This is a genomic window from Snuella lapsa, assembly GCF_039539345.1.
Classification (GTDB): Bacteria; Bacteroidota; Bacteroidia; order Flavobacteriales; family Flavobacteriaceae; genus Snuella; species Snuella lapsa.
In genome coordinates this window covers 1-57,671 of sequence record NZ_BAABCY010000104.1, presented here as the reverse complement: position 1 = coordinate 57,671, position 57,671 = coordinate 1, and the positions used below count along the sequence as shown (strand labels likewise).

The following is a 57,671-nucleotide window of genomic DNA, read 5'->3' as shown; positions in this document are numbered from 1 at the left end:
ACGACCTGTAAACAACCGTTTCTGTACTGGTGTTTATATTTACATCAGTCGTAGTTTCATTTGAAACCTCAACAATTTCAGTAGCTACATCATTGCTATTAGTTACATAAGCTGTTATAGCATCTGGAGACAAAGCAATACTAGGAGCAATTACCAAGGCCACTACCGACATCAACTTTAACAAAATATTCAATGACGGTCCCGATGTATCCTTAAAAGGATCTCCTACAGTATCGCCCACAACAGCCGCTTTATGTGCATCGGTACCTTTTCTGCCCTGCTCTTCAATAGTTTTCTTTGCATTATCCCATGCACCGCCAGCATTCGACTGGAAAATAGCCATTAACACACCACAGGTAGTAACACCAGCTAAAAGGCCTCCTAACATTTCGGCACCTCCAATAAAGCCCACTGCTACAGGAACAGCAATAGCTAATAAACCTGGTAATACCATTTCTTTTATCGAAGCTTGCGTAGAAATAGCTACACATTTTTCGTATTCAGCATAACCATCGGCAGCATCAAATATGGCGCGATCTTCTTTTGAAGCCTTACTCATATCGGAATCATACTTTCTCATAATCCCTAAAGCTGCTTTTAACTGAGGTATATCATTAAATTGACGACGCACTTCTTCAATCATAGCCATTGCAGCACGCCCCACCGCATTCATCGACAAAGCCGAAAATACAAAGGGCAACATACCTCCTACCAACAAACCAGCCATAATATCTGGTCGAGACACATCAATAGCCGTAACATTTGCTGTTTCCATAAATGCTGCAAACAAAGCCAAAGCGGTTAAAGCAGCCGAAGCAATGGCAAAACCTTTTCCAATGGCAGCCGTAGTATTACCTACAGCATCCAATTTATCGGTACGTTCGCGCACCTCACTTGGCAACTCAGCCATTTCTGCTATACCACCAGCATTATCGGATATAGGGCCATATGCATCAACCGCCAACTGAATGCCAGTATTCGCTAACATTCCCACAGCTGCAATGGCTATACCGTACAAACCTGCAAAATGATGTGACACTAAAATAGCACATGCTATTAAAAGAATGGGAATCATAGTAGACATCATTCCAGTTCCTAGCCCTGCTATAATGTTGGTAGCAGCACCCGTTTCCGATTGTCTAACAATTGCATTTACGGGCTTTGTTCCTGTTCCTGTATAATACTCGGTTACCTTACCTACTAGCAACCCAGCTACCAATCCAGCAATTGTTGCCCAAAATACGCCTATAGAAGTGTATTCTACACCTTTAAAAACATATGACTCAGGAATAAAAGCATCAATAATAAAGTAAGAAGCAACAACCATTAATCCGGCTGACCCAAACTCTCCTATATTCAATGCTTTATGGGGAGATCCACCATCTTTGACTTTTACAAAAAAGGTACCTATAATAGACATAACTATACCTATCGCTGCTAATACTAAAGGCAAATACACTGCTCCTAGGCCGTCAAAATCCGTAGTGGTTATTAATGCTCCCAATACCATAGTACCAATTATAGAGCCTACATAGGATTCGAATAAATCGGCTCCCATTCCTGCAACATCCCCTACATTATCCCCTACATTATCAGCAATGGTAGCAGGGTTTAAAGGATGATCTTCAGGAATACCCGCTTCAACCTTTCCAACCAAATCAGCTCCTACATCAGCAGCCTTAGTATAAATTCCTCCACCTACACGCGCAAATAAGGCAATTGAGGAAGCTCCCAATGAAAACCCAGAAAGTACGTTAAGCACCATAGTTAAGTTTTCTGGCCCTGCCCATAAGTTCTGATAAACCATAAACAAACCACTCAATCCCAAAACACCTAAACCAACGACACCTAATCCCATTACCGCACCACCGGCAAAAGCTACTTCCAGAGCTTTACCAAGAGAGTTTCTAGCTGCACTGGTAGTTCTAACATTTGCTTTGGTAGCGACTTTCATACCTATAAATCCGGCAAGTGCAGAACATATAGCACCTACAATAAAAGATACTGCAACCATACCATTTGATCCTGTTTCTGAACTTCCTTTAAAGTACAACAAAATGGCAACAGCAATGACAAAAATCGATAGGATCTTGTATTCAGCCTTTAAAAAGGACATGGCCCCATCAGCAATGTTCTTTGCTATTTTAATCATCCGTTCATTGCCTTGGTCTTGTTTCGACACCCAAGAACTTTTAATAAATACAAACGCTAGTGCCAAAACACCAAAAAGCGGTAAAAATTTTACTATTAATTCCATATTAATTAGTTGGTTTAAAAATTATTTATTTTTTAATTCCGCTAAAAATAGGAAAATATAAGTGATAAAAAAAACCACCTTAAATTTAAGATGGTTCATTTTTTTTATAGAAAAATTATTAATCTCTCAATTAGATAGTAAAGGTTCGTTTTTTCTTGTGTTCACTTTCGTCATAACGCTTTACACACTCGTGGTAAATCCTAATAGCTTCATCGGCATTTCCCCAGCCACCTACATCTACTTTCTTTTTCTCCAAATCCTTATACACCTGAAAAAAATGCTCTATTTCTTTCAATCTATGGGGATTCAAATCAGAAATATCTTTTCTTTTACTCCATACAGGGTCAGAAACCGGCACACATATTATTTTCTCATCTGGCCCCTTTTCATCTGCCATATGGAATACACCTATCGGTCTTACCTCCATAACAACCATTGGATAAGTTGGTTCGGTTCCTAACACCAAAACATCTAGCGGATCTTGGTCTAAAGCCACAGTTTCTGGAACAAACCCATAATCACCAGGATACATCATAGACGAAAACAACGTACGGTCGAAACGTATCTTATGTAATGTAAAATCGTATTCGTATTTATTTCTACTACCTTTTGGTATTTCAATTAACACATCGAATGTTAAAGATGCTTTCTTACTCATAGTATAATTTTAGGGTTGCAAAGGTACTGAACACTTAGACTTTAAACAACAAAAATAGCATCGTTTTATATTATTATTTTGTTATATTGCCTTACTAACTCATAACAACATGCAACATCATTCATTTAAGCTTTTGGCTCTGCTATTTATTTGTAGCACTTACGGACAAAATCTCCCCTGGCAAGGAAAGTTCGAACCCATCGATAATCTAATAACACCTCCTAACACTTACAGGACGGCAAGTGGAGCCCCAAGCAAAGCTTATTGGCAACAACGTGCCAATTATAAAATACAGGCCGCATTAGATGAAGCCAATAACACCATAAATGGGAAAGAAACCATTACTTACTACAATAATTCTCCAGACGACCTAAGCTATTTATGGATTCAGTTAGAACAAAATGTAAACAAAAAAGGAAATGAAGACTTCGGAGAGGCCAAAAATACCGTAAATACCGATATGACCTCGCGTGAAATGCAATTTCTCACCAGAGCTATAGAATTCCCAGCCGGCTACACCATAAAATACATTAAAGACGCCAATGGCAACACCATGAAATCCTTTGTAAACAATACAATGATGAAGGTCATGCTTGACACCCCTTTAAAAACTGGGACGTCTTTACAATTTTCTATCGGTTGGTCATACCCTATCACCGATCGCAGCATGTTCTATTTATCAAGAGAGGGCTATGAGTACTTTCCAGAAGACAACAATACCGTTTATTTAATTGCCCATTGGTTTCCCAGAATGGCCGTATACAACGATACCGAAGGGTGGCAAAACCAACAATTTCAAAGATTGGGAGAATTCGCTCTTGAATTTGGAGATTATGAGGTTGAAATTACTGTGCCCGCAGATCATATTGTTGCGGCTACCGGAAGTTTACAAAACAGTGGGGAAGTTCTTAGCAAAACACAACAACAAAGAATGGATTTAGCTCGTAAATCGTTTGATAAACCCATTTTAATCGTTACCGAATCGGAAGCCAGATCCAATGAAAAATCGAAATCCACCAAACTAAAAACCTGGAAATTTAAAGCCAATAATGTACGTGACTTTGCTTTTGCCTCGTCCCGTAAATTTATTTGGGACGCCCAAGCGGTAAAACTATCCAACAATACCGTTATGGCCATGTCCTTCTTTCCAAAAGAAGGTTTACCCGTTTGGCAAGAAGAGTCTACTAAAGCAATTAAACATGCACTGGAAGTCTATTCCGAGGCTACTTTTGAGTACCCTTACCCTGTAGCCATTTCTGTGAACACATCCAATATAGGTATGGAGTTTCCTATGATAAGCTTTAACGGCGGACGTCCAAAAAATGGAAAAATGAGTCCTGCTGCCAAAGCAGGAATGATAGGTGTGATCGTTCATGAAGTTGGCCATAATTGGTTTCCAATGATCGTGAGCTCGGATGAACGCAAATGGATGTGGATGGACGAAGGCTTGAACACATTCCTTCACCAACGCACCATTGCCGAGAGATATCCCGAATTTAAGAGCACAACACCGCAAAGTATCGTTCCTTTTATGAGCGGAGACAAAAACATTATGCGTCCTATTATGACAACTTCAGACAGTGAATTATTAACGCAATTTGGCAATAACTTTTACATAAAGCCAACTGTAGGTTTACAAATTCTTAGGCATTCGGTAATAGGCCCAGAACTTTTCGACCAAGCATTCAAAGAGTACGCCAACCGATGGAAATACAAACACCCAAACCCAGGCGATTTATTTAGAACACTAGAAGATGCCACAGCTACCGATTTAGACTGGTTTTTTAGAGGTTGGTTTTTTACAACCGACAATGTAGACATGGAGCTATCTGATGTTAAATGGTTTAAGGTCCACGAGGAAGATTTAAATATTGAAGACCAAAAAAAGAAAGTTCAGGGACAACTTACTGGATCGGAAACCGCCAAGCAAAGGACAGACTTCTCAAACGGCCCAGAAACCGTTACCCTGACAAGTACCCCAGACTATGCCTATGGTGGCTTTTTATCGCGTATTGACGAACCCGAACTTCGTAAGCAACTGTCCAGAAAAAACATTTACGAGCTTACCATTAAAAATATTGGTGGCCTTGTTATGCCTGTAACCATTGCCTGGCATTACACCGACGGTTCAACCGAAATCGACAAATTACCAGCAGAAGTATGGCGAAGAAACGAATATGAAATCAAAAAAACGTTCGTAAAAGAAAAAGAAGTATCGAAAGTTAGCTTAGACCCAAATTTTGAATTTGCCGATACAGATACAACAAACAACACATTTCCTAAAACCGAATCCGTTTCAGAGTTCGACACTTTTAAAAACAAGCAATAACACAAACCACTTAATACAATCAATAATACTTATAAAAACAGCTTAAAATGATCCTATTAAAACGTTTCCTATTATTAACTGGTGCCTTACTTATTTTTTCATGTGGCAACAAATCCGAAAAGAACAATAATGACTGGCAAGTATTATTTAACGGTAAGGATTTAGATGGTTGGATACCCAAAATACACCATCATGAAGTAGGAGACAATTATGCAAATACATTTAGGGTAAAAGACGGTACTATTCAGGTTAACTATGACGATTACGATACATTTAACGAACGTTACGGTCATCTATTCTATAAAAAATCATTTTCATCGTACCATTTAAAATTCAAATACCGCTTTACAGATCAGTGGCTTAAAGATGCGCCTTCTTACACTTACAGGAATAGCGGCATCATGTTCCATTCACAAGATCCAAAAACAATTTTAAAAGAACAGGATTGGCCCATTTCTGTTGAATACCAGATGCTGGCAGATGCAGATGATGGTAACCCGCGCCCAACAGGCAATATGTGTTCCCCTGGAACGGATGTGATTTACAATAACGAACTCGACCCACGGCATTGCATCAATTCCTCTTCTAAAACCTATAAATGGGATATATGGATACATGGCGAATTAATTGTTTACAAAGACTCCCTTATTGTCCATATTGTAAATAAAGACACCGTATTACAGTACAGTAAACCAACTATTGGAGGCGGTGTTGCCAACCGATTTGATCCTGCTATAAAAATTGATGGCACCCCTCTTAAAGAAGGCTACATAGGGTTACAAGCCGAAGGTCAAGGCATTGCGTTTAAAGACATACTTATTAAAGAATTAGATTAACAAAATTGCTATTATAATAATGAAGGAGGTGCCCAATATAAACATATTTTTTAAATCCTTACCTATTTTGATTTTAATGGTATTAGGATGTAATACAAAGACCTCTAAAACCACGCCTCCTCTAAAACCTATTGCTCGTATTGACACGCGTATTAACGCTCTGCCATTAAAAATAAAAACGCCTGCCGACAATTTACCATCTGAAGAGAAAACCCATCTAGGGCGACTTCTTTTTTTCGATCCTATTTTATCGGGCGATAAAGATGTGGCCTGTGCAACATGCCATCACCCTAAAAATGGTTTTGCAGAGTTTAGGGACCTCTCCATTGGAGCTAACGGTAAAGGCTTTGGCAGCAAACGCTTTTTTAAAACCCCAAACCACATTCCGTTTGTAAAACGTAACGCCCATACCGTTTTAAATACCGCTTATAATGGTATAACCCCGTCAAGTCAATACACACCCAAAAACGCTCCCATGTTTTGGGATTCAAGGGTGAAAAGCTTGGAGACCCAAGCCATAGAGCCCATAAAAGCACTTGAAGAAATGCGCGGATTAAAGTATTCGGAAGAAGACATTTTAAAAGAAGTTGTTTCCCGATTAAAAGTTATTCCAGAATATCAAAAATTGTTTAAAGATGTATTTAAGGGAGATATGCCTATAACTATTGATAACATAGGAAAAGCAATAGCTGCATACGAACGTACTTTAGTAACCAACAATTCCCGTTTCGACAAATACATGCGTGGTGACAACAATGCCTTATCCTTCTCCGAAAAAGAAGGCTTCGACATCTTTAAAAAGGTTGGCTGTATAAATTGCCATAACGGCCCCATGCTTTCCGATTATAAAATTCATACCCTAAGTGTACCCGAAAACACAAAACTCACAGAAGCCGATGACGGTTTTGAACAACAATTTGGATTTCGTACCCCCACCCTTCGCAATTTAAGGTTTACGGCCCCTTATATGCACAATGGGACACTCCCAACATTAGAACGTGTATTGGAGTTTTACGAAGATCTCTCGTTTAATAAATCCAGAAACTCTAAAGTAGCTATCAACACCATTGATAGCCTTGCTAAAAAACTTACTCTTAAGGTTAAAGATATGGCTCCCATAATATCCTTTTTAAACACATTGAACGATGATAGCTTCGATAAAACAATTCCAGACAAAGTTCCTAGCGGTCTTATGGTTGGTGGCGACATTAATTAATTTGGTATGCAAACAGATGTATTGATCGTTTTAGGATCTCCTAACAGTGCTGCTGGCGTATTAAGTGATACGGCCACAAGCAGATTAAATTGCTGTATAAAACACTATAAAAAGGATATGCTAGTACTTTGCACTGGTGGTTGGGGAGCACATTTCAATACGGCCGAGCAAGCACACGCCTTTTATGCCAAACGTTATCTTATAACACAGGGCATTCCAGAAAATGCCTTTCTCGATTTAGCCCTATCACAACACACCGTAGATGATGCCGTAAAAACATTGGCTATTATTTCTAAATTAAATAATATTCGCTTAACCGTAATAACATCTGATTACCATGTAAAGCGGGTAAAACTTATTTTTGAAACAATTTTAGCGAACTACCCTATACAATTTATAGGAGCCAAAAGCAATCTGGATAAAAAAACATATGATTCTCTTGTGGCACACGAAGAAAAAGCGATGCAATCCATTACAAAAAATGGTCTTTATTACTAGATTAGTGTGTGTTTCTTATGTTAAAAATAGAACCCAAAGCTTCCCGTAATACCAAATTTTCTAGCATCGGGATTTAAAACCTCATCTTTATAGTTCCCCCTAAAATTAAAGTCCAAACGAAATACCTTAAAAATATTACCAATCCCTAAACTGTATTCGTAATAAGGTTTATCGTTTGGTGCGATTAAAGGAATTGTATTCGGATTGTCCGTTTTATTTAAATCGATATTCTTCTGCGAAATATCGCCCCAAACACCTCTTACACTAACTATTTCCCTAAGGTTGAACTTTCTCAAGAAAGGTATTCTGGAAAATAATCGTCCATTAAAATTATGTTCTAAATGAAACGAGGCATAGGTATCGCTTACAAACTCATAGAAGTCTAACTGCGAAAAGGTATTATAAATAGAAAAATACGTTTGGTTTCCGGGAATAACGCTTAATAATCCCAAAGGCACTTCACCAAATGTCTTGCCGGTCTCTACTGTAGTATACAACCGCCCAAAACCTCCAACTTGCCAAGGTTGCGTATACGAAAACTGGAGCTTTGTATAGTTAAAATCGCTATTAAACAAACCTTTATCACCTCGGCCAACTTGTGCAAAAAGACGTGCAAAATCGTCGTTTGCCTCGTAACGCTCAACTCCAAAACCAGTCATCTTTCGCTTTGGGAAATAGAACAAGGACAACGTAGACTCATATTGTTTTATCTCTGAAGCTATGCCAGTATCAGTATTATAATCCAAACTAAAAGTGGAGGATGCTGACTCTAAGGTTCTGTAATTGCCCCCCAATCTTAAAATAAAATTTCGCCAAGGCTCGGCTTCAATAGCAAAACTGGTTAAATTTATAGACGTTAGTTTATCGTTAGCACCAGTACCTACAACTGACGACGATGCCAAGCTACGTCCTAGAACATCGGTAGAGGTTGTTAAACTGGCTCCTATTTGTTCCACATCACGTCGGTTACCTCCCGATATTATAAGGCGGCTCTTTTTATCCAGCAACCATTTCCCAGAAATACCGTACTTAAATTTATCATCCTTGAATCCGTAAGCCAAAAAGCCTTCCAAACGCCACAAATCATTACGTCCAAAATAAGTACGTCCACCAGTGCGTAAGCGTAATCCCTCTACCTCATTAAATCCAAAGGTCGAAAAAACAGGCCCGTAATCTAAAGGCAAGCTGTTAAACTCTACATATCCCGACGCGAGAATACTCCCTAAATTATAAAGCCGTTTAAATTTTTTGACCGTTTTTAAAGTATCCAGCATCTTATAGATACCCAATTCGTCTTTATTTAATGCTTCTAAACGGTTTTCATTCCAAAAGGCATCATCCCTATCAAATGCATCTTCATTATAGTTATACACTTCGGCCTCATAAAACTTCTTGCCCTTTACCCTATCGAATTCATAATTATGGTATAACGTGGTGCGTTTACCATAAACTCCACGTGATTCCTCCTTCTTTTTAAAAGCAAAATCCGACATCATATAGTCACGCTTTACCAAAAACAACGAATCGTTTAAAACCTCAAACTCCTGCTCTATATAAATATCCTTCACCCAGTTAATATTGGCACTTTTAGAAGCCCTTAGATTTATTTCTTTAATAGCATACGTTGAATCGGCCACCCAAAAATCCCCTTTAAAAGTCAATTCGTTTTTACGCCTTGGGTAGTAAATAATATTGTAGCACCATTTATTATCTATATAAGCACTATCGGTAAGTACATAGTTATAGGTGTTAATCCCGGTTCTAGACAAAGGACTCACAAAGCTCTTATCAAAGAACTTTAAATAATTATCGTAAACATTAAAATCGGAGTACAGGTCGTCCACAAAATCAATGATTACCTGATTATCACTAAATCCTGAATTCTTGTTTCCCTTTAAAACTTCCTTTTTTTTATCAATGGTGTTGTCTCCATAAACCCTAGAAACAGATTCGTTTATAAAAATAGGCAAATAGGTTTTCCCTGTCACCCTAGAAGTATCGACCTTATCGAATACAAATTCCATACCTCGAAACAGCTTACTCTTAATAAGTGCACTATCTATGGTATTTATATCGAACTCTACTTTTTCGTATTTATCGTACTCGTATTGCTTATGGAGGTTTAAACCATTTTTACGTTTATGTTCCCATATTTTTCGCAACAAATCGATTGCAGGATTGTTCTTTTTGGATTGTTTTCCTGAAATAATAACAACCGCGTCGAGTTCGGAGGCTGTTTCAGAAAGAACAATCTTCATATTATAGGTCACTTTTTTATCCAACGGAACGTTTAAAGTCTCAAAGCCCAAAAAAGAAACAGTAATTGCAGACCAAGTGTCACCAGATTCCAAATAAAATGTACCATTTTCGTCTGTAATGGTACCTTGTGTTGAACCTTTAAAAATAACATTGGCAAACGAAACAGGATTGTCATTCTCGTCAAATACTCGTCCACTCACCTTAGTTTGGGTCATAACCAAGAGAGGGGCTAAGAAAAAAAATATACTAAGTAGTCTTATGTTCATAATACAAAAAACTTCATCAACAAAACTGTTGATGAAGTTTATATAACGTAAAAAGTTGATTTTTATTTATACAAAACTTTTTTTACAGCCTTAATAACATCGTTACTGTTTGGCAACCATTCTTCCAATAACACAGGTGAATAAGGAGCTGGCGTATCTGCTGTATTAATTTTTATAATAGGAGCATCCAAATAATCGAAAGCCTCATTTTGCACCACATACGTTATCTCGGAAGCAACGTTAGCAAATGGCCAAGCTTCTTCCAAAATAACCAGTCTGTTGGTTTTCTTAACAGATTCTAAAATAGCTTGCTTGTCCATTGGCCTAACAGTACGCAAATCGATAATTTCACAAGAAATACCTTCTTTTGCCAATGCATCTGCCGCTTTGTGAGCTTCTTTAATTATTTTACCAAACGATACAATAGTAACATCATTACCTTCTCTCTTAATATCAGCAACACCCAAAGGAATAACATACTCACCCTCTGGCACTTCACCCTTATCACCGTACATTTGCTCACTCTCCATAAAAATTACAGGATCGTCATCTCGAATCGCAGCTTTTAATAGACCTTTAGCATCGTAAGGTGTTGATGGCACGACCACTTTTAAGCCTGGAGTATTTGCAAACCAATTTTCAAAAGCCTGCGAATGCGTAGCTCCCAATTGTCCTGCAGATGCCGTAGGACCTCTAAAAACAATTGGACACTTAAATTGCCCACCAGACATTTGTCGTATTTTGGCAGCATTGTTAATAATTTGATCAATTCCAACCAGAGAAAAGTTAAACGTCATATACTCTACTATCGGACGGTTACCGGTCATAGTCGATCCTACAGCAATACCAGCAAACCCTAACTCTGCAATAGGCGTATCGATAACACGCTTAGGCCCAAATTCGTCTAACATCCCTTTTGAAGCCTTATAAGCCCCATTATATTCGGCTACTTCCTCACCCATTAAATAAACGCTCTCATCACGACGCATTTCTTCACTCATGGCTTCACAAACAGCCTCTCTAAATTGAATTGTCTTCATTATTATCTTTTGTCTTCCATAAAGGAAGAACTTTTTAAGTTTATATTGAATCTATTTTTCACTCGAACTGCAAAAATAACAATAAATGAATAATCCTTTTGTATGAATTATTTAAAATTTATTATGCATGCATAATAAATTTTTGAAATAAAATAATTAACTTCGTGGCTTCAATAATCTTATAGCAAATTAATACCAAATATTATGAAAATATTAGTGTGCATTAGTCATGTTCCTGATACGACATCCAAGATTAATTTCACCGATGACAACTCGAAGTTCGACACCAATGGCGTGCAATTTGTAATTAATCCAAATGACGAATTTGGGTTAACCCGTGCCATGTGGTTTAAAGAGCAGCAAGGTGCTAATGTAACCGTTGTAAATGTTGGCGGTCCAGAAACCGAGCCCACATTACGTAAAGCTTTGGCTATAGGTGCCGATGCCGCTATACGTGTAAATATGGATGCTACCGATGGCTTTTCAGTAGCAAAACAATTAGCCAATGTCGTTAAAGAGGGTGGCTACGATCTGGTCATTGCAGGTCGTGAGTCAATCGATTATAACGGCGGTATGGTTCCAGGGATGGTTGCTGGCTTAACCGATGCCAATTTTGTAAACAAATGTATTGGTCTAACCGTGGAAGGCTCATCGGTTACTGCCGTAAGAGAAATAGATGGTGGAAAGGAAACTGTTTCGACAACACTCCCTTTGGTTATTGGCGGACAAAAAGGTTTGGTAGAAGAAAGTGATTTGCGTATCCCCAATATGCGCGGGATTATGATGGCTCGAAAAAAGCCTTTAACTGTTATAGAAGCTAACGATACAACACCTGAAACAACCTCGGTTAAATTTGAAAAACCAGCACCGAAGGGCGCTGTCAAATTAGTATCGCCGGATAATTTAGACGAATTAATAGATTTACTTCACAACGAAGCCAAAGTAATTTAACAATCAAACACCAAAATTGGTATTTGAGATTTATATTTTAGAAAAATATTATGTCAGTTTTAGTATATACAGAATCAGAACAAGGAGCCTTTAAAAAGATAGCTTTAGAAGTTGCTTCGTATGCCAAAGCAGTTGCCAACCAGTTAGGTACAACAGTAACGGCCGTAACCATAAATACCGAAAACACCTCTTCGCTGTCTAATTATGGTGTAGATAAGGTCTTAAAAGTATCGAATGACCAATTAGCCGATTTTAATGCCAAAGGCTATGCAGCCGTTATTAAGCAAGCTGCCGAAAAGGAAGCTGCCAAAGTCATTATTGTTAGTTCCAGTGCCAACAGTAAATATTTAGCACCCTTGCTGGCCATTGATCTAAATGCAGGGTATGCTACCAACGTTATAGAAGCACCAGAAAGCATAAACCCATTTACCGTAAAACGTAATGCTTTTACCAATAAAGCTTTTGAACTGCTACAAATAAACACGGATGTTAAAATTGTAAGCATTTCAAATAATTCATTTGGATTGGTAGAGAGTAGCGTTCAAACTACAACAGAAGACTTTTCGCCTTCAATTCCCGATTTAGGCGTTAAGGTAGCATCGGTCGATAAGGCCAGCGATAAAGTAAGCATTGCTGATGCCGAGATCGTAGTATCTGGAGGCCGCGGGCTTAAAGGTCCTGAAAATTGGGGTATGGTAGAGGAACTAGCCGATGTTTTGGGAGCCGCAACAGCGTGCTCGAAACCTGTTTCCGATTTGGGATGGAGACCACACGCCGAGCATGTTGGTCAAACGGGTAAACCTGTTGCTTCTAATTTATATATTGCCATTGGCATTTCGGGGGCCATTCAACATCTTGCAGGCATTAATGCTTCGAAAGTAAAAGTAGTTATAAATAACGACGCCGATGCTCCTTTCTTTAAGGCGGCCGACTATGGTGTTGTGGGCGATGCCTTTGAAGTTGTGCCACAATTAATCGAAAAATTAAAAGCATTTAAAGCCCAACAATAAATTATTTTTTGCTACATTGTAGTAACAATAAGGCTGTTTAAATTGGTTCGTTACCTTACAATCTATTTGCTAGTATTTGGTAAAGTCCTAATTTAAACAGTTCTTTGCGTTTTTATAAATTATGAGCTTAGTAAGATTAAATATAAAGGGAATATCCTATAGCCAAACCCAAAACGGGGCTTATGCACTAATATTAAATGAGGTTGATGGCGAGCGTAAATTGCCTATTGTAATTGGTGCTTTCGAAGCACAATCTATTGCCATTGCACTTGAAAAAGAAATTCGCCCCCCTAGGCCCTTAACTCACGATTTATTTAAAAATTTTGCCGATCGTTTCGATATTGTGGTCAAGCAAGTTATTATTCACAAATTAGTCGATGGCGTTTTTTATTCCAGCTTGATATGTGAGCGCGATAAAATTGAAGAGATCATTGATGCCAGAACCAGTGATGCCATTGCTTTAGCCCTTCGTTTTCAAGCTCCTATCTTTACTTATAAAAACATTTTGGACAAAGCTGGTATTTATTTAAAGGTGAGCCCGAAAAAGGATGAAGAAAATGAAAGTGAAGACACTGTTTTAATGGATGACACCCTTGCGAGTGAACTTGAATCCAGTTCACCTCGCGAAAACTACCAATCGAAATCGATTGAAGAACTCCATAAACTTCTAAACGAAGCCGTAGCTAACGAAGATTACGAAACGGCTGCCCATATTCGCGACGAAATATCCAAACGCAAATAAAAAGCCCATGAAGCAGTTTTTATTAGCAATACTAACTGTTTTATTTGGATTTACTTTTTGTTTAGCTCAGGATATAGAAAGAACATGGTTACTGGATCGTATTGAGAACCAAGAACAGACACGTTTTTTTAATGCTGAGATTGGAGACACCTTAACTTTGAACCAAGGTGTATTTCATTGCGCCACGGTGTCACAAAACATAATTGCCTCGGGCAATTATCTACACCAAAACAAGTTGCTTCTGTTATATGTTACCACTCCTTATGATAGCGTTCGCAACTTCAGCATTTCTAAACTAACCGACACCGAGCTTATTTTAACAGCAAAACACACTTCATACAACTTTAAAGCAACTCCTACCCAAACACTTCCTTCCGCTACAACAAAAGCAATAATAGCCAGTCAGGGCATGTCATTTCAAAGCATCTGGCGGGGCATATTAGGTATGGGCGTTTTAATTTTAATTGCTTTCACATTTAGCAGTAATCGAAATGCCATTAACTGGAAATTGGTTGGTATTGGATTGCTTTTTCAGCTACTAATTGCTATTGGAGTACTAAAGATTAAGCTTGTAAAATTTATGTTCGAACTTGTTGGAAAGTTATTTGTAAGTATTTTGGATTTCACACAGGCTGGCAGTAAATTCCTTTTTGAAGGTCTCGTGGTCGACATGGATACCTTTGGTTTTATTTTTGCCTTTCAGGTTCTGCCAACCATTATTTTCTTTTCGGCACTAACCTCTGTCCTTTTCTATTTAGGTATCATACAAAAAATAGTAAAAGGCCTTGCTTGGTTGTTAAGCAAAACACTAAAAATATCTGGTGCCGAAAGCTTGAGTGTTGCTGGTAATATTTTTTTAGGTCAAACCGAGGCGCCTTTATTAATCAAGGCCTATTTGGAAAAAATGAACAAGTCAGAAATATTACTTGTTATGATTGGTGGCATGGCAACGGTAGCTGGTGCGGTATTGGCTGCCTATATTGGTTTTTTGGGAGGGGAAGATGAGGCCTTACGATTATTTTATGCCAAACACCTCTTAGCTGCATCTGTCATGGCCGCTCCTGGCGCTATTGTCGTCTCAAAAATATTGTATCCCCAAACAAGTGCTATAAGTACAGACGTGTATATTTCCCAAGATAAAATTGGAGCCAACCTATTGGATGCCATTGCAAACGGCACTACCGAAGGATTACGACTGGCTGTTAACGTTGGCGCCATGTTGTTGGTATTCATTGCCTTTATAGCCATGTTCAATGGTATTTTGGGAACTGCTGCCGACTTTAATGGCATTACCATTAGCTCGCTCCATATCGATTGGCATTTCATATCGCTTAATCAACTTATAGCCAACAACACAACATACGACGGTTTGTCCCTGGAATTTATCCTTGGCTACTGCTTTGCACCTTTAATGTGGCTCATAGGCGTTGCCAAAGAAGACATGACCTTAATGGGACAATTGCTTGGCATTAAACTGGCGGCAAGCGAATTTATAGGCTATATACAATTAAGAGATTTAAAAAATGTTGCCAACAGTATTCATTTAAATTACGAAAAATCCATTATCATGGCTACTTACATGCTGTGCGGATTTGCCAACTTTGCCTCTATAGGCATTCAAATAGGCGGTATAGGTTCACTGGCTCCGGGGCAGCGTAAAACCCTATCTCAATTTGGCATGAAAGCACTCATAGGAGGCTCTATTGCGTCCTTGATTTCTGCTACCATAGCAGGTATGATTATAGGTTAGGGCAACACCTAAAACCTTACCCACACGCCCATTACATATGGTTAATAACTTTTTTACAGAAAAGCAGCTACCCTATGTATTTGGGTGCAAGCTTTTATATATTTGTATCATTGAAGAAAAGCAGATAACATGAAGCAATATCACGACCTTGTAAAGCATGTTTTAGAGAATGGCAACCTAAAAGAGGATCGTACGGGAACCGGCACCAAAAGTGTTTTTGGCTACCAGATGCGTTTCGATTTAAGCGAAGGGTTTCCTATGGTGACTACAAAGAAGTTGCATTTAAAATCGATTGTATATGAGTTGCTTTGGTTTTTAAAGGGCGACACCAACATTAACTACTTAACCGAAAACGGGGTACGTATCTGGAACGAATGGGCAGACGAAAACGGAAATTTGGGACCTGTTTACGGACACCAATGGCGTAACTGGAACAGCGATGAGATCGACCAGATTAAAGACGTAATCCAAACCCTTAAGCACAACCCCGATAGCAGACGTATGCTGGTATCGGCTTGGAATCCTTCGGTTTTGCCAGATACTTCCATATCCTTTAGTGAAAATGTAGCCAATGGTAAAGCGGCCTTACCGCCATGCCATGCTTTTTTCCAGTTTTATGTAGCCAATGGCAAACTATCGTGTCAGCTTTACCAACGTAGTGCCGATATCTTTTTGGGTGTACCGTTTAATATAGCGTCTTATGCATTGCTTACCATGATGGTGGCTCAGGTTTGTGGTTACGAGGCTGGTGACTTTATACACACCTTTGGAGATGCCCATATTTACAGCAACCACTTCGAACAATTAGAGTTACAACTGTCCAGAGAACTACGTCCTCTACCAAAAATGCTCTTAAATCCCAATATCGATAACATTTTTGATTTTACCTTCGAGGATTTTACTTTGGTCGATTATGATCCCCATCCGCATATTAAAGGTTCGGTAGCGATATAAAAAAAGCGCTTTCTTAACTTAAGGAAGCGCTTATCTTTTTTTAGTAAACTAAATTTATACGTTCACTACGCTATTCTCTGCTGCAGCATAATCGTTCCATGCATAAGCATCGGCTGCATCGTCATTAATATAAGCGCCATCTACAACGTATTTAAACTCATAAGAAGCATCCTTATCTAAGTTTACTGTACCTTTAAACGTACCATTTTTTAACTTTTTAAGCGGTGCCGCTTCTGTATCCCATTCGTTAAAATTTCCTACTACAGATACTTCATTTGCATCCTCTGCTAGGATAGAAAAAGTAACTTTACATACGGGCTTACTCTTTAAGTATTGTTTTGCTATTGCCATAATAAATAAGTGTGTTGTTTGGCACAAAATTAAGGAACAATCGTCTAATAATCAGCATTTAATTCACTTTACCCAAAAGAATTATCAATTTAATAATAAGGCTTAACATTAATTTAAAGTACATAATATTCCCATATAAAAATTATGGGATCAGCAAATCAATTGAACTAATTTTCTTTCATCAACTAGTTTATATATACGCCTTTCCATTGTTCTTAAGAACGATTTTTAACACAATCATATCATTAAAAAGCATTAACTTTACCCATTATTATATTGATATGTTTGGAAAGAAAAGATCGACACCGCAAATAGACAAAGAACAACTGGCACTTATTGAAACGGCACAGCGCCGCATTAAACAAAAAAAGCGCCTATACATTCATTTTGTTCTGTTTTTAATTGGATCCCTCTTTTTAATTGGCATGAATACCATACTGGGCATAGGCAAGGATCTTACCTTTTTTGAAAAAGAATGGTTTGTATTTGCCATTATTATATGGTTATTTATCCTGTTGTACCACACATTTAATGTTTTTATCACGCATAAGTTTATGGGCAAAGCCTGGGAACAGGCGCAATTGGAAAAGCTGGTAAGCCTGCAACAGGAGCGCATAGCCCAACTTAAGGCTAACGTTGCAAACGACGCCATGCCCGAAAAAGAAGCAAACCCAAAAGCTCCCCTTAAAAAAGGCACAGAGCTTACTATTATTGTTGCAGCTGCCGAAAATAATGCCATTGGTAAGGATAATAAGTTAATATGGCATTTAAGCGACGACCTAAAACACTTTAAAAACCTAACAAACGGTCACCATATTATTATGGGGCGCAAAACCTTTGAGAGTTTTCCCAAACCACTTCCCAACCGTACCCATGTGGTTATTACCAGACAAAGCAACTACACGGTTCCCGACGGGGTGATTGTGGTTAACAACCTGGAGGATGCTATTGATGCCTCTAAAGACGACAACCAACCATTTATAATAGGAGGAGGCGAAATTTACAAACAAGCCATGCACATAGCCGATAAAATTGAGCTAACGCGCGTTCATGCCAACTTCGAGGCCGATACGTTCTTCCCCGAAATAGACACAACGGTATGGAAAGAAACCGCTAACACCTTTTGCGAGAAAGATGACAAGAACGATCATGATTACTCGTTCTTAACTTACGAACGGAAGTAATATAATACTACCTCCCTCCTTCTCTCAAATACGACATAAGCCCTTAGTGAGTATATGTATTCCCGTAACAGTACACCGTTTGCCACATTATATTTGGACAATAGCACCACACTTTAACTGACATAATAAGCCCCATAGAGATGTTAAACAAAAAGAATTATATTTGAAAGAAAATAAATGCAATAATATGCGTTTATTGAATAGTTAGCAAACACACCTATGAGCATCTTCGGGTTTAAGAAAAAACAAGAATATTCAGCAAAGGAAATATTAAAACAACTCGACAAGTGTGCAGGGGAATTTACGTTCCCTATGCTTGACAATGGGTATGTTTATCCCATTCACTCTAAATTAAGTGCTTATCGTGATGAAAAACGTTGGGCTATAATAATCGAAGTAATCGGATTCAATTATCGTAGCGGAGGACACAACGGAATTTCTAATTGCTTGCACATTTTTGGAAATTGCATAAAAACTGAGCCTGGAACCGATAATGCAAATTTTTTATATATAACAGATGATAGCACTGATGACTTGACTTTTGACGAAGAATATTTAGAAAGTTTAAACCCACGAGCAAAAACAATGATGTTGCGCGAAAAAGAGATTGACATAAATCACAATAGAGATTTTTACCTTAAAAAGGGAATTAAACTGGAAGACGACGACAAAATTTTCGTTTGGGAATTTATGAGAGGTTTAGAACCTGAATACAACATGGAATTTGAGGCTACCGAAGAAGAAATCAAACAAAGAATTCCATATGACTTGCCAAAGATTATGGAATTGAATGAATGGCATCATCCTGATTGTGCTGATTCGGAACTTCCGAGCAAAAATGAAACATTTAAACAAATAGCAAAAGTCTTGGAAACAGGAAGAACGGAATTTTACAAACCGACCAATAAGCCTAATAATCATTGGAAAAACTGGCCAGATGGTGGAACATTATGAAAAACATAGCGCGATCTGCAATTTTAATACTACTTATAAGTACTGTTAGCCATGGACAAAATCCTTACACATATTCGCAACCAAAGCAACTAGGAGACGGATGGCAAACAAACCATTTAAAATCAAAGGGTATTGATTCAACCTTGATTTACAAACTTTTCGACCAAATCAATGGTACCGATCATAACTTACATAGCGTTGTGTTAGTTAAAAATAATCAATTGGTTCTAGAAGAATATTTTAACGATCATGAGGCCGATCAACCTCATGACCTTCGTTCAGCATCGAAAAGCATTAGATCTATCTTATTAGGAATAGCCATTGACAACGGATTTATTTACAATATAAATGACCCCATAGCTAAATACCTTAAAATTCCTGTACCCCAAAAACATCTGGATGTAAGAAAGGAAGAAATTACGATTAAACATCTTTTGACGATGTCGAGCGGACTAGATTGTAATGATTGGGATAATAAATCAAAAGGTCAAGAAGACAAAGTTTACAAGAAAAAAGATTGGCTGCAATATACGCTTGATCTACCTATGGTCAATACGCCTGGAGAAGTGTCACATTACTGTTCGATGGGAGTAGTCCTAGTGGCCGAAATTATCAGCCGAACGTCGGGAATGTCAATAAATGAATTTGCTGACAAATACTTGTTCAAACCTTTAGGGATTAACAATTTGAAGTGGGGGCACACCGCAAACAAAGAAGTTATTGCTTCAGCAAAAAGGTTATATATGACCTCTAGGGATATGGCTAAAATAGGGCAATTAGTCTTAAACAAAGGAAAATGGAATGGAGAACAAATTGTATCTAAAAAATGGATTGAAGAGTCTACAACACCAAAAACGAAGATTACTGGTATTGACTATTGCTATCTGTGGTGGAACATTCCTTTTAACATAGACAAAAGAACAATCATTTCTAAAACAGCAACTGGAAATGGAGGACAATACATAATGATAATTCCTGATTTGGAACTAGTTGCAGTATTTACGGGAGGCGCATATAATTCTCAAAAAGATAAATTAGCATTCACGATAATGAAAGATATCATTTTACCATCGATCGAACATTAAAAACAATTAAAGAGTAACTCGGCTAATCATTGCACAACCCCATAATTTTATAAAGCAGGGCATAAAATATTCCTTTTTAGGGTGTTGTCATTTTAAATGCTACCAACAATCTGGACTAACTATATTGTACTTAACTAAAAACTATTAAATAATTTCTCTTGGCATTGTTTTTTTGACTTAGCCCTTAAAAACAAGAAGTTTCGTGCAATTTTTAAAATTTTAAACTATATTTGAAAGGTTGTCCAACAGGTACAAAATGTATAGTAGCATAGCTACCCTACCGGATAGCTACTACGCCATACATGGAACGTTGTAGCGTATTCGACCAAACCGAAAACTTATTAAAAATGACAAAATTATGTTCTATTTAGTACCTACAAAAAACGGAATTGGAATTGAAATTTGGGGTACTTATGACGACATTCGTAGAGTTCATTCTGTCGTCCAAAATTTTTGGGGAAATGAAAAGAATGATAATATAAAAAATTCAGAAAACCGAGATAAAGCTTTAAGCGGATTTTCAAGAGAATTGAGAAAAGCTCACGAGGGAAGTCGACTTAAACGAAAGCGTAGCCATTTCTCATTCGAAGAAATTGAGCATTTTGGCTGTAAAATTTCTTGGGTTCATATAATATTTTCGTTATCAGCATTAAGATATAATATGCGATATTCTGAAACCAATAAATTATAACTTTCTATTATAATGCAATTTGAATATTGGCTTGAGAAATCTGCAATTGCTTATGACGAAAAAAGCGGAATGAATTTGGAACCGTTTTTTAACGGAGCAATTAACGGCGGAAATGAATATATCTATCAATTGTTGATGTCAATAGATACCGACTATTTAAGACTAAATGGCGGAAAAAGAGCTTTCAGAAAACTTCCAGAATTATTGAAAAGAGGAGTAACATTTACAGCCGAATATCAAGATTACGAGAAATTTTTAAAATCAGAAGCCAAAAGACTAAATTGTGAAATATCCCAACTCGAAATTAATGATAAGGATATTGACTATAAAAATTTAAAATGGTAAAAAAACGACACTAAACGGACAGGATTGAATACATCAGATTTTTTTAAAATAAAGACTAATTATTTTGGTATTGTAATTAGATCCGTTCTATTTTTTGGGATTCTATTACTTCTAATTTTAATTGAGATATTTGCTTTTTTCCTATTATATGGTTCGGGAGCTAGTTCAAGTAGAATTGCAGAAATATGGTATGTTGACTTAATTTTAAATTATTTACCTATTTTACTTGTTGGTGGGTTTTTAGTTTATAAAATAATAATCGAATATAGAAAACAAGAATGTGTAAAGTTCAAAACAAATCTGATTACACTTTTGATTTTGGTTTTTCTATTCTCAATCAGAAATCAACTCGATCAACTGATTTTTTGAAAATAAAAACTTGTGGCAAGTCGTGTTTAGTTCATTACTTCGTTTTATTTACTAATTTAGTGTAAAGTCTAATCTTTAACTTGTATAAAATATGTTCCTTAGAGAACATTTAAATGTAGCCTTCCCTAAAAATGAAAGCAATTATTAAAGCTGATACTATCGATAAATATTTGCGCTCTATTCGTTTCCAAATTGTAGAACTCATTGACCCCAATACCACACTAATAGAATTAGGGTGCGGAAACGGAGATTTACTTTTTAAACTTGCTGGCAAATTAAAACTTGGAGTTGGTATCGATAAATCGGAACAACTAATTACATACGCTTCAAACCGAGTAAAAAAAGAACAGGTTAAAAATCTTGAATTCAGACTAATGGATCTACTAAAAGATTCATATTCAGAACCCAACATGGACTATTCTGTCGCTAGTCTTCTATTACACATTCTGCCTTTGGAAAAGTCTATAGAGTTAATAAAAAAACTATTGGCCTCATCTAACACAACCATTATTTGTGGATTCTGTGAACCAAAAAACATAAGACAGAAAATGCTTTTGTGGTTAGACCAAAGATTTACAAGTCATTATTCTAATTTCCGGGACTACAAAAGAAATGGATTCACGGAAGGGTTATTAAATTCAATCGAAAAAATAAAATATGACAGAATCGACACTTTCGACCCTGTAATTAAGATTTATAAAATAACTAAATCCAACAAAGATGTGTAAAATTAATTGCTTAGTTCTTGTTTACTCTTTTTTCAGTAAGTTAGTTACTTTATCCCGCAACTACTCTTAAAAGAGCAGTTAGGCACAAACTAAAAAAACAAAAACAGAATGAATTTAAACAGAAAGAAACATTGGGAAACAGTCTATAAAACCAAAAACCCAGAACAAGTAAGTTGGACTCAAGAAACACCTAAAACTTCACTTGAATTCATACACTCATTCGGACTTGACAAAACTGCTAAAATTATTGACATTGGGGGCGGAGACAGCAAACTTGTAGATTGCTTAATTGATGAAGGATATGAAAATATTACTGTACTTGACATTTCTGCTAAATCACTTGAAAAAGCGAAAAAACGACTAGGAAACAAAGCAGATAAAGTAAATTGGATTGTAAGTGATATTTCAGAATTTAAGCCTAAAATGACTTATGATGTTTGGCACGACAGAGCTACTTTTCATTTTCTTACTACAAATAACGAGATAAAGAAATATGTCGATACCGCAAGAAAATATGTGAATGGATTTTTAACAATCGGGGCTTTTTCTGAAAATGGACCTAAAAAATGTAGCGGACTTGATATTAAACAATATAGTGAACATGAGTTAACATCAGAACTGGAAAATAGTTTTGTAAAAATTAAATGTGTAACCGAAGATCACATTACACCATTTGACACAAAACAGAACTTTTTATTTTGCAGCTTCAAAAAACAATTGAATTAAATAAAGCTAAAGGTTAGCACCATGTAAGTGCATAGTTCATTGCCTCTGAGTTTTTAATCGGAATTTATTACAATTTGCTATCTTTAAGTTAAGACAGAAAACCACCCACAAAACGTTATAATCATTTTGTAAAAAATTCCAAATAAGAAAAAGACAAGTTTTTGGATAAAAAATTTTTAAATACTTTATTAGCTATAAAAATATTCTTTTGAAAGAACTCTCTTCATTTTTAATATATTCTGGAATTAGCACAAACCTTTTTCTAATACTATTACTTAGTCGTATTTGGAAAAAACAAAAGGCAAATAAAATTCTAGTTTTCACTCTTTTGAGTTTTTTAATCTTGTTTCTTACCTATGCATCTTTGTATTTGAAACTGAATATTTTAGCCACCATAATATCACCCATTGGGATTATTATTCCTTTTGCTTTAGGGCCTTTGATTTTCCATTATATAAAAACTATCTATACCTCTAAGATTGACTCACAAAAATTTATAAGAGGACTGCTCCCCTCTTTTATTGCCTTTTTTGCTTACAGTATCCCTCAATACTATTTGGGACTGCCTATAGATGGCAAAACAGTTATTTTTCAAGCCATTTTACTCGTAATTCCCTTTCTAGGTATTTTGTACTTGGCCTATTATCTTTTTCTAAGTAACAAGTTACTAAAACACTATAAAAGGTTGGTAAAAAACAATTATGCTACTTTAAACACGTTAGATTTAAAATGGCTCGCTATCTGGATTCGAGGATTTATCCTGTTTTTGATTATAGATATAATAAGCGGGCTGCTAATTGTTGCCTATCCTATTCATTCTATCCTAATATATATAAACCTCTTTTATTTAGTACTGCTCATTTGGTATATAGGTTATTACGGAATCAATCAAGTACAAGTTTTCTTGGTTAATGATATTTCCCCTGAAGCAATTAAAAAGGAAATCTCCCATGAAAAGAAAATCAAATCCAAACCCTTTTACGATTGTGAATCGGAAGAATTTATGGAGCTCAAAATTCATTTAGAAAACGTATTTACAGAACAAAAGCTTTTCAAAAGACAGCATCTTTCTTTAAGAGAAACGGCAAATATTCTAGATGTCTCAGATAAGAAATTATCTCACCTACTCAACATTTGTTTAGATTCAAATTTTTACGAATACGTCAATAAACACCGCATAAACTATTTTACAAAGCAACTAAAAGAAGGAGCTGCTAAAAACTTAACTTTGCTCGCTATAGCTTTCGATTCGGGATTCAATTCCAAAGCTACTTTCAATCGCGTTTTTAAACAACAAGTCGGTATGACTCCTATAGCATTTAAAAAATTATCCGATAAAGAGTCTCAAAGTTTCCAATGAGTCGATTGATACCTTGTTTATCCATTCATTTGCCAAACATTTAATTAGATAAACAATAATCTTAATGAGCACACACACTAGTAAACAGCTTCACTCTCCAAACCCTACCCTTCAGTTTCAAAAAGCAAAAAAATATATCCTGTTAGTTCTGGGTATCTCCTGGATTTTTGGTTTCATAAGCATCGGACTTTTTAATTTCTCAGAAGCCGTTGAAAGATCAATTATTATGTTGGTATACGCTTTTATCCCAGCGATCTTAGCTTTCATTCTCAACAAAAAAGAAGGCGGCACCTGGAAAGACTTGAAATTTTTCAAACCGTCATTTAAAGGAGCTTTGGGAGCATTTATCATTCCTATTCTCTATTTTGGATTCATAATCAGCACACAAATACTCTTAGATGTGAGAACAGTACCAGATTGGTCTAAGATAGGCTCTCCATTTAAAGTAGCTGTTCTGCTCGCACTAGGTTACCCTGTCACTACACTACTCATATTGGGGGAAGAAATAGGTTGGAGAGGTTACTTGCAAGAAAAAATGATTGATGGCTTCGGAGCCATTAAAGGGATACTCTTTCTAGGCTTGGTATGGGGCATTTGGCATATGCCCATAGCATTGCAAGGTTACAATTTCCCCAATCATCCATTTATAGAAACCTTCATAACCTATCCGCTGGTTGGCATGGCTCTTTCCCTCATTATCGCTTATCTTGGTTTTAATAGCTATTCAATTTTCATAGGAGCCTTACTGCATGGCAGCAATAATCATTTTGGAAGTATATTACTCACTATAACTGAGACTCAAAATGAGTTTGTTCATAGTATGGTATTCAATACATTTTATATGGTAATCATACTAATTTTTGGATACTTATATTGGAAAAAAACAAAATCAATTAATTGATATATCAAGTAACTATGAATTTCGCCCGCTCCACAACAGTACTCTATTCAATTGAGGCAGCTATAAAATTTATAGCAAAATAAGTCAGAAGAATATACCCAAAGTTATACCTGATATTACTGTACACCAGACTTTAATCCTTTTAATGTTTAAAAACAATGCATCCATGACTTGTATCATATGAATAAAAACTATATAACAAAAACCATAAGCACTCGAATAGTTTTTACAAATAGTACCCTTTTGCCTTACATAATTACAAACAAGAATATTCGCCCTCCATTTTTAAATCAAGATTTTGGCAAGAAATAGGTAAATTTACTTCTAGAAATATGTACCAACACCCTATGAGTTACTAAACATTTGTTAAGACAAAAGTTAAGCATCAATATAATTCACAAAACTAAGACTGTTTAAAATGAGAAAAACGATCCAAACCTTACTAATCACTTTGTTTATAACATTAACTACAGGATGCAAAACAAAAAACAAGGCAAATCCTATTTTAGTTACCGAAGACGATAAAAAAGCTCTTAGGTATTTAAAAGAGCACGAATGGCCTAAAGCCTATGCAGAGCAAGACACATTACTTTTAGACAGAATTTTAGGAGATGATTTCAAGATGATAGACAATCTAGGAAATTGGTACAGCAAAAAAGATGAATTAGCTTGGTTAAAGAAAAATGCCATTCAAAATGATTCATTCAATTATGAAATCAAGAGATTCGAAATTTTAGACAATGGCACTGCAATTATTTGTGGGACAGGTCATATCCTAAAAGATTCAATAAAATCTATTTACCAATCAAGCAATGTACTTGTAAAAAGAGAAGGAAAATGGAAGGCTGTCCTATCCCATGTTTCAGGATTTAAAAATATTGAAGAAAAATAAATACAGTCACGACACATACATAAAACCTTATAGTGCATATCGATTAAACCTGGATACAATTAAATAATTAATAATATATGAACAAAACATTACTAACATGTTTGCTTTTAAGCATAGCATTATATACTGCCGTCGGACAAACGAACCAAAAAGAACGTCCCAACATTGTTTTTTGCCTTGCCGACGATTGGGGATGGCCACATGCAGGAGTCTATGGAGACAGCATTATAAAAACACCCAACTTTGACAGAATCGCCAATGAAGGTGTACTGTTCAATAACGCTTACGTTTCAAGTCCATCCTGCACCCCTAGCAGAAACGTATTCATTACCGGAAAATACCATTGGGAACTTGAATCCGGAGCCAACCTCTGGAGTACCCTTCCAGAAAAGCATCAAAGTTTTATACACCTATTAGCCAATAATGGTTACGCAACAGGAAGGACAACAGCAAAGACATGGGGACCCGGTAATTTAGACAATTGGATAGCCTATCACGGCTCCCACCCCTCTAACAAAGCATACCAAACATTCGAGGCATTTCTTAACGCAAATAATAACGAAACCCCGTTTTTTTTCTGGCTAGGAACTTCAGACCCACACCGTCCGTACAAAAAAGGAACAGGTAAACAAAGTGGTATCGACATAAAGAAAGTACACCGCTTTAAGCATTTTCCAGAATCCGATACCATACGAAACGACATCGCCGATTATTATTACGAAGTGCAGCGATGGGACAGCCTGGTAGGCACGGTCATTTCACAACTAGAAAAACACGGCTTGCTGGAAAACACTATTATTATCATGACCGGCGATCATGGTATGCCATTCCCTCGCTGTAAAAGCAATCTTTACGATTCTGGCGTTCGCGTTCCCTTTGCCGTTCGCTGGGGTAAACAAATAACACCCCTTCGCAAAGTAAACGACTTTATTTCTTTCGCAGACATTGCCCCCACACTACTTGAAATAACAGAAATAAGCGTTCCAGATGCTATGACCGGAAGCAGTTTTGCCAACATCCTAAAATCTAACAAATCGGGTATCATCGATACCAAAAACCGTTCAGATATTGTATTTGGAAAAGAACGTCATGTACCCGCACAAGAAAAACCCAATATGGGTGGATACCCATCCCGTGGATACAGAAACGAAGCCTTTTTGTATATACGCAATTACAAATCCAATCTTTGGCCTGCTGGTACTGGCAATATAGGAACCACAAACTATCCCAATCAATGGTATGCCGATTGCGACCCAGGGCCAACCAAAGATTATATCATAGAAAATAAAGATGAAGATGCAGACCATCTTAGGGCATACCAACTTTGTTTTGGAAAAAGACCAGAAGAAGAACTCTACGATCTAAAAAACGACCCAGACCAATTAATCAATATAGCAGAAGATCCCGCATATATTCACGTCTTAAAGAATTTAAGAAACAAGCTTCAAAATAAATTGACAAGCCTTAACGACCCACGAGCAAAAAATCCCGATTTTGATGGATTTGACCAATACCCCTATACAGGAGGTGGAGGTGGCAAAAAAAATCATTAACAAAAAAATAGAATACAATTACCTATACATTTAAAAAAAGGATTGCCATACCCAGGCACTAGATCACAAACAATAGACCCTAGTCATAAAAACGTTGAAAATTGAGAAATAAAACAAACAAGTACACCTCCCTTACCCCCTTCTTTTTTTTATGGTCAATAGGCTTTTTAACGCTACAAAGCTGTCCCACAAAAAAAGAAAAGGTACAGCGGGCTACAGAGCACCATACTAAAAAAGAAAGCACAAGATTCAAAAAATCCGGTTTAGACATGATACATATTACCGGGGGCAATTATACAATGGGAGGTATGGATAATGTTGATGACGGTGGCGATCCAGAGCTTAGGATAGCAGATGAGTGCCCGCATTCCGTATCTGTAAAAGATTTTTATATTGGCAAATATGAAGTAACCCAGGCAGATTGGTTTAAAATAATGGGAACAAGACCCAGCAAGTTTGCCAATTGTGATGAGTGCCCAGTAGAACAAGTATCTTGGGACGACATACAAAACTTCATCGCAGCAATCAATCTAAAATATGGAGAAACGTACAGGCTACCAACAGAAGAAGAATGGGAATTCGCCTCAAGAGGAGGCGAAAAAAGTTTTGGCTACACATATGCTGGAAGCAACAATCCCAATGAAGTTGCCTGGTTTGAAGAAAACTCAGATAGCAGACCACACCCCGTTGGACAATTAAAACCCAACGAACTGGGACTTTACGATATGAGTGGCAACATATGGGAATGGGTTAGTAACAATAAAACACCATACCCTTGCGATAAGTTGGGAAACATACTAGATTCAAAAGTTTTAAGAGGAGGCTCCTTTAGCCACCGAAAGGGCAGTATTAGAACAAAAGATAGAAACGCAAGAGCCTCTTCCATGCGCCTACCAACACTTGGATTTCGCTTAGCGAAATAACATCAAAATTATCATCCCCAAATACTTCAAAAAATCTTTTTCAGTGCCTGTCGCTATTTTCCCTAATTTTGCATCATGGTAAAAGAACTTCAGCTTCGCTTAACGCTTAAAGAAGAAGCGCTTAGCGACATATTGCTAATAAAATCAGCAAGCTTTTTAGGTATAGACAAAAACGACATTAGCGGGGTAAAAGTACTTCGTAAATCTATCGATGCGAGAAAACCTAAAATTATAATCAACTATAAAGTAGCAGTCTACATTAAAGAACCCCTTCCAAAAACATCACAATACCAATTTAATTACAAAGACGTTTCCAAAAGCAAACCCATTCACATCATTGGTTTTGGACCAGCTGGTATGTATGCAGCCTTACGTTGTATAGAACTTGGTTTCAAGCCCATTGTTCTCGAACGAGGCAAGAATGTTCGGGACCGAAGACGCGATTTAAGAGCCATCAATCAAGAACATTTTGTAAACGAAGATTCCAACTATTGCTTTGGCGAAGGCGGCGCAGGCACCTATAGCGATGGCAAGCTATATACCAGAAGCCTAAAACGCGGTGATGTACGACGTATTTTTGAAAATCTCGTATTTCACGGCGCTACCGAACAAATACTAATAGATGCCCACCCACACATAGGCACTAACAAACTACCCAAAGTAGTACAAAACATAAGAGAAACCATCTTAAAGTACGGTGGTGAAATTCATTTTGAAACCCGTGTCGTTAATTTTACCATAAAAAACAACAGCATTCAATCCATACACTTACAAAACGGTGATGAGATGGCCGCGAATCGCGTTATTCTCGCTACCGGTCATTCGGCTCGTGATATCTTTTACTTACTGGCAAAAAAACAAATAGCCCTAGAAGCCAAATCCTTTGCTATGGGCGTTCGGGTAGAACACCCCCAACACATCATCGATAGTATCCAATACCATTGCAATGGCGAACGCGATCCTTTATTACCAGCAGCCTCATATAGTTTAGTCCAGCAAATAAACCACAGGGGTGTTTACTCGTTTTGTATGTGTCCGGGTGGTTTTATCGTACCCGCAGCTACCAATAACGGCGAAGTTGTTGTTAACGGCATGTCGCCTTCCAAACGTAACAACCTATTTGCAAATTCCGGCATTGTGGTTGAAATTAACGCCAATACCGACTTACATAAATACGAACGATTTGGGGCACTAAAAGGTTTAGAATACCAGAAAAATTTAGAAAAACTAGCCTTTACAGCTGGGGGACGCAGTCAAGTAGCCCCTGCACAACGCCTTACCGATTTTGTTGAAGGCCATTTATCCCCTCAATTAAACCCATGCTCCTATCAGCCAGGTTTAAAATCGGCCCCCTTACATTCTTTACTTCCCAAACTAATAGGAAGCAGATTACGTAAAGGCTTTCAAGCTTTCGGTCAAAAAATGAAAGGATATTACACAGAAGAAGCTAATATTGTTGGCGTAGAATCCAGAACCTCATCGCCCGTTTGTATCCCTAGAAATGAGCAACTAGAACACCCAGAAGTAAAAGGACTGTTTCCCTGTGGCGAAGGCGGTGGTTATGCAGGAGGCATAGTATCGGCTGCTATGGATGGCGAACGTTGTGCCGAAGCAGCAATTGTGGGACTATAAACTCCAAATACATGCCGTTTACATTACATAATCTAACATCTAGTAACAAAGCAGTCTAACATCTTTAAAAATATTCCTATTTTTGCACCGCATAAAATAAACAACTATGAACGCATATATATTTCCCGGTCAAGGAGCACAATTCACAGGAATGGGCTTAGACCTATACGAGCAATCGCCATTAGCGCAAGAACTATTTGAACAAGCCAATGGCATTCTGGGATTCAATATCACAGACATTATGTTCGAAGGCTCTGCCGAAGCACTTAAAGAAACCAAAGTAACCCAACCCGCTATCTTTTTACATTCGGTTATTTTAGCGAAAACGTTGGGCGATGCTTTTAAACCCGACATGGTTGCCGGACATTCACTAGGAGAGTTTTCTGCATTGGTAGCCAATGGCACTTTAAACTTTAAAGACGGTTTAAAACTCGTATCACAACGTGCTTTGGCCATGCAAAAAGCTTGCGAATTACAACCAAGTACGATGGCTGCTGTTCTAGGTTTAGACGATGCTGTGGTAGAAACTATTTGTAAAGCTACCGAAGGCGTGGTAGTCGCGGCCAATTACAACTGTCCCGGACAACTCGTTATATCTGGAGAAATCGACGCCATTAACACAGCATGCGAAGCACTAAAAGAAGCTGGTGCACGCCGCGCGTTGGTATTACCTGTTGGGGGTGCCTTCCACTCTCCTTTAATGGAACCTGCCCGTGAAGAATTAGCTGCAGCTATAGAAAACACAACATTTAACAAACCCAATTGTCCAATCTATCAAAATGTAACTGCAAATGCAGTAACAGACGAAACTGCAATTAAATCCAATTTAATTTCACAGTTAACAGCACCAGTGCGTTGGACGCAATCCGTTCAGCAAATGATCGCCGACGGCGCTTCTTTATTTACCGAAGTAGGACCAGGTAAAGTACTCCAAGGCTTGGTAAAAAAGATAGATAGAGCATCAGAGGTTACCTCTGCAACCTTTGAAAGCTCCTTATAGATGAAGTTATCAAAACGCACTCTATATATTGCCTTAGTAATTTTTATAACGATAGCCATAGATCAAATCTCCAAGGTTATCGTTAGGATTTATGTACCTTCTTCGCAAAGGTCTCAAATTATTGGTGATTATTTCACCCTACATAACGTAGAAAACACAGGTGCTTTTTTAGGTATGGGCAGCGATTTTAACCCTACCCTCAGACTTATATTATTACTTATACTACCTATAATTGTACTTGGCCTTGTACTACGCCATATCCTTAAGGACAAGTCTTTGGACAAACTATCCCTTTTTGCTTTTGCCAGTATTATTGGTGGTGGTATTGCCAATGTATACGACCGTATTGTTTATGGTTCGGTAACCGACTTTTTTCACATTGATTTAGGAGGTATTTTTAGAACCGGCATTTTTAACATGGCCGATCTTTCGGTTACAACGGGCATGATTATTTTGGTATTTGTCAGTTTTAAAAAGAAAAAGTAGCTTAAAATATTTGAAGTTAAAAAGGCCTGAAAAGTGATTTATTTTGTCATTCAGAGCGGAGCGAAGAATCTTAATACATTAAAAACAATAAATTAAATTTTAAGAGATTCTTCATTTCATTCAAAATGACACTTTTCAGGCCTTTTTGTTCCTTTTCTAATCTTTATAAATCTTACCTTCCTTCATAACAAAAACCACATCTTCCATAGTAGCAATGTTTTTTGTAGGATCCTCGGTAGTTGCTATAATATCGGCTATAAACCCCGGATATATCTGCCCTAATTCTTCCTCCTTTTCCAATATTAAAGCATTCGTTACCGTCGCAGATTGTATAGCTTCCATTGCCGGCATTCCAGATTGAACCATGTACCCAAATTCTTTCGCATTGTCCCCGTGTTTAAATACACCCGCATCTGTTCCAAAAGCTATCCCCACACCTTTCTTATAGGCCAAAGCAAAAGTATTTTGAATTTGAGGCCCGATGGCTAATGCTTTGGGCACCACTATCTCCGGATAAAAGCCTTTTATTTTAGCCTTTTGTTCCACTTCTTTTCCAGCAGTAATGGTAGGCACATAATAGGCGTTGTACTGTTTCATAAGCTCCATAGTTTCCTCACTCATTAAAGTACCGTGTTCTATGGTTTTTACGCCTCCCAGAATAGCACGTTTCATACCTTCATCGCCATGCGCATGAGCAGCAACATGCATCCCGTAATCTTTAGCAGTTTCGCAAATTGCTTTAATTTCCTCAATAGTAAACTGCGGATTTGTGCCACTCTTTGCGACACTTAATACCCCTCCCGTAGCTGTAATCTTGATACAATCGGCACCATTTTTATACCGCTGACGTACCGCTTTTTTAGCATCATCAACACTGTTTACAACCCCTTCTTTGGGCCCTGGATCACCAATTAAATCTTTACGCCTACCATTCGTAGGGTCTGCATGCCCTCCAGTGGTCGCTAAGGATTTACCAGAAGTAAAAATTCTGGGACCATCCACTTTATCGGCGTTAATGGCGTTTCTAAGCGATATATTAATCCCCGTTCCCCCTAAGTCTCTTACCGTTGTAAAACCCGCCAGCAGCGTTGCCTTAGCAAACTTCTGAGCATTAAATGCAATATCGGCGTCATTCAATGTGAATTTCTCCAAATAACGATTCGGATTCGTTTCGTGTTCTATATGCACATGCATATCTATTAGTCCCGGCATTACGGTCTTATCCTTTAAATCGACCACCACATCACCAGAAGATTCTGGGTTTATGTAACCGTTTTCTACCGCAATAATTTTGTTGCCTGAGACTATAACTGTTTTTTCCTTTAGAACATCACCGTTTTTAGTATCAATAACTTTACCACAGTGTAAATATGTATCCTGAGAAATTCCTTTAAATGAAAGTAGCAATAACAGCACTAAAAAAAGCAGTCTTTTCATAAATGAAGCTTAATTGGTTAGTATATAAATATACAACTTTAAGCTAACAGGTTGACCCTGTATTGCTTTCATTAACAATAAGGCTTTGAAAATCCGGTCTGTCTAAAAGCATAAAAGGCTACTAAAAACAATTTAGCAGCCTTTTTCTATCATTAAAAGTATCGACTTAACCTCGCACTTTTTGTTCCCAATTCCATGCAGAACGCAAAGCATCGTCTAAAGTCAACTTAGTTTTCCAGCCTAACTCTTCATTGGCTTTTGTAGTATCAGCATAAGCAGAGATGATATCACCTTCTCTTCTGCCTACAATTTTATAGTTCAGTTTTTTCCCTGAAACACGTTCAAAAGCACCAACTACCTCTAAAACAGAACTCCCTTTACCTGTCCCCAAATTAAAAGTTTCGTAGTTCTCCTTATTCTTATCTTCCAAAAGACGCTTAAGAGCCACCACATGAGCTTTTGCTAAATCCACAACATGGATATAATCCCTAATACAAGTACCATCTGGCGTTGGGTAATCATCACCAAAAACAGACAGCTGTTCACGTAACCCAATACCCGTTTGCGTGATAAATGGCACTAAATTTTGTGGCACCCCTATTGGCAACTCCCCAATTTCAACCGATTCGTGTGCTCCTACCGGATTAAAATAACGAAGTGCAATAGCTTTAATAGAAGATGATACTTTACAAGTATCTCTAATAATTTCTTCTCCTATTTGCTTAGTATTTCCATAAGGCGATTCAGCTTGCTTTACCGGTGCATTCTCAGTAATTGGCAATTCATCGGCCTGTCCATAAACCGTACAAGATGAGCTAAAAATAAACGAAGCCGAAGGCAACTTTTGTAACTCCTTTAAGATGTATACCAATGTATTAATATTGTTTTCATAATACAACAAAGGCTTTTCTACACTTTCACCTACAGCTTTACTCGCCGCAAAATGAATAACCCCCTTTACATCACTATGCGCCTTAAAAAACGATTCAACACCTGCTTTATCTTTCAAATCAAGTTTTACAAAAATCGGTTTCTTACCAGTTATCGCAGTAATACCATCCAAAACCTTTTCGGTTGAATTCGATAAATCGTCGATAATAACAACTTCATAACCTTCATTCTGTAACTCTACAACCGTATGGGACCCTATAAACCCCAACCCTCCTGTAACTAATATTTTATCCATTTGTAAATTTTATAACTGTTTCGGTAATATACTCTATTTGTTCGTCATCCAGCTCAGTATGCATTGGTAATGAAATAACATCCTGTATTAATTGATTGGTCACTTTAAAATCATCTTCATTATAACGCGCATCAGCATAAGCTTTTTGCCTGTGTAACGGAATTGGATAATACACCCCACATGGAATGCCCTGTTCATTTAAATGTTTAGCTAAAGCGTCCCTATCGGTTCCTATAACTCGCAATGTATATTGATGGAAAACATGGCAATCGCAAGTATCACAAATTTCCTTGCAACCATTCGACACCTTAGGGGTTATTATATTTTCATAGGCTTCAAAAGCTTTATTATATTTTCTTGCGGCCTCTTGTCTCGCTTTATTATAACTATCCAAATGAGGCAACTTAGCATCCAATACAGCAGCCTGTATACTGTCCAATCTTGAATTTACACCCACCACATCGTGATGGTAACGTTCATACATGCCATGGTTTACAATACCGCGAATGGTATGGGCCAAAGCATCATCGTTTGTAAAAATAGCACCACCATCCCCATAACAACCTAAATTCTTTGAAGGAAAGAAGGATGTAGAAGCAACATGGCCTATAGTACCTGCTTTTGCCTTAGCTCCATCCTTATAAGTGTAATTTGCTCCAATCGCTTGGGCGTTATCTTCAATAACATATAAATTATGCGCTTCAGCAAGCTCCATAATGGCTTCCATATTGGCACACTGACCAAATAAATGCACAGGAACAATCGCTTTGGTTTTTGGTGTAATAGCCCTTTTAATCGCCTCAATACTAATATTAAAGTCGTCTTCATTAACATCTACCAAAACAGGTGTTAAGTTAAGCAGTGCTATTACCTCTACTGTCGCTGCAAAAGTAAAATCGGCCGTAATAACCTCATCACCTGGCTTTAACCCCAAGCCCATCATGGCTATCTGTAAAGCATCCGTTCCATTAGCACAAGGAATAACATGCTTAACACCAAGATAACGTTCTAAATTATGTTGGAACTCATGAACTTTAGGACCATTAATAAACGCTGTATTTTCAATAACTTCCTCTATTGAAGGATTAACAACACCCTTGATCGCTTCATATTGACCTTTTAGGTCGACCATTTGAATTTTCTTCATCTAAAAAAAATTAGAGTCCATGTTAATATTTGGGAATAAACAGGACTTATTTCTAATGCATGCCCGTAAGTTTAATAAGCTACGAAATTACAAAATTAACACACGTTACCAATGAAAGATTCATGAATAATGTTATAATTAAATTAAGTTTTAATAAATTGTTATATCAAATTGAGTTCTTTAAAACAATTATATATTTTCAAGGGAATTATTCTAAAGAAATGTATTTTAGCTCCAAAGAAAAAACATTGGGTTTTATATACAATACCGGCATCCATCTGGCTAACTTAGGACTTAATATGCTAAGCCCGTTCAACACCAAAATTAAACGCGGTGTAAATGGACGCACTTGTACTTTTAACCTACTAAACCAACATCTAAACAAGACAGACAAGACCCTTTGGTTTCATTGCGCATCCCTGGGCGAATACGAACAAGGGCTTCCTGTTTTTAAAGCATTGCGTGAACATTACAAACAGCATAAAATTGTATTAAGCTTTTTTTCTCCATCGGGCTATGAAATTCAAAAGAACAGCCCCGTTGCAGATGTTATTGTATACATACCACTCGACACGGAAAGCAACGCTAAACGATTTTTAGACCTTGTCAATCCAGAACTTACTGTTTTTGTTAAATACGACATCTGGCCCAATTTTTTAAAGGCACTAAAAAAGAGACAAGGACGTGCCATACTCATCTCGGCAGCCTTCAGAAAATCGCAATCCTATTTTAAATGGTATGGAAAATCACTTAAGCAAGCCCTATTTACATTTGAACATATTTTTACACAAAACGAACACTCTAAGAACCTGTTGGAAAGCATAGGTTACACCAAGACAACTGTTGCTGGCGACACACGATTTGACCGTGTTACCAGTCAGTTATCGCAAAATAACAACCTTGACTTTATAAAAACCTTTAAACAAAATAAATTATGTATTGTTGCCGGAAGTACCTGGCCAGAAGGTGAAGCCTTACTCATTAATTATATTAATGAAAACGCGACAGGAGATACTAAATTCATTATTGCCCCTCACAACATTAAAACCAATCAAATAGCACATATTCTGGAAAAGCTCCAGGTAAAAACCTGTTTGTTTTCAGAAAAAGACACCTGTACACTTTCTGATGCCCAGGTATTTATTATCGACACCATAGGAATCCTTTCCAAAATTTACAGTTATGCAGATATTGCTTACGTTGGAGGAGCCTTGGGAACCACAGGCTTACACAACACCTTGGAGCCAGCCGTATTTGGCATTCCCATAATTATAGGCAATAACCATAAAAAATTCCCAGAAGCACAAGCCATGATCGATAATGGCGGCATGTTTTCCATATCCAATCAATCCGCTTTTAATACCATACTTCACGATTTAATTAAAAATCCAGACAAACGCACCCAAGCAGGCAACAACAATCTTAATTATATAAAAAAAAATAAAGGTGCCGTCATCCAAATATTAGACTACTTACGTATATAAGCTGAATTTAACAGTTGTCGTAAAAAAATAAACACAATCTTAAATTTATTTTAAACAAAAACTATTATATTCAACGAAGTGGTTTAAACTTTTTTAATCACTTCAATATTAACATTTTTTAAAACTAAACAATTAACACTAAAACTTAAACAAATGAAAAAACTAGTATTAAGTACCGCACTTTTGGTTGCATTAGGTCTTGCTTTCACTTCTTGTAGAGAGACAAAAAAACCAGATTCTGTAGAAGCCGCTATTGAAAATGCTGCTGAAGCTACTGGCGAAGCTGTTGAAGAAGCTGCAAATGCAGTCGAAGAAGCCGTTGAAGAGGCAGCCGATGCTGCTGGTGATGCTGTTGACGCAGCCGTTGAGGAAGCAGGCGAAGCTGTTGATGCTACTGCTGATGCGGTAAAAAACAAACTAGAAGAAGTAAAAGACGAACATTAATTAAGCTTATCCATTAAAAAAGGCTACCCAAAACAGGTAGCCTTCTTTTGTTTGAATTAGTCATCAAATTAAAAAACCTAATTAAGCATCAAGTTATACGTATTTGCATTTAAATCTAAGGTTATGGTATAATTTCCTTCTGTAGAAACAGCAACATTACTTCCTCCAGACTCCAACGTACCATCAGCACCGTTATCTCCCAGATTAACATCCCAACCATTATTAAACCTAAATTTCATCTCCCCAACAACCAAATCAGCAGTTATAACCCAAACGCTATTCACGTCGTCATACGTCATATCTGTATCAGGGTCATTCCATCCATTAGGAGTAGCATCTCCTATTATAGCCCAATTTCCTAAGGTATAAGTGTTATTTTGCACATCCAAATCTATTTGATAGCTCCCTGCTGTCACAGCTATATTATCGCCTCCAGATTCCAAAGAACCATCTGCACTATTATCGCCCAAGTTAACCTCCCAACCATTATTGGCCCTAAATTTCAACTGACCATCTGTTAAGTTAGCCGTCACTGTCCATACATTTCTTTCAAAATCATAGGACATATCGGTATCGGGTTCATCCCCCCCATTAGGAGTAGCATCACCAATAATAGCCCATGTATTGGCAGACCATGTATTATTGATTAAATCGACATGTATTTCGTAATCTAATGGTCCTGCCAACATAACATTATTACCTGGAGCAGCCAACATCCCTGAGCTGCCATCCCCAGAATCGCCATATATACCATTGTCCCAATTAGGAGCATCGGTAAACTTAAATTCGTTCGTTGCTTCCGTTAATTGGACATGACCAGAATACAAGCCGTCCAAATTAGGTGTATTCACAGAAGATATAAACGGTGCCGAAGCAGGATCCCAACCTTGGTAATTCCCTGGTAAGTACAACATATCTGGAAATGCCGTTTGTGCCTCATCTGTATAGGCCCAAATAGCATACCCACTAGCAGGCGCCTTTACAGTAACCATACCCGAAGCATCCGATTTTTGAAAAACAAAGAATTCTTCTGTATAATCCTTTACATTGGCATCAACCCAATGTGTTTGGATATCTCTGGACACCTCCTCATTACTAATATTTATATACAGCACCAAACCGGGCTTTTCGCCATCGCCTGTGCGCGTAGCAATAAACTCATCGGTATCCACATAATTAACCATCCAATCGCCAGCCGCCAATTCCTGCCTTATCTTTATGAGTTGCTGTATTCTTTGCTTTTGCTCATCACCACTATCCTCATAATGCGAATAAAACACACTTGGATAGCCTGGAGCACTCATAATAAAAGCATAAGCATGTGTTTCCCATTTATCTGGAAATTCGTTACCCCCATCGCGTGCCTCTGTATCATGATTTCCAACAAAAGTAACAGCTTTATTAGGCATACTAGCAAACAAACTAGACCCTGTTAGACTTGTTAAATTACTATTTTCAAAAGCATTACGCATATTAAAAAAGTTAGGAAAATCGAAAGCACTAGCACCAGATTTTTCTACCCAGGGCTGAACAACCCCCGCTAAGTTTCCATCAAAGTTTTCGCCTATAGCATAACCACCAACAGTTTCTACCCATTCCTTAACTATTTCGGGCGCGTAACCCTTTACAAAATCAAAACGCCAACCATCTATTTTCAACACATTAGAATAATAGTTTGCAACAGATTCCTCCGATTTCCACATCCAATCTTGTACATAAGGATTTAAAAGATCCAAATCGGGAAAACCACCAAACTTACCCTCATCAAATAAGTGCTCCGCATTAGGGTGAAAATCATATTGAGTACGGCTAAACATACCCGAAGCAGGCTTAAAAGACGTATAAGATTCCAACTGTCTAAATTCGTTATACTCTAAATCACCGCCACTATTATGGTTTATAACCATATCTGCGATAACCGCTATGCTATTTTCATGAGCCTTAGAGATCATACCTTCCAACTCCGCCCTGTTACCAAATCGGGTTTCCTTAGAACCTTGCTGCTCATAATCACCAAAATCAAAATAATCAAAAGGATCGTAACCCATAGAAAAACCACCCGATTGCCCTTTTGAGATTGGCGGTATCCAAATAGCATCAATGCCATTTTCTGCCCATCCGTCCAACTTCGATTTAACATTATCCCACCATATACCACCTTCGGTAACGTCCCAATAAAAAGCTTGCATAAGCACGCCATTACCAGGTACCAATGCATCCGGTCTTACTTGTGCAGTACCAGTTGCATAATCTGATTCATTTCTATTTTCTTCAATAGCAATGCGCTCGAATGTATCATTTGTACAAGAAGCCAAAAGCAGTATTGAAAAAACACTCAATATTTTTATATATATTTTAGACATCATTTTAATATTTTAGTTGATAGTATACGTTGGGTTATTTTCGTCTGAAAAATCAAGGCGGATGTTATACGTACCAGCACTTACAACAATATTGTCGCCATCTTGCTCTAAAACACCATCAACACCGTCATCACCATAGTTTAAGCCCCAATCGTCGTTCGTTCTAAACTTAATTTCACCATCAACAAGCATAACACCGTTAAGAACCCATACGCCCTCATTGGCATAATCTGGTGTAAAACGCACGTCGGGACCATCCCAACCATTAGGAGCTGCACTACCAACAACACCCCAAATATCAATAGGCTCAACGGTATACTCCAGATTGTTAAAATCTACCGTAACCAAATAGTTGCCACTCGTTACAACCATATTATCACCACCTTCGTCTAGCGTACCATCAGCTCCGGTATCTCCATAATTTAAAGCCCAATCGTTATTGCTTCTTATTTTTAATTCGCCACTTGCCAGCGTAACTATAGCACGCCATTTATCGGATGTTGCATCGTAAGTAAGTGGCATATCGGGACCATCCCAACCATTAGGTGTTGCAGAACCTACCAGACCCCAGGAATACGCCTCGATGGTATAAGAAAAGTCATTTAGGCTAAAGGTAATTTTATAAGTACCTGCTGTAACCATTATATTATCACCGCCTTCTTCAAGAGTTCCATCGGCTCCAGTGTCTCCATAATTTAGAGTCCAGTCGTTATTTTCCCTAATTTTAATCTCTCCACCTACTAACGTAACATACGTAACGAATACATTTCCTGTACTGGTTTTATAAAATGGCACATCGGGACCATCCCAACCATTAGGTGTTGCAGAACCTACCAGACCCCAGGTAGATGACAAATCTAAAATAGTAGAGTAACTCGTTGCCGTAATGGTTTTTACATTAGACTCCGCCACTGAAGTTTCCCCCAATAAGGCTTGTACCCTAATACTTATTTGATTTTCTATGCCAGCAACAGCCCCCGCTTGATTAAAAATAGTGTTTAGCTCTTTAACCGTGAATGCTTTTTCCAAAGTGTTACCAACATTGACTTCTTTCGGTGACACCTCGGTAGTGCCACTTACAGCAAACACCAAATTGTAAGACGCTACAGCCCCTTCGAATCCAAAATCAGGACGGGACCAAGACAGTGTTAATGCTGTTTCACTTTCCATATCCTCTGTTAATACCAAAGCATCTTCACTGGATAACTGTAAGGTTGTTTCGGCATTATCGTTAACAGTAACGAGTTCTTTTTCACTACAGTTGTAAAATACAATACTTAAAATAGCTATAAACAAATAGCCCAATATATTATGTGTTTTCATGTGTAAATACTTTTTAATTAGGATATCCCAAATTTTGTTCTAACAATGGGTTGGCTTGCAACGCTTCCAACGGAAATGGAAACACATTGTAGTGCGAAGGAATTGAAGCCCCTTCAGCTACATTACCCTTCCATGGCCATACATAATCACTTCCTGTAAACAATCCAAAACGTATTAGGTCTTGTCTTCGGTGCCCTTCATAATACAGTTCCCTTGCCCTTTCGTCGATAATAAAATCTAGGGTCAGCTCACCACTATCAATATTCCCAATCGTATTGCCATAGGCACGCTCACGCAAGGCATTTACATACCCTAAAGCTTCATCCACAGTACCTCCGCCGCCTTGTAAATGGGCTTCCGCATACATAAGATAAGCATCAGACAATCTAAACAGCGGGATATCAGTATCGGAAAAACGACTCTCTACAGAAGACCCTGAAGCATAAGCATTTTGGAATTTCGTTGTTGGATAACCATCCTCCCAAACCTTATAATCCGTCATTTCATAATTATGACCAGATGTCCAGAACAAGGCCCTTCCGTCACCTGTAGTACTTAAATCACCAAACAAACTATAAAGTGCTGGTGTACAACGATGGCCAAACCACCCTTCAGAATTTCCAAAATCACCTATTGGCATGGTCGTATCACCCAAACTGGCATTCGTTAAATAAGTCGAATTACCAAAAGACTGCACACTAGTTCTATCCCCTATAAGCGGAAATATAATTTCGGAAGCCATATAATTATCACCCTGAAAAATAGATTGGTAGTCTGCATCCAATGAAAAACCAGATGCCGTTATCACCTTTTCGCTATACGTTAAAGCCTTATCGTATTGTGGTGTACCCGTATACACCTCGGCATTCAAATAAATTTTAGCCAAAACCATATATACCGCTGCTTTGTTGGCACGGCCATAGTCATTGTTTGCAGGAATAACCTCCTCTATTGCCAACAATTCCTCCTCAACAAACTTAAAGATATCAGCACGTGTTTCTTTGGCTTTAAGTACTCCCGTAACCCCATCTGCTTCAGTTACCTTTACAACACCACCAAACATATCCATTAAATAATAATAAGTAAGCGCTCTAATAAAACGTGCTTCCGCCACAAACTGCTCCGCATTTTCAACACCAGCCTTTTGCACATCCAAAATAAAATTGTTTACCTGAGCTATATTAAAATAGCTTCGGTTATAGATGTAACCAAAAAACTTATTAGTTGGCACCCATCCTGTGGCTGTCGTTAAAGGATCAAGCCCGCCATCACCCCATCGGTTTTTCACGATGTCAGTAGTAAGCTCCTGCATGTTCCACATACTTCTAAACCAAACCGTTTCTCCCGGGTCGTCCCCAGCAATATCCGCTTCTTGGTCTCCCGATCCTGGCACTCCTGTACCGTGAAGCACAAAACCACCATAAAGTCTGGCTAAAATACCCAATGCAGCATCAGGGTCTGAAGCCAGTAAATTGTCTAAACTCTGTTCAACAACAGGTTCGGTATTTAAATCGTCTGTACAAGAATACATTCCTGTAGCGATCAATACAATTATTAATAATTTCTTTATCATGATATTTTTATTTAAAAATCTAAGTTTACACCAAACGTATAAGTTCTTGGTCTTGCATATGGCGATTGCTCGATACCATCAAAATTTTCAGGATCCAAACCTTTATAATCAGTAATAACAAAAACATTGTTAACCGATGCATACAATCGTAGACTAAGATTCTTAGAAATAAAGTTTTCCAACTTATAGCCTAGCGTAATATTATCTAACCTAAGAAATGTCGCATCAGACAAATAGAAATCCGATAAAGCCTGAAGATCCGACTGCTTCTCCTGAAACCCATTGTAGGTTGTTCCATCAAATAAGTTAAGTGCATTTTTAATATAGCCTGTATCGTTGGTAGGAATGGCAACATCAGAATACCCCTTATTTAACAAATTAGCATCATAAATATGACCACCCAACTGGCCTCTAAAATTTGCACTAAAATCTAAATTCTTATAGAAAATACTGGTGCCAAAACCATAAGTCCATTTAGGATCTACTGGGGTGAATACCCTATCGGAATCCGATATAACACCATCGCCATTCTTATCTACAAAAGCATCTGCAATAGGATCGCCATTGCTATTATATACCTGCTCATACAACCAGAAAGCACGTCCGCGCTGCCCAACAGCCGTTTGAAGAATATTAACACCCGTACCACGTCCTATACCTCCCCCGCTGGAATATTGCTCAATATTCTCAAGATCCGTAACATACGTTTCATTAAAAGCCAGGTTTCCATTAATCTCCAAAGAAAAATCATCCGTAGTAATAGGCTTCAATTGTAAAGCCAGTTCCACACCTTCACTCTCCGTATTACCCACATTACTAACAAAGCGGTTTTTAAGAGCCCCTTCCGGTTGAGGAACCTCAGCCAGTAAATCTTTGGTCTCCCTTATATAGTAATCTACATTTCCTGAAAGTATATTTTCGAAAAGTTCAAAATCGACACCAACATTAAGCGTTTTTGTTTTTTCCCATGTTAAATCAGGATTATAAACATTGGCCCTATAAGTAGTATACGCTTGGTTTCCAAAAATATAACTTACCGTTGGGTCGCCGTCAACATAAAGGGCCGTATACGGGTAATACCCTGCAGTTCCCGTAATATCCTGTTGTCCCGTAAGACCCCAGCCTATTCGCATTTTTAAGGTATCAACCCAATTAGAATCAGATAAAAAACCTTCCTCATCCAGTTTCCATGCAAAAGCAAAAGCCGGAAAATAGCCCCATCGTTTATCTTCACTAAACAAAGAAGAACCATCTGCCCTTAAAGAAGCCGTTAAAAGATACCTGTCTTTAAGATCCAAATTCAAACGCCCAAAGAACGATTGCAAGTTTAATTCATTCGCATACCTAATAACTTCCGAAGGCTGTCTAAAACCATTATCCGTATTCGTTGGGAATTTAATCCCCTCAGAATAAAAATTTTGGTACGAGTACCCTGCTTGCGCATCCACTTTTGTCACAAACCCCTCAAGGTTTTTGGTGTACGACAAGTAGCCATCCAAGGTATGATCTCGTTTTAACTGTGTCTCCTCATAATTAGGGCTAAAATTGTTGAATATCTCCAACCCTTCATATACAGTATAAGCATCGATGGCTTTTTGCAAATAAAATTCATTGATATCCGATTCAGAATAATCCAATCCCATATTCACGATAGCACGTAATTCTGGCAACCAGTGAAACTTGTAATTCAACTCCAAATTACCCAGAATCCGGTCTGCATCCTCATTACGCTCCCGCTGCTTTAATTTAGCCAAAGCATTTGTTGGCCCCACATTACCATCGGCATCCGTAAGCTGGTAGTATCCGTTAAATTTACCGCCATTGGGATCGAACACTGGTTGCGTTGGATTCAACTCCAAAGCACTCCCAATAGCACCTTCATCCGGCTGGTCCTTTTCTGTAGCAATTCCCTTTGCATTGATCGTTACCTTTAAATGATTATCCAAAAACTCCGGAGCAATATTTAACGAGGCCGTATACCTATTTAATTGAGACTCCTTTAATATCCCCGTAATACCCGAATGCCCAAAAGAAGCACGGAAAGGCACTTTTTCAAACAAATTGGCCCGCGCACTAAAATTATTATCAACACTCATAGAGGTTCTATAAATTTCCTCCTGCCAATCCGTATTGTAAATCGTTCCGTTAACACCCAATAGACCACTGCTATCCGGATACAAAGCATTAATAAAATCGCTATACGTACCAGAATTAAATACATCTATTTTATCAGGTAGTGTACCTACCTGAACACTGGACGACAAATTAAACTTCGGCGCCCCTTTACTACCCGATTTAGTAGTTATAATAATAACCCCGTTAGAAGCTCTCGATCCATAAATAGCCGTAGAAGAAGCGTCCTTAAGAATAGAAAATGACTCTATATCGTTAGGATTTACCAAAGTTAAAGGATTGGCCTGCCCCGCAGGACTAATATTAGATAAAGGAATACCATCTATTACAATCAAAGGACTATTATTACCAGACAATGAAGAACCTCCCCTAATCCTAATATTAGGATTAGCATCCGGTTGCCCACCACTATTTACAATCCTTACCCCGGTAGACTTACCATTTATCATTTGATCTGCAGAGACAATAGCCCCTTTGTTCAAATCCTCAGCCTTTAATAACTCTACCGCACCCGTTGCATCCTTCTTAGAAGTAGACCCATAACCTATTACAACAACCTCACTCAATTGTGCGGCATCCTCTGCCATAACAATATTCAACTCGGTTTGTCCAGAATAGATTACCTCCTGCGATTGATACCCAATAAAAGAAAACAACAAGACATCCCCTGCATTTACTTCAATTGTATACTTACCATCAAAATCGGTTGCCGTACCTGTAGTTGTACCCTTAACAAGTACATTTACCCCGGGAAGCGGTAATGATGTTGATTGTTCCGTTACCATTCCAGAAAGCATTGTTTGCCCTAGCAGACTAGCCGGTGCAAAAAACAGAAAGAACAGCAAACTATTTGCAATTGTTTTCATACAATTATTTTTAATTAATGTGTTTAGTTTAGTTCAATTATATTTTCACTTCTCGGGTTAAAACTATGTAAAGAAATTGTAAACAAATAATTAGAAATTACGAAATTCTTAGCGAAAACGTTTTCGTGTTGAAAACTTTATATAATATACACCTTTTTAGTAAGAAAAACAACAATCAAACACCTATCAAAACAAATAATGTGGTATCTTTAAAACGCTATTTTACTTTTACTTTTAAAGTACTTGATTTTATAAGTTTATGAGAAAAAAAATAACCTTAAAACAAATTGCCCGAGAATTAGACGTATCCGTTTCAACAGTTTCCAAAGCCTTAAGCGGAAGCAAGGAAATTAGTGAAGATACCACCCAAAAAATACAGGCATTTGCAAAACTTTATAACTACAGACCCAATAATATTGCGCTCAGTTTAAAGAACAGAAAGACAAAAACAATAGGTATCCTCATCCCAGAAATAGTCCATCATTTTTTTTCTACAGTAATTAGGGGCATAGAGCTAATAGCTAACAGACGAGGCTATAATGTTATCGTTGGACTATCTAACGAGTCCTTTTCAAAAGAGATTATAAACATGGAAATGCTTGCCAATGGCAGTATCGATGGTTTTATACTATCAATTTCTAAAGAAACCTTACTTAAACAAGATTACCATCATTTTCAGGCGACCATGAACCAAGGAATACCCATTGTTATGTTCGATCGCGTTGTTAATGAAATAAGTTGTGATAAGGTTATTGTTGATGATTTTAACGGTGCCGTTAAAGCAGTGAAAAAACTTATTGACAATCAATGCAAGCACATTGCATTAATCACCACCATGGATTATGTAAGCGTAGGCAGATTACGTACTCAGGGATATCTGGAAGCATTACAAAACAAGGGAATTGAAGCCGACCCTAATCTAATATTGAAGGTTGATGACAGTTTGAATGTCGATAACCATCTGGAGGATTTAGAAATTGAGATAGAGCACTTTTTAAAATCAAACCCCAATATAGATGGTGTGTTTGCCGTAAATGAAATATATGCCGTTACAGCCATGAAGGCAGCCCGAAAATTAGGACGCTCTATTCCAGACAATGTACAAGTGATAGGTTTTACAGATGGCGTGCTGTCAAAACATGCCACACCCAGTCTAACCACAGTGAGTCAGCACGGACAAAAAATGGGAGAACAAGCTGCAAATTTACTCATAGACAGACTGGAGGCACTAGACGCTGAATCCAGTCAATTTATGGGAAATACAGAATCAAAATCAGACTTCATAAAGGTAGTTATAGAGACCGAATTAATTGAAAGAGAATCAACTAAATAATTTTTTTTATTAGGAAAATCTAAATTCTTTTATATCTTTGTCCAAAATCAAAACTTATATTTTCACTTCTCACAGTAAGTTTTGATAAGTAATATCGCTTATCAAATAGTATTAATCTAAACATACTATTAATGGAAAAGCGTAGATTAAGTTTCTGGGAAATATGGAACATGAGTTTCGGTTTCTTGGGAATCCAAATGGGTTTCGCCCTACAAAATGCCAACGCAAGTAGAATACTCCAGATTTTTGGTGCAGATGTTCACGAACTATCCTGGTTTTGGATCGTTGCTCCCTTAATGGGACTTATTGTTCAACCTGTTATTGGTTATTACAGCGATAAAACCTGGCATCCAAAATTAGGAAGAAGAAAACCCTTCTTTTTAGTTGGAGCCATCCTTGCCTCTATTGGTTTAGTACTATTACCGCAAGCAGATTTGTTTATTGCATTCCTACCAGCCATTTGGGTTGGAGCAGGCATGCTTATGATTATGGATGCCTCCTTTAACATTGCAATGGAACCCTTCAGGGCCCTGGTTGGCGATAACCTTAGAACCGATCAGCGCACCTTAGGATTTAGCGTGCAAACAGCACTTATTGGATTTGGAGCCGTTATTGGTTCGTGGCTGCCCTACACCCTAGCAAACTGGTTTGGCATTTCCAACACCACAACCCTGGGCACAGTACCCTTAAACCTTATAGTGTCGTTCATTATTGGAGCAGGAGTACTCATTACATCCATACTGGTAACCGTGTTAACAACCAGGGAATATACCCCAGAAGAACTGGCAAACTTCGAACTGGCACACGCTAACGAAGATACCACAAACCAAACCAACCAAAAACAATCCAGTCTTTTAGATATCTTTGACGATTTCAAAAAAATGCCGGCAACCATGCGGCAACTTAGCTGGGTACAGTTTTTCTCATGGTTTGGCCTCTTTGGATTATGGGTTTTTGCTACACCAGCTATCGCACAGCATGTCTATGGTTTAGAGCACACAGACAGTAGCAGTACCGCCTTTCAGGATGCAGGCGATTGGGTAGGCATTCTATTTGGCGTTTACAACTTAGTATCCGCTTTCTATGCCTTTGCCTTACCCTACATTGCCAAAAAAACTGGAAGAAAACGCACCCACGCACTTTCTTTAGTCATTGGTGGTATAGGCTTGCTTTCCATTTATATTATGCCCGACAAAAACTGGTTAATACTATCCATGATAGGCGTAGGCATTGCATGGGCCAGTATTCTGGCTATGCCCTATGCTATTTTGGCAGGATCCATTTCACCAAAAAAAATGGGCGTATACATGGGCATCTTTAACTTCTTTATTGTCATTCCCCAAATCATCAATGCCCTAATAGGCGGACCATTAGTTAAATATGCCTATAACAACCAAGCCATTTTCGCTTTACTCATTAGCGGAATAAGTTTTTTAATCGCTGCCGCATTAGTATCTAAAGTAAAAGATATTGATGATGCAATACAATCGTAACATAATGAACACCAAAGGATTTATATTCGACCTCGATGGGGTTATTGTAGATACTGCTAAATACCATTATCTGGCATGGAAAGCCCTCGCAAAAAGTATTGGTATCGATTTTACCGTTCATCAAAATGAACAACTAAAAGGCATTAGCAGAGAAAGCTCTTTAAATAAAATTCTCGAATGGGGTAATAAAACACTTCCCAAAGACAAGTTTATGGAGCTCATGAAAGAAAAGAACGATCAGTACCTAAGTTACATTTCCAAAATGGATGAAAACGAAATTCTTCCCGGCGTAACCCAAATACTTGATTACATATCAAAGCAAAAGCACCCTATAGCTTTAGGATCGGCTAGTAAAAACTCTAAAATAATACTCAAAAAAGTAAACCTTATAAATCGGTTTAACGCCATAATAGACGGCAACAATGTAACAAAAGCAAAACCAGATCCCGAAGTATTTTTAAAAGCTGCCAATGCTATTAGCATACCAGCAAACCAATGCGTTGTCTTTGAAGATTCCGTTGCCGGTATACAAGCTGCCAATATCGCAAATATGATTTCTATTGGCATTGGCAATGCCACAATATTAAATGAAGCAGATTTTGTTTTTAAAGACTTTACCGAAATCCATCAGGACTTTCTGGAAAACCTTATAAAAACAAAAAAAGAAGAATTAAAAAAAGTATGAGAGCACAGTAAACTACCTCAAGGTCATCCCTTGAAATAGTAGTTATTAAAAACCATGTTGGTTTCGAGGCAAACCCCGAAACATTCAAATCTCGATTACTGGGTAAAACCCTTACTAATACACTTAAAAATGAACCAAGATTATATAAAACCAAACGATTGGTCAATTATAGAAGAAGGCTTTAATGCAAACCATGTAAAAGCCTCCGAGAGTATATTTAGCATAGGCAACGGAGCCATGGGGCAACGTGCTAATTTTGAAGAGCACTATTCCGGGCCTACATTTCAAGGCAGCTATATTGCCGGAGTATACTACCCCGATAAAACTAGGGTAGGATGGTGGAAAAACGGTTACCCCGAATATTTTGCAAAAGTACTCAATGCCCCCAATTGGATTGGCATTAACGTAACCGTAAACGATGAGCAACTCGACCTGTTTAACTGTAAAACAATTACAGGCTTTAAGCGAGAACTTAACATGAAAGAAGGCTGGCTGTCCAGATCCTTTACCGCTACACTGCAAAACAATACCCAGGTACAAGTCAACACAAAACGCTTTTTAAGCTTGGACTTAGATGAAATTGGTGCCATTCAGTATCAAATCACGCCACTTAACAACAATGCAACTATCATATTAGAACCCTATTTAGATGGCGGCATTACCAACGAAGACACCAACTGGGACGATAAATTTTGGGATACCCTAAAAGTAAACCAAGAAGGAGAACAAGCCTTTATCCTATCAAAAACCATGAAAACAGATTTTCATACCTGTACCTTTATGGAATCCAAAGTATTTTTAAACAAAGCCCCACTATCAAATACCCCAAAATGTTTTACAGATTCCAATTACATAGCATTTAGCTACCAAGCACAAGTTAACAAAGGCGAGACCTATGCCATCCATAAATTTGGAGGCTATACCGTCGACAGAAACCACCCTAAGGACAAACTTATTGCTGCCGCGCAAAACGCCCTTAAAAAAGCAAGAACATTAGGTTTTAATAAATTACTCGACGCCCAAAAGCAAGCATGGTCCCATGTCTGGGATATGGCAGACATAACCATTGGCGGTGATGTAAAAGCACAACAAGGCATCCGTTTTAACATCTTTCAACTTAACCAAACCTACCTTGGTAAAGACTCACGACTAAACATAGGACCTAAAGGCTTTACCGGCGAAAAATATGGCGGCAGCACCTATTGGGACACCGAAGCCTACTGCATGCCTTTCTATATGGCTACCAAAGACCAGCAAGTCGCCAGAAGCCTTCTGGAATACCGCTACAACCATTTGGAAAAAGCCATTGAAAATGCCGAAAAACTCGGATTCAACAATGGAGCTGCCCTATACCCAATGGTAACCATGAACGGTGAAGAATGCCACAACGAATGGGAAATCACCTTCGAGGAAATACACCGTAATGGCGCTATCGCCTTTGCAATTTACAATTACTACCGCTATACGGGAGATTACAGTTACATCCCAGAAAAAGGCCTCGAAGTTTTAATTGGCATTGCCAGATTCTGGCAGCAACGCGCAACCTTTTCAAAAGACAAAAACAAATACGCTATCCTCGGTGTAACAGGCCCTAACGAATACGAAAATAACGTAAACAATAACTGGTATACCAATTATTTAGCACAATGGTGCATTAACTATACACTAGAAACTATCGAAAAGGTAGACACAGAATACCAATCAGATTTTCAAAGGATTGCCAAAAAGCTCAAACTTACAAAAAAAGAAATGGCCCTTTGGAAAGCCGTAGCCGACAATATGTATTTCCCATATTCAAAAAAACATCAAGTATACTTACAACAAGACGGCTTTTTAGATAAGGAGCTAATAACAGTATCCGATTTAGATACATCACAACGCCCCATAAACCAAAAATGGTCGTGGGACAGGATTCTGCGTTCACCCTACATAAAACAAGCCGACACCCTACAAGGATTTTATTTTTTTGAAGACCAGTTCACAAAAGAAGAACTAGAACGCCATTTCGATTTTTACGAACCCTTTACAGTTCACGAAAGCTCACTATCCCCATGCGTCCATAGCATACAAGCCGCAAAACTAGGCCGTATGGAACAAGCATACACCTTTTATTTACGTACCTCCCGATTGGATTTAGACGATTACAACAAAGAAGTACACGAAGGACTCCACATTACCTCTATGGCAGGTACCTGGATGAGCATTGTAGAAGGCTTTGGCGGTATGCGCGTTAAAAACAACACCCTACATTTCGAACCCAGAATACCCAAACAATGGGAAAACTATTCCTTTAAAGTGAATTTTAGAAACCGTATCCTAAAAGTAAACGTTACACAAAAACAAACACGATTTGAAATGATAAGTGGAGAACCCCTCGAGTTCTTTGTAAACGACAAACCCCTGTCCTTGCAAAAAGAGCAATTACTAGCTTTAAACTAGAACTAAGACAAACACATAAACCCTTTGTGCATTTTGATGCAAACAGAAAATCAAGATGCATTCCATACAAAATGCACAACAGGTAAAACATTATTAAAAATGAAGAAGTCAATCATAACAACCCTGGCCCTTTTACTCTTAGCCCTTAATTACACCCTTGCACAAGAGTTAAAATCACCAAACGGTGCATTAACTATGCAATTTTCAATTAAAAGCAACGGCATACCAACCTACCAATTATCCTATAAGAACAAAGCCGTTATAAAAACAAGTAAACTAGGTTTAGAGTTGAAAGACGACAAAAAATCCTTGCTGGATGATTTTACAATTTCAAAAATCGAACGCGCTACCTTCAACCAAACCTGGCAACCAGTTTGGGGAGAAGTCAAAAACATTCACAACCATTACAACGAACTGGCAGTAACCCTAACCCAGAACGAAACCAACAGGATGCTTATAATCCGCTTTCGTTTATTCGATGACGGCCTCGGATTTCGTTACGAGTTCCCCGCTCAGGACAATCTGGTATACTTTGTTATTAAAGAAGAAAAAACACAATTTGCCATGACTGGCAACCATACCGCATTTTGGATTCCGGGCGATTACGACACCCAGGAATACGATTATACCGAGTCCAAACTTTCAGAGATCAGAGGCCTATCAGAAAAAGCCATGACCGAGAATTTATCACAAAGAGCTTTTTCCCCTACAGGCGTACAAACCGCTTTAATCATGAAAACAGCCGAAGGCCTGTACCTTAACCTTCATGAAGCCGCACTAATTGATTATTCCTGTATGCACTTAAATTTAGATGACGAAAAAATGATCTTCGAATCCTGGCTAACACCCGATGCCAATGGCGACAAAGGACACATACAAGCCCCTTCTCATTCCCCCTGGCGAACCATCATAGTTAGTGACGATGCCCGCGATATCCTGGCATCGAAAATAACCCTAAACCTAAACGAGCCTTGTAAAATAGAAGACACCTCATGGATTAAGCCCGTAAAGTACATTGGCGTTTGGTGGGAAATGATTACAGGAAAAAGTTCATGGGCCTATACCGATGAATTGCCCGCAGTACAATTGGGCATTACCGATTACACAAAAGTAACACCTAACAGCACCCATGCAGCAAACAACACAAAAGTAAAAAACTACATCGATTTTGCTGCCGAGCATGGTTTTGATGCCGTTCTGGTAGAGGGCTGGAACCAAGGCTGGGAAGATTGGTACGGCCATTCCAAAGATTATGTTTTCGACTTTGTAACACCCTACCCCGACTTTAATGTAGAAGCCATCCACAAATACGCAGCATCCAAAGGCATTAAAATGATTATGCACCACGAATCCTCTGGTTCCGTTCGCAATTACGAGCGCCATATGGACCAAGCCTATCAATTTATGAAAGACCATGGATACGACGCAGTAAAAAGTGGTTACGTAGGCGCCATTTTGCCACGGGGTGAAAACCACTATAGCCAATGGATTATAAACCATTACCAATACGCTCTCGAAAAAGCTGCCAACTACAAAATTATGATAAACGCCCATGAAGCAGTACGACCTACGGGCATTTGCCGTACCTACCCCAACCTAATAGGCAACGAATCGGCCAGAGGCACCGAATACCAGGCCTTTGGAGGCTCCAAACCCAATCACGTTACTATATTGCCATTTACACGCTTAATTGGCGGCCCTATGGACTACACGCCCGGAATTTTTGAAATGGATATTAGCAAACTCAACCCAAACAACAATTCGCACGTAAACAGCACTTTAGCAAATCAATTGGCACTATACGTTACCATGTACAGCCCCCTACAAATGGCTGCAGACCTACCAGAACATTACGAACAATTTATGGATGCCTTCCAATTTATTAAAGACGTAGCTATCGATTGGGACGAAAGCATCTACCTCGAAGCAGAACCTGGCCATTTCATTACCGTTGCCCGCAAAGAAAAGAACACAAACAACTGGTTTGTTGGCAACGTAAATGGTAACAATGCCAGAACCTCAACCATCACATTCGACTTTTTGGAAAAAGGCAAACAATACATAGCCACCATCTATGCCGATGCCAAGGATGCACACTATAAAACCAATCCCCAAGCCTATACCATTACATCCAAAAAAATTACAAACAAATCAAAACTAAATCAGCTATCCGTTCCTGGTGGAGGATATGCCATTAGTATCAAAGAAACCAAATAAAAACATGGCTTGCTATTTAAACAAAGAAAACAGTATCAAACACTTAATTTGTATCAGTCTATTCTGTATTTTTACAAGCATGTTGTCCCATGCGCAATTACAGAGAGTAGAACCCCCAAACTGGTGGGTAGGCTTTAAAAGCTCACAATTACAACTTTTGGTACAGCACCCTAACATTTCAAATGCTACACCACACATTTCCCATGAAGGCGTACAAATAAAAAACGTCCATACCGCCGATAGCCCCAATTATTTATTCATTGATTTAACAATCGCCAATACCGCAAAAGCAGGTAAATTCAACATCAGGTTTAAACAAAATAACGGTGACGAATTAGTACATCAATACGAACTTAAAACAAGAGAAATACCTGCCAAGGACTTTATAGGCTTTAACAGCAGTGATGCCATATACCTAATAACGCCCGATCGTTTTGCTAATGGAAATCCCCAAAATGATATTGTTGCGTCCCTACAAGAAAAAACCGTAGACAGAAACGACAACTATGCCCGTCACGGTGGCGATATCCAAGGCATTATAAACCATTTGGACTATATCCGGGACATGGGCTTTACCGCCATTTGGCCTTGCCCCCTGTTAACCAACGACATGCCGCAAGGATCCTATCATGGCTATGCCATGACCAATTTCTATGAAATCGACCCCCGGTTTGGATCACTCGACACATACATCCAGTTAGCAACCAAACTGACCCAAAACGGCATGAAACTTATTATGGATCAAGTAGCCAACCATTGCGGCGTCGAACATTGGTGGATGAAAGACCTCCCATTTAAAGATTGGGTAAACTTTCAAGACAACTATGAAAAAAACAAAGACAACTGGAGCGACCAAACAAACATAAACACCTCCCACAGGCGCACCACCAACCAAGACCTCTATGCAGCCCAATCCGATAAAAAAACAATGAGCGGAGGCTGGTTTGTTTCCGGAATGCCCGACCTCAACCAACGCAACCCCTTTATGGCCAAATACATAATTCAAAATAGCATTTGGTGGATAGAAACAGCTAAATTAGGTGGCATCCGTCAGGACACCTACCCCTATTCCGATAAAGATTTCATGAGTGTTTGGGCAGGGCAAATAATGAACGAGTACCCAAACTTTAGCATTGTTGGAGAAGAGTGGTCAATCAACCCCTTGCTAATTGCCTATTGGCAACATGGCCATAACAACAAAGACGGATACAATTCCAATTTAAAATCCCCTATGGATTTCGCCATGCAAAACCTAATCGTACAAGGTCTAAACGAAGAAGAAACCTGGGGTACTGGCTTGATAAAGATATACGAAGGCCTTGCAAACGATTTTGCATACACCTCACCAAAAGACCTCATGATCTTTCCAGACAACCACGACATGAGCCGTATATACACCCAATTGGGAGAAGACACCACTAAAACCCAAATGGCTTTGAGCTATATCCTAACACTGCCCAGAATCCCACAAATATATTACGGCACCGAAATATTGATGAACGATTCGGCCAAACCGGGAGACCACGGACTCATTAGAACCGACTTCCCTGGCGGCTGGGAACACGACCCCATTAATGCTTTTTCCAGTGAGGGTTTAAGCGATTCACAAAAAGCGATGCAGCTTTATCTAAAGAAAATCCTAAACTACAGAAAACACAGTAAGGCCATCCATGAAGGTAAGACCATTCACTTTGCACCCGAAAACAACACATACTTACTATTCAGAATACATGACAATGAGACTGTAGTCCATATCATGAACAAAAACAAAGGCCCTGTCGACTTAAACCTAAGCCGCTTTGACGAAATGGGGTTACAAGGCAAAACACTCACAAATATCATATCCGGAGAAAAAGTGGTTTGGAGCAACACCCTAACCCTAACACAAAACGGAAGCATCTTACTAACCACAAAACCCTAAGTGAAATTCCATAAAAAAGATCAAATGAAACAGCTACACCTCATACCCTATATCATTACAATACTCCTTGCTTTCTCCTGCAAACCTAAAGCAGAGCAAACACCTGCACCCATCCTTACAGATACAGCTTTGGAAAACGCCATTATTTACGAAGCCAACATCCGTCAATACGATCCCGAGGGTTCCTTTAAAGCATTTACCAAGGACATCCCCCAATTAAAACAACTCGGTGTAAAGATCATTTGGCTCATGCCCGTTTTCCCCATTTCAGAAACCAAGCGCAAGGCCACAGGAGGCGATTTTGCCAGTTTGATTGAAGACGAGACCGAACGAAAAAAAATGCTGGGTAGCTATTACGCCGTTTCAGATTACACAAAGATCAATCCCGAATTTGGCACCATACAAGACTTTCGCGAATTAGTAAAAACAGCACACCAAAACAACATGTACGTTATTTTAGACTGGGTACCTAACCATACCGGATGGGACCATGTGTGGCTTAAAACAAACCCCGAATTTTATGCAAAAAACAACAAAGGCGAAATCACCGATCCCCTAAATGACGATGGCACCTCAAAAGGTTGGGGCGATGTAGCCCAATTGGATTATTCAAACCCAGACATGCAAAAAGCAATGATAAAAGACATGATGTACTGGGTAGAAACCGAAGACATCGACGGATTTAGATGCGACCATATAGAACCTACACCCGTCGCCTTCTGGAAAAAAGCCATCACCGAGCTAAGTGCCAAAAAAGCACTCTTTATGCTTGCCGAAAACGACGACCCTAAATTTATGAAAACCGATTTATTTGATATGGAATACGGCTGGAAAGCCCACCATTTAATTAAAGAAATAGTGCATAAAGAAAAGACCCTAAAAGATTTTGACGCACTTATGGAATACATAGATACCACCTACGAAAACGATGACATTATCATGAATTTCGTAACCAATCACGACGAAAACTCCTGGGCAGGCACCATACAAGAACGCTTGGGAGATGCCGCAGAACTTGCTACAGCCCTAACTTACACGATCCCCGGAATGCCCCTTATTTATTCAGGCCAGGAATACAACCTCAACCATCGTTTAAAATTTTTCGAAAAAGACTCCATTCCCAAAACAAAAAGTAATATGTGGGCACTTTTAGAAAAATTGGGCACATTAAAAACAACCAACATAGCCCTGCACGGTGGCAAGGCAAAAGCCAGTTACAAAAGGCTCCACACAGGAAATAACCAAGTTTTGGCATTTAAGCGCTACAAAGAGAACAAAGAACTAATCTTTATTGGTAACCTTTCAGATTCCTTGCAAACATGCCAACTGCCAATTACAGGTCCTTTTAAAGATTACATAAAAGACAAATCATTAACACATCAAGAAAACGACACATTAACTTTACAGCCCTGGGAATACAAAATACTCGTAGAGTAAATTGTAGCTTGTATGTTTAAAGCAAAAAAGCAGTACTTTGTCTTTCCAATATTTCAACAAGCTTAACACAGGCTTTGGAGGAATCTCTTAATAGACAATTCGCAGGAGAAACTATGCATTTAAAGGATGTTTTAAATAATTAATTGCTTTAACTAATTTAGATTGTGACCACCTGGCTATTTCGGAGTGACCATGCCACGTATTTCGGTCAAACAGTGCCACTTTGAGAGATCCTGCAATGATA

The 57,671-nt window shown here is 38.2% G+C and carries 43 protein-coding genes and 1 pseudogene (1 of these 44 running past the window's edge); 32 read left to right on the top strand and 12 right to left on the bottom strand.

Features of this window, described 5'->3' with window-relative positions:
* Both ABD792_RS18450 and ABD792_RS18445 read right to left on the bottom strand, forming a co-directional pair.
* Positions 1-2,257: the 5' portion of a sodium-translocating pyrophosphatase gene (locus ABD792_RS18450; RefSeq protein WP_345007935.1), read on the bottom strand. It extends 86 nt beyond the left edge of the window; the window shows 2,257 of its 2,343 coding nt (coding positions 1-2,257); the start codon lies at positions 2,255-2,257; its stop codon lies beyond the left edge, outside the window.
* Between the two features lie 130 nt (positions 2,258-2,387).
* Entirely contained in the window at positions 2,388-2,915 is a 528-nt protein-coding gene (locus ABD792_RS18445; protein ID WP_345007933.1) for an inorganic diphosphatase, read from the bottom strand.
* Positions 2,916-3,024: 109 nt separating this feature from the next.
* Here ABD792_RS18445 and ABD792_RS18440 point away from each other — a divergent pair, with 109 nt between their 5' ends.
* Genes ABD792_RS18440 through ABD792_RS18425 form a run of 4 tightly spaced genes read left to right on the top strand, consistent with a single transcriptional unit; the run spans position 3,025 to position 7,794 of the window.
* Positions 3,025-5,244 carry a M1 family metallopeptidase gene (locus ABD792_RS18440; RefSeq protein ID WP_345007931.1) on the top strand — a complete coding sequence of 740 codons (2,220 nt, stop codon included), beginning with the start codon at positions 3,025-3,027 and terminating at the stop codon, positions 5,242-5,244.
* A gap of 47 nt (positions 5,245-5,291) precedes the next feature.
* Complete coding sequence (locus tag ABD792_RS18435; RefSeq protein ID WP_345007929.1) at positions 5,292-6,080, top strand: 3-keto-disaccharide hydrolase; 789 nt, start codon at positions 5,292-5,294, stop codon at positions 6,078-6,080.
* 19 nt (positions 6,081-6,099) lie between these two features.
* The gene (locus tag ABD792_RS18430) at positions 6,100-7,296 is read left to right on the top strand and encodes a cytochrome-c peroxidase (RefSeq protein WP_345007927.1); all 1,197 of its coding nucleotides are present in this window, start codon (positions 6,100-6,102) and stop codon (positions 7,294-7,296) included.
* 6 nt (positions 7,297-7,302) lie between these two features.
* A complete protein-coding gene (locus ABD792_RS18425; protein WP_345007926.1) occupies positions 7,303-7,794 on the top strand; it encodes a YdcF family protein in 492 nt (163 codons plus the stop codon).
* A gap of 20 nt (positions 7,795-7,814) precedes the next feature.
* Here ABD792_RS18425 and ABD792_RS18420 read toward each other — a convergent pair whose 3' ends face one another.
* Both ABD792_RS18420 and ABD792_RS18415 read right to left on the bottom strand, forming a co-directional pair.
* Positions 7,815-10,319, bottom strand: coding sequence for a DUF5686 and carboxypeptidase-like regulatory domain-containing protein (locus ABD792_RS18420; RefSeq protein ID WP_345007924.1), 2,505 nt, complete (start codon positions 10,317-10,319; stop codon positions 7,815-7,817).
* 62 nt (positions 10,320-10,381) lie between these two features.
* Entirely contained in the window at positions 10,382-11,359 is a 978-nt protein-coding gene (locus tag ABD792_RS18415; protein WP_345007922.1) for a pyruvate dehydrogenase complex E1 component subunit beta, read from the bottom strand.
* A 204-nt stretch (positions 11,360-11,563) separates the two neighbouring features.
* On the opposite strand from ABD792_RS18415, the gene ABD792_RS18410 reads away from it, so the two are divergent.
* The 5 genes from ABD792_RS18410 (at position 11,564) to ABD792_RS18390 (ending at position 16,766) form a co-directional block, all read left to right on the top strand.
* Positions 11,564-12,310 (top strand): electron transfer flavoprotein subunit beta/FixA family protein, encoded by a 747-nt coding sequence (locus ABD792_RS18410; RefSeq protein ID WP_345007920.1) that lies wholly within the window; start codon positions 11,564-11,566, stop codon positions 12,308-12,310.
* A 50-nt stretch (positions 12,311-12,360) separates the two neighbouring features.
* Positions 12,361-13,320: an electron transfer flavoprotein subunit alpha/FixB family protein gene (locus tag ABD792_RS18405; RefSeq protein ID WP_345007919.1), complete on the top strand. Its 960-nt coding sequence runs from the start codon at positions 12,361-12,363 to the stop codon at positions 13,318-13,320.
* A 121-nt stretch (positions 13,321-13,441) separates the two neighbouring features.
* Positions 13,442-14,062 (top strand): bifunctional nuclease family protein, encoded by a 621-nt coding sequence (locus ABD792_RS18400; RefSeq protein WP_345007917.1) that lies wholly within the window; start codon positions 13,442-13,444, stop codon positions 14,060-14,062.
* A 7-nt stretch (positions 14,063-14,069) separates the two neighbouring features.
* Positions 14,070-15,812: a NupC/NupG family nucleoside CNT transporter gene (locus tag ABD792_RS18395; protein ID WP_345007915.1), complete on the top strand. Its 1,743-nt coding sequence runs from the start codon at positions 14,070-14,072 to the stop codon at positions 15,810-15,812.
* A gap of 129 nt (positions 15,813-15,941) precedes the next feature.
* Positions 15,942-16,766 carry a thymidylate synthase gene (locus ABD792_RS18390; RefSeq protein WP_345007913.1) on the top strand — a complete coding sequence of 275 codons (825 nt, stop codon included), beginning with the start codon at positions 15,942-15,944 and terminating at the stop codon, positions 16,764-16,766.
* A 54-nt stretch (positions 16,767-16,820) separates the two neighbouring features.
* Here ABD792_RS18390 and ABD792_RS18385 read toward each other — a convergent pair whose 3' ends face one another.
* The gene (locus tag ABD792_RS18385) at positions 16,821-17,117 is read right to left on the bottom strand and encodes an isoamylase early set domain-containing protein (protein WP_345007911.1); all 297 of its coding nucleotides are present in this window, start codon (positions 17,115-17,117) and stop codon (positions 16,821-16,823) included.
* Between the two features lie 281 nt (positions 17,118-17,398).
* On the opposite strand from ABD792_RS18385, the gene ABD792_RS18380 reads away from it, so the two are divergent.
* The 14 genes and pseudogenes from ABD792_RS18380 to lspA all read left to right on the top strand — a co-directional run bounded on the left by ABD792_RS18380 (position 17,399) and on the right by lspA (position 31,946).
* Positions 17,399-18,301 carry a dihydrofolate reductase gene (locus tag ABD792_RS18380; protein ID WP_345007910.1) on the top strand — a complete coding sequence of 301 codons (903 nt, stop codon included), beginning with the start codon at positions 17,399-17,401 and terminating at the stop codon, positions 18,299-18,301.
* A gap of 219 nt (positions 18,302-18,520) precedes the next feature.
* Entirely contained in the window at positions 18,521-19,255 is a 735-nt protein-coding gene (locus ABD792_RS18375; protein WP_345007909.1) for a DUF7003 family protein, read from the top strand.
* Positions 19,252-20,340, top strand: coding sequence for a serine hydrolase domain-containing protein (locus ABD792_RS18370; protein WP_345007907.1), 1,089 nt, complete (start codon positions 19,252-19,254; stop codon positions 20,338-20,340). Before ABD792_RS18375 ends, ABD792_RS18370 begins: the two co-directional genes overlap by 4 nt.
* A 358-nt stretch (positions 20,341-20,698) precedes the next feature.
* Positions 20,699-21,376: pseudogene (locus ABD792_RS19225) on the top strand (DUF6904 family protein).
* A 500-nt stretch (positions 21,377-21,876) separates the two neighbouring features.
* The gene (locus tag ABD792_RS18355) at positions 21,877-22,473 is read left to right on the top strand and encodes a class I SAM-dependent methyltransferase (protein WP_345007901.1); all 597 of its coding nucleotides are present in this window, start codon (positions 21,877-21,879) and stop codon (positions 22,471-22,473) included.
* A 108-nt stretch (positions 22,474-22,581) separates the two neighbouring features.
* Complete coding sequence (locus ABD792_RS18350; RefSeq protein ID WP_345007900.1) at positions 22,582-23,199, top strand: class I SAM-dependent methyltransferase; 618 nt, start codon at positions 22,582-22,584, stop codon at positions 23,197-23,199.
* 364 nt (positions 23,200-23,563) lie between these two features.
* Complete coding sequence (locus ABD792_RS18345) at positions 23,564-24,559, top strand: helix-turn-helix domain-containing protein (RefSeq protein WP_345007899.1); 996 nt, start codon at positions 23,564-23,566, stop codon at positions 24,557-24,559.
* Between the two features lie 64 nt (positions 24,560-24,623).
* Positions 24,624-25,460, top strand: coding sequence for a CPBP family glutamic-type intramembrane protease (locus ABD792_RS18340; protein WP_345007897.1), 837 nt, complete (start codon positions 24,624-24,626; stop codon positions 25,458-25,460).
* 418 nt (positions 25,461-25,878) lie between these two features.
* The gene (locus ABD792_RS18335) at positions 25,879-26,352 is read left to right on the top strand and encodes a nuclear transport factor 2 family protein (protein WP_345007895.1); all 474 of its coding nucleotides are present in this window, start codon (positions 25,879-25,881) and stop codon (positions 26,350-26,352) included.
* 77 nt (positions 26,353-26,429) lie between these two features.
* Entirely contained in the window at positions 26,430-27,905 is a 1,476-nt protein-coding gene (locus ABD792_RS18330; RefSeq protein WP_345007893.1) for a sulfatase family protein, read from the top strand.
* Between the two features lie 101 nt (positions 27,906-28,006).
* A complete protein-coding gene (locus tag ABD792_RS18325; RefSeq protein WP_345007891.1) occupies positions 28,007-28,828 on the top strand; it encodes a formylglycine-generating enzyme family protein in 822 nt (273 codons plus the stop codon).
* Positions 28,829-28,903: 75 nt separating this feature from the next.
* Positions 28,904-30,460 (top strand): NAD(P)/FAD-dependent oxidoreductase, encoded by a 1,557-nt coding sequence (locus ABD792_RS18320; RefSeq protein WP_345007888.1) that lies wholly within the window; start codon positions 28,904-28,906, stop codon positions 30,458-30,460.
* Positions 30,461-30,566: 106 nt separating this feature from the next.
* A complete protein-coding gene (gene fabD / locus ABD792_RS18315; RefSeq protein ID WP_345007886.1) occupies positions 30,567-31,460 on the top strand; it encodes an ACP S-malonyltransferase in 894 nt (297 codons plus the stop codon).
* The gene (gene lspA, locus ABD792_RS18310; protein WP_345007884.1) at positions 31,461-31,946 is read left to right on the top strand and encodes a signal peptidase II; all 486 of its coding nucleotides are present in this window, start codon (positions 31,461-31,463) and stop codon (positions 31,944-31,946) included.
* A gap of 156 nt (positions 31,947-32,102) precedes the next feature.
* Here the strand turns inward: lspA and ABD792_RS18305 are convergent, their stop codons facing one another.
* The 3 genes from ABD792_RS18305 to ABD792_RS18295 form a co-directional block, all read right to left on the bottom strand.
* Positions 32,103-33,383, bottom strand: a complete 1,281-nt coding sequence (locus ABD792_RS18305; RefSeq protein ID WP_345007881.1) for a metal-dependent hydrolase family protein — start codon at positions 33,381-33,383, stop codon at positions 32,103-32,105.
* Between the two features lie 166 nt (positions 33,384-33,549).
* Complete coding sequence (gene galE / locus ABD792_RS18300; protein WP_345007879.1) at positions 33,550-34,569, bottom strand: UDP-glucose 4-epimerase GalE; 1,020 nt, start codon at positions 34,567-34,569, stop codon at positions 33,550-33,552.
* Positions 34,562-35,716: a DegT/DnrJ/EryC1/StrS family aminotransferase gene (locus ABD792_RS18295; RefSeq protein WP_345007877.1), complete on the bottom strand. Its 1,155-nt coding sequence runs from the start codon at positions 35,714-35,716 to the stop codon at positions 34,562-34,564. The genes galE and ABD792_RS18295 overlap by 8 nt, the downstream gene beginning before the upstream one ends.
* 158 nt (positions 35,717-35,874) lie before the next feature.
* Between ABD792_RS18295 and ABD792_RS18290 the strand changes: the two genes are divergently transcribed.
* Both ABD792_RS18290 and ABD792_RS18285 read left to right on the top strand, forming a co-directional pair.
* Complete coding sequence (locus ABD792_RS18290) at positions 35,875-37,200, top strand: 3-deoxy-D-manno-octulosonic acid transferase (RefSeq protein ID WP_345007875.1); 1,326 nt, start codon at positions 35,875-35,877, stop codon at positions 37,198-37,200.
* A gap of 153 nt (positions 37,201-37,353) precedes the next feature.
* Entirely contained in the window at positions 37,354-37,644 is a 291-nt protein-coding gene (locus ABD792_RS18285; protein WP_345007873.1) for a hypothetical protein, read from the top strand.
* A gap of 77 nt (positions 37,645-37,721) precedes the next feature.
* On the opposite strand, the gene ABD792_RS18280 is transcribed toward ABD792_RS18285, so the two are convergent.
* The 4 genes from ABD792_RS18280 to ABD792_RS18265 are packed head-to-tail and all read right to left on the bottom strand — an operon-like array spanning position 37,722 to position 45,902.
* Positions 37,722-40,010, bottom strand: coding sequence for an alpha-amylase domain-containing protein (locus tag ABD792_RS18280; protein WP_345007871.1), 2,289 nt, complete (start codon positions 40,008-40,010; stop codon positions 37,722-37,724).
* Between the two features lie 9 nt (positions 40,011-40,019).
* Entirely contained in the window at positions 40,020-41,330 is a 1,311-nt protein-coding gene (locus ABD792_RS18275; RefSeq protein ID WP_345007870.1) for a SusE domain-containing protein, read from the bottom strand.
* A gap of 13 nt (positions 41,331-41,343) precedes the next feature.
* Positions 41,344-42,903, bottom strand: coding sequence for a RagB/SusD family nutrient uptake outer membrane protein (locus tag ABD792_RS18270; RefSeq protein WP_345007868.1), 1,560 nt, complete (start codon positions 42,901-42,903; stop codon positions 41,344-41,346).
* An 11-nt stretch (positions 42,904-42,914) separates the two neighbouring features.
* The gene (locus ABD792_RS18265) at positions 42,915-45,902 is read right to left on the bottom strand and encodes a SusC/RagA family TonB-linked outer membrane protein (RefSeq protein ID WP_345007866.1); all 2,988 of its coding nucleotides are present in this window, start codon (positions 45,900-45,902) and stop codon (positions 42,915-42,917) included.
* 259 nt (positions 45,903-46,161) lie between these two features.
* Between ABD792_RS18265 and ABD792_RS18260 the strand changes: the two genes are divergently transcribed.
* The 7 genes from ABD792_RS18260 (at position 46,162) to ABD792_RS18230 (ending at position 57,427) form a co-directional block, all read left to right on the top strand.
* Positions 46,162-47,235 (top strand): LacI family DNA-binding transcriptional regulator, encoded by a 1,074-nt coding sequence (locus ABD792_RS18260; RefSeq protein ID WP_345007865.1) that lies wholly within the window; start codon positions 46,162-46,164, stop codon positions 47,233-47,235.
* A gap of 131 nt (positions 47,236-47,366) precedes the next feature.
* The gene (locus ABD792_RS18255; protein WP_345007863.1) at positions 47,367-48,728 is read left to right on the top strand and encodes an MFS transporter; all 1,362 of its coding nucleotides are present in this window, start codon (positions 47,367-47,369) and stop codon (positions 48,726-48,728) included.
* 4 nt (positions 48,729-48,732) lie between these two features.
* A complete protein-coding gene (gene pgmB / locus ABD792_RS18250) occupies positions 48,733-49,413 on the top strand; it encodes a beta-phosphoglucomutase (protein ID WP_345007861.1) in 681 nt (226 codons plus the stop codon).
* A gap of 129 nt (positions 49,414-49,542) precedes the next feature.
* Positions 49,543-51,852, top strand: coding sequence for a glycoside hydrolase family 65 protein (locus ABD792_RS18245; RefSeq protein WP_345007859.1), 2,310 nt, complete (start codon positions 49,543-49,545; stop codon positions 51,850-51,852).
* A gap of 99 nt (positions 51,853-51,951) precedes the next feature.
* Positions 51,952-54,069, top strand: a complete 2,118-nt coding sequence (locus ABD792_RS18240) for a glycoside hydrolase family 97 protein (RefSeq protein ID WP_345007857.1) — start codon at positions 51,952-51,954, stop codon at positions 54,067-54,069.
* Positions 54,070-54,073: 4 nt separating this feature from the next.
* Positions 54,074-55,990: a glycoside hydrolase family 13 protein gene (locus ABD792_RS18235; RefSeq protein ID WP_425568197.1), complete on the top strand. Its 1,917-nt coding sequence runs from the start codon at positions 54,074-54,076 to the stop codon at positions 55,988-55,990.
* A 24-nt stretch (positions 55,991-56,014) separates the two neighbouring features.
* Positions 56,015-57,427, top strand: a complete 1,413-nt coding sequence (locus ABD792_RS18230) for an alpha-amylase family glycosyl hydrolase (protein ID WP_345007855.1) — start codon at positions 56,015-56,017, stop codon at positions 57,425-57,427.
* The last annotated feature ends 244 nt before the right edge of the window (positions 57,428-57,671 follow it).

Excerpts from the sequence above, each read along its gene's own strand:
- ABD792_RS18445 (WP_345007933.1), bottom strand. The coding sequence starts at position 2,915 with ATGAGTAAGAAAGCATCTTTAACATTCGATGTGTTAATTGAAATACCA.
- ABD792_RS18440 (WP_345007931.1), top strand. The coding sequence starts at position 3,025 with ATGCAACATCATTCATTTAAGCTTTTGGCTCTGCTATTTATTTGTAGC.
- ABD792_RS18435 (WP_345007929.1), top strand. The coding sequence starts at position 5,292 with ATGATCCTATTAAAACGTTTCCTATTATTAACTGGTGCCTTACTTATT.
- ABD792_RS18430 (WP_345007927.1), top strand. The coding sequence starts at position 6,100 with ATGAAGGAGGTGCCCAATATAAACATATTTTTTAAATCCTTACCTATT.
- ABD792_RS18425 (WP_345007926.1), top strand. The coding sequence starts at position 7,303 with ATGCAAACAGATGTATTGATCGTTTTAGGATCTCCTAACAGTGCTGCT.
- ABD792_RS18420 (WP_345007924.1), bottom strand. The coding sequence starts at position 10,319 with ATGAACATAAGACTACTTAGTATATTTTTTTTCTTAGCCCCTCTCTTG.
- ABD792_RS18415 (WP_345007922.1), bottom strand. The coding sequence starts at position 11,359 with ATGAAGACAATTCAATTTAGAGAGGCTGTTTGTGAAGCCATGAGTGAA.
- ABD792_RS18410 (WP_345007920.1), top strand. The coding sequence starts at position 11,564 with ATGAAAATATTAGTGTGCATTAGTCATGTTCCTGATACGACATCCAAG.
- ABD792_RS18405 (WP_345007919.1), top strand. The coding sequence starts at position 12,361 with ATGTCAGTTTTAGTATATACAGAATCAGAACAAGGAGCCTTTAAAAAG.
- ABD792_RS18400 (WP_345007917.1), top strand. The coding sequence starts at position 13,442 with ATGAGCTTAGTAAGATTAAATATAAAGGGAATATCCTATAGCCAAACC.
- ABD792_RS18395 (WP_345007915.1), top strand. The coding sequence starts at position 14,070 with ATGAAGCAGTTTTTATTAGCAATACTAACTGTTTTATTTGGATTTACT.
- ABD792_RS18390 (WP_345007913.1), top strand. The coding sequence starts at position 15,942 with ATGAAGCAATATCACGACCTTGTAAAGCATGTTTTAGAGAATGGCAAC.
- ABD792_RS18385 (WP_345007911.1), bottom strand. The coding sequence starts at position 17,117 with ATGGCAATAGCAAAACAATACTTAAAGAGTAAGCCCGTATGTAAAGTT.
- ABD792_RS18380 (WP_345007910.1), top strand. The coding sequence starts at position 17,399 with ATGTTTGGAAAGAAAAGATCGACACCGCAAATAGACAAAGAACAACTG.
- ABD792_RS18375 (WP_345007909.1), top strand. The coding sequence starts at position 18,521 with ATGAGCATCTTCGGGTTTAAGAAAAAACAAGAATATTCAGCAAAGGAA.
- ABD792_RS18370 (WP_345007907.1), top strand. The coding sequence starts at position 19,252 with ATGAAAAACATAGCGCGATCTGCAATTTTAATACTACTTATAAGTACT.
- ABD792_RS18355 (WP_345007901.1), top strand. The coding sequence starts at position 21,877 with ATGAAAGCAATTATTAAAGCTGATACTATCGATAAATATTTGCGCTCT.
- ABD792_RS18350 (WP_345007900.1), top strand. The coding sequence starts at position 22,582 with ATGAATTTAAACAGAAAGAAACATTGGGAAACAGTCTATAAAACCAAA.
- ABD792_RS18340 (WP_345007897.1), top strand. The coding sequence starts at position 24,624 with ATGAGCACACACACTAGTAAACAGCTTCACTCTCCAAACCCTACCCTT.
- ABD792_RS18335 (WP_345007895.1), top strand. The coding sequence starts at position 25,879 with ATGAGAAAAACGATCCAAACCTTACTAATCACTTTGTTTATAACATTA.
- ABD792_RS18330 (WP_345007893.1), top strand. The coding sequence starts at position 26,430 with ATGAACAAAACATTACTAACATGTTTGCTTTTAAGCATAGCATTATAT.
- ABD792_RS18320 (WP_345007888.1), top strand. The coding sequence starts at position 28,904 with ATGGTAAAAGAACTTCAGCTTCGCTTAACGCTTAAAGAAGAAGCGCTT.
- fabD (WP_345007886.1), top strand. The coding sequence starts at position 30,567 with ATGAACGCATATATATTTCCCGGTCAAGGAGCACAATTCACAGGAATG.
- lspA (WP_345007884.1), top strand. The coding sequence starts at position 31,461 with ATGAAGTTATCAAAACGCACTCTATATATTGCCTTAGTAATTTTTATA.
- ABD792_RS18305 (WP_345007881.1), bottom strand. The coding sequence starts at position 33,383 with ATGAAAAGACTGCTTTTTTTAGTGCTGTTATTGCTACTTTCATTTAAA.
- galE (WP_345007879.1), bottom strand. The coding sequence starts at position 34,569 with ATGGATAAAATATTAGTTACAGGAGGGTTGGGGTTTATAGGGTCCCAT.
- ABD792_RS18295 (WP_345007877.1), bottom strand. The coding sequence starts at position 35,716 with ATGAAGAAAATTCAAATGGTCGACCTAAAAGGTCAATATGAAGCGATC.
- ABD792_RS18285 (WP_345007873.1), top strand. The coding sequence starts at position 37,354 with ATGAAAAAACTAGTATTAAGTACCGCACTTTTGGTTGCATTAGGTCTT.
- ABD792_RS18280 (WP_345007871.1), bottom strand. The coding sequence starts at position 40,010 with ATGATGTCTAAAATATATATAAAAATATTGAGTGTTTTTTCAATACTG.
- ABD792_RS18275 (WP_345007870.1), bottom strand. The coding sequence starts at position 41,330 with ATGAAAACACATAATATATTGGGCTATTTGTTTATAGCTATTTTAAGT.
- ABD792_RS18270 (WP_345007868.1), bottom strand. The coding sequence starts at position 42,903 with ATGATAAAGAAATTATTAATAATTGTATTGATCGCTACAGGAATGTAT.
- ABD792_RS18265 (WP_345007866.1), bottom strand. The coding sequence starts at position 45,902 with ATGAAAACAATTGCAAATAGTTTGCTGTTCTTTCTGTTTTTTGCACCG.
- ABD792_RS18260 (WP_345007865.1), top strand. The coding sequence starts at position 46,162 with ATGAGAAAAAAAATAACCTTAAAACAAATTGCCCGAGAATTAGACGTA.
- ABD792_RS18255 (WP_345007863.1), top strand. The coding sequence starts at position 47,367 with ATGGAAAAGCGTAGATTAAGTTTCTGGGAAATATGGAACATGAGTTTC.
- pgmB (WP_345007861.1), top strand. The coding sequence starts at position 48,733 with ATGAACACCAAAGGATTTATATTCGACCTCGATGGGGTTATTGTAGAT.
- ABD792_RS18245 (WP_345007859.1), top strand. The coding sequence starts at position 49,543 with ATGAACCAAGATTATATAAAACCAAACGATTGGTCAATTATAGAAGAA.
- ABD792_RS18240 (WP_345007857.1), top strand. The coding sequence starts at position 51,952 with ATGAAGAAGTCAATCATAACAACCCTGGCCCTTTTACTCTTAGCCCTT.
- ABD792_RS18235 (WP_425568197.1), top strand. The coding sequence starts at position 54,074 with ATGGCTTGCTATTTAAACAAAGAAAACAGTATCAAACACTTAATTTGT.
- ABD792_RS18230 (WP_345007855.1), top strand. The coding sequence starts at position 56,015 with ATGAAACAGCTACACCTCATACCCTATATCATTACAATACTCCTTGCT.